Annotated in this window: 57 protein-coding genes and 1 tRNA gene (1 of these 58 running past the window's edge); 21 read left to right on the top strand and 37 right to left on the bottom strand. The window is 68.5% G+C overall.

Annotated features, from left to right (window positions below):
- Positions 1 to 873 precede the first annotated feature (873 nt).
- From ACZ63D_RS31075 to ACZ63D_RS31045, 7 genes are all read right to left on the bottom strand, one after another.
- Positions 874 to 1128 carry a glutaredoxin domain-containing protein gene (locus ACZ63D_RS31075; protein ID WP_465357919.1) on the bottom strand — a complete coding sequence of 85 codons (255 nt, stop codon included), beginning with the start codon at positions 1126 to 1128 and terminating at the stop codon, positions 874 to 876.
- The gene (locus tag ACZ63D_RS31070) at positions 1125 to 1901 is read right to left on the bottom strand and encodes an MBL fold metallo-hydrolase (RefSeq protein WP_465357918.1); all 777 of its coding nucleotides are present in this window, start codon (positions 1899 to 1901) and stop codon (positions 1125 to 1127) included. The genes ACZ63D_RS31075 and ACZ63D_RS31070 overlap by 4 nt, the downstream gene beginning before the upstream one ends.
- Positions 1902 to 2726: an NUDIX hydrolase gene (locus tag ACZ63D_RS31065; RefSeq protein ID WP_465357917.1), complete on the bottom strand. Its 825-nt coding sequence runs from the start codon at positions 2724 to 2726 to the stop codon at positions 1902 to 1904.
- 144 nt (positions 2727 to 2870) lie between these two features.
- Entirely contained in the window at positions 2871 to 4058 is a 1188-nt protein-coding gene (locus ACZ63D_RS31060; protein ID WP_465357916.1) for a hypothetical protein, read from the bottom strand.
- A gap of 38 nt (positions 4059 to 4096) precedes the next feature.
- Positions 4097 to 4726 (bottom strand): hypothetical protein, encoded by a 630-nt coding sequence (locus ACZ63D_RS31055; RefSeq protein ID WP_452081657.1) that lies wholly within the window; start codon positions 4724 to 4726, stop codon positions 4097 to 4099.
- Positions 4726 to 5181, bottom strand: coding sequence for a RidA family protein (locus tag ACZ63D_RS31050; RefSeq protein ID WP_465357915.1), 456 nt, complete (start codon positions 5179 to 5181; stop codon positions 4726 to 4728). Before ACZ63D_RS31050 ends, ACZ63D_RS31055 begins: the two co-directional genes overlap by 1 nt.
- 10 nt (positions 5182 to 5191) lie before the next feature.
- Positions 5192 to 5353, bottom strand: a complete 162-nt coding sequence (locus ACZ63D_RS31045; RefSeq protein WP_020664158.1) for a DUF4177 domain-containing protein — start codon at positions 5351 to 5353, stop codon at positions 5192 to 5194.
- Between the two features lie 140 nt (positions 5354 to 5493).
- Between ACZ63D_RS31045 and ACZ63D_RS31040 the strand changes: the two genes are divergently transcribed.
- The 3 genes from ACZ63D_RS31040 to bagB are packed head-to-tail and all read left to right on the top strand — an operon-like array spanning position 5494 to position 7887.
- Positions 5494 to 5742, top strand: coding sequence for a hypothetical protein (locus ACZ63D_RS31040; protein WP_465357914.1), 249 nt, complete (start codon positions 5494 to 5496; stop codon positions 5740 to 5742).
- A 22-nt stretch (positions 5743 to 5764) separates the two neighbouring features.
- A complete protein-coding gene (bagA, locus tag ACZ63D_RS31035; protein ID WP_465357913.1) occupies positions 5765 to 6769 on the top strand; it encodes an ATPase BagA in 1005 nt (334 codons plus the stop codon).
- Entirely contained in the window at positions 6769 to 7887 is a 1119-nt protein-coding gene (gene bagB, locus ACZ63D_RS31030) for an ATPase BagB (protein WP_465357912.1), read from the top strand. Before bagA ends, bagB begins: the two co-directional genes overlap by 1 nt.
- Positions 7888 to 7931: 44 nt before the next feature.
- Here bagB and ACZ63D_RS31025 read toward each other — a convergent pair whose 3' ends face one another.
- On the bottom strand, positions 7932 to 8225 hold the full coding sequence (locus tag ACZ63D_RS31025; RefSeq protein WP_020664154.1) for a WhiB family transcriptional regulator: 294 nt from the start codon (positions 8223 to 8225) through the stop codon (positions 7932 to 7934).
- Between the two features lie 337 nt (positions 8226 to 8562).
- On the opposite strand from ACZ63D_RS31025, the gene ACZ63D_RS31020 reads away from it, so the two are divergent.
- The 3 genes from ACZ63D_RS31020 (at position 8563) to ACZ63D_RS31010 (ending at position 11975) form a co-directional block, all read left to right on the top strand.
- Complete coding sequence (locus ACZ63D_RS31020) at positions 8563 to 10713, top strand: transglycosylase domain-containing protein (RefSeq protein WP_465357911.1); 2151 nt, start codon at positions 8563 to 8565, stop codon at positions 10711 to 10713.
- A 178-nt stretch (positions 10714 to 10891) separates the two neighbouring features.
- Positions 10892 to 11872, top strand: a complete 981-nt coding sequence (locus ACZ63D_RS31015) for a metallophosphoesterase (protein ID WP_465357910.1) — start codon at positions 10892 to 10894, stop codon at positions 11870 to 11872.
- A 29-nt stretch (positions 11873 to 11901) separates the two neighbouring features.
- Positions 11902 to 11975, top strand: a tRNA-Pro gene (locus ACZ63D_RS31010).
- A 212-nt stretch (positions 11976 to 12187) separates the two neighbouring features.
- Here the strand turns inward: ACZ63D_RS31010 and ACZ63D_RS31005 are convergent.
- Positions 12188 to 12931: a methyltransferase domain-containing protein gene (locus ACZ63D_RS31005; RefSeq protein ID WP_465357909.1), complete on the bottom strand. Its 744-nt coding sequence runs from the start codon at positions 12929 to 12931 to the stop codon at positions 12188 to 12190.
- A 39-nt stretch (positions 12932 to 12970) separates the two neighbouring features.
- Here ACZ63D_RS31005 and ACZ63D_RS31000 point away from each other — a divergent pair, with 39 nt between their 5' ends.
- Positions 12971 to 14818: a S9 family peptidase gene (locus tag ACZ63D_RS31000; RefSeq protein WP_465357908.1), complete on the top strand. Its 1848-nt coding sequence runs from the start codon at positions 12971 to 12973 to the stop codon at positions 14816 to 14818.
- A 38-nt stretch (positions 14819 to 14856) separates the two neighbouring features.
- On the opposite strand, the gene ACZ63D_RS30995 is transcribed toward ACZ63D_RS31000, so the two are convergent.
- The 5 genes from ACZ63D_RS30995 to ACZ63D_RS30975 all read right to left on the bottom strand — a co-directional run bounded on the left by ACZ63D_RS30995 (position 14857) and on the right by ACZ63D_RS30975 (position 18714).
- Positions 14857 to 15483, bottom strand: coding sequence for a TIGR03085 family metal-binding protein (locus tag ACZ63D_RS30995; RefSeq protein WP_465357907.1), 627 nt, complete (start codon positions 15481 to 15483; stop codon positions 14857 to 14859).
- A 77-nt stretch (positions 15484 to 15560) separates the two neighbouring features.
- On the bottom strand, positions 15561 to 16952 hold the full coding sequence (locus ACZ63D_RS30990; protein ID WP_465357906.1) for a glutamate decarboxylase: 1392 nt from the start codon (positions 16950 to 16952) through the stop codon (positions 15561 to 15563).
- A gap of 93 nt (positions 16953 to 17045) precedes the next feature.
- Entirely contained in the window at positions 17046 to 17522 is a 477-nt protein-coding gene (locus ACZ63D_RS30985; RefSeq protein WP_465357905.1) for a Dps family protein, read from the bottom strand.
- Positions 17523 to 17586: 64 nt separating this feature from the next.
- A complete protein-coding gene (locus ACZ63D_RS30980) occupies positions 17587 to 18009 on the bottom strand; it encodes an organic hydroperoxide resistance protein (RefSeq protein WP_465357904.1) in 423 nt (140 codons plus the stop codon).
- A 132-nt stretch (positions 18010 to 18141) separates the two neighbouring features.
- Positions 18142 to 18714 (bottom strand): NADPH-dependent FMN reductase, encoded by a 573-nt coding sequence (locus ACZ63D_RS30975; RefSeq protein ID WP_465357903.1) that lies wholly within the window; start codon positions 18712 to 18714, stop codon positions 18142 to 18144.
- Positions 18715 to 18843: 129 nt separating this feature from the next.
- Here ACZ63D_RS30975 and ACZ63D_RS30970 point away from each other — a divergent pair, with 129 nt between their 5' ends.
- Positions 18844 to 19896 carry an alpha/beta hydrolase gene (locus tag ACZ63D_RS30970; protein WP_465357902.1) on the top strand — a complete coding sequence of 351 codons (1053 nt, stop codon included), beginning with the start codon at positions 18844 to 18846 and terminating at the stop codon, positions 19894 to 19896.
- Positions 19897 to 20004: 108 nt separating this feature from the next.
- Here the strand turns inward: ACZ63D_RS30970 and ACZ63D_RS30965 are convergent, their stop codons facing one another.
- A complete protein-coding gene (locus ACZ63D_RS30965; RefSeq protein ID WP_465357901.1) occupies positions 20005 to 20532 on the bottom strand; it encodes a hypothetical protein in 528 nt (175 codons plus the stop codon).
- A 671-nt stretch (positions 20533 to 21203) separates the two neighbouring features.
- Between ACZ63D_RS30965 and ACZ63D_RS30960 the strand changes: the two genes are divergently transcribed.
- Positions 21204 to 22352 (top strand): MFS transporter, encoded by a 1149-nt coding sequence (locus ACZ63D_RS30960; RefSeq protein WP_465358175.1) that lies wholly within the window; start codon positions 21204 to 21206, stop codon positions 22350 to 22352.
- Between the two features lie 126 nt (positions 22353 to 22478).
- On the opposite strand, the gene ACZ63D_RS30955 is transcribed toward ACZ63D_RS30960, so the two are convergent.
- Both ACZ63D_RS30955 and ACZ63D_RS30950 read right to left on the bottom strand, forming a co-directional pair.
- Positions 22479 to 22856 (bottom strand): hypothetical protein, encoded by a 378-nt coding sequence (locus ACZ63D_RS30955; protein ID WP_465357900.1) that lies wholly within the window; start codon positions 22854 to 22856, stop codon positions 22479 to 22481.
- A gap of 58 nt (positions 22857 to 22914) precedes the next feature.
- The gene (locus ACZ63D_RS30950; protein ID WP_465357899.1) at positions 22915 to 24105 is read right to left on the bottom strand and encodes an RtcB family protein; all 1191 of its coding nucleotides are present in this window, start codon (positions 24103 to 24105) and stop codon (positions 22915 to 22917) included.
- 178 nt (positions 24106 to 24283) lie between these two features.
- Between ACZ63D_RS30950 and ACZ63D_RS30945 the strand changes: the two genes are divergently transcribed.
- Both ACZ63D_RS30945 and ACZ63D_RS30940 read left to right on the top strand, forming a co-directional pair.
- The gene (locus ACZ63D_RS30945; protein WP_465357898.1) at positions 24284 to 25735 is read left to right on the top strand and encodes a M48 family metallopeptidase; all 1452 of its coding nucleotides are present in this window, start codon (positions 24284 to 24286) and stop codon (positions 25733 to 25735) included.
- A 12-nt stretch (positions 25736 to 25747) separates the two neighbouring features.
- A complete protein-coding gene (locus ACZ63D_RS30940) occupies positions 25748 to 26848 on the top strand; it encodes a DUF4034 domain-containing protein (protein WP_465357897.1) in 1101 nt (366 codons plus the stop codon).
- 82 nt (positions 26849 to 26930) lie between these two features.
- Here the strand turns inward: ACZ63D_RS30940 and ACZ63D_RS30935 are convergent, their stop codons facing one another.
- A complete protein-coding gene (locus tag ACZ63D_RS30935) occupies positions 26931 to 27971 on the bottom strand; it encodes an aspartate-semialdehyde dehydrogenase (RefSeq protein ID WP_465357896.1) in 1041 nt (346 codons plus the stop codon).
- Positions 27971 to 29236 (bottom strand): aspartate kinase, encoded by a 1266-nt coding sequence (locus tag ACZ63D_RS30930; protein WP_009084527.1) that lies wholly within the window; start codon positions 29234 to 29236, stop codon positions 27971 to 27973. The genes ACZ63D_RS30935 and ACZ63D_RS30930 overlap by 1 nt, the downstream gene beginning before the upstream one ends.
- A gap of 236 nt (positions 29237 to 29472) precedes the next feature.
- Between ACZ63D_RS30930 and ACZ63D_RS30925 the strand changes: the two genes are divergently transcribed.
- The 3 genes from ACZ63D_RS30925 to ACZ63D_RS30915 all read left to right on the top strand — a co-directional run bounded on the left by ACZ63D_RS30925 (position 29473) and on the right by ACZ63D_RS30915 (position 31520).
- On the top strand, positions 29473 to 30063 hold the full coding sequence (locus ACZ63D_RS30925; RefSeq protein ID WP_465357895.1) for a nitroreductase family protein: 591 nt from the start codon (positions 29473 to 29475) through the stop codon (positions 30061 to 30063).
- 107 nt (positions 30064 to 30170) lie between these two features.
- Positions 30171 to 30824, top strand: a complete 654-nt coding sequence (locus ACZ63D_RS30920) for a hypothetical protein (RefSeq protein WP_465357894.1) — start codon at positions 30171 to 30173, stop codon at positions 30822 to 30824.
- A gap of 72 nt (positions 30825 to 30896) precedes the next feature.
- Entirely contained in the window at positions 30897 to 31520 is a 624-nt protein-coding gene (locus ACZ63D_RS30915; protein WP_465357893.1) for a hypothetical protein, read from the top strand.
- Positions 31521 to 31533: 13 nt separating this feature from the next.
- Here ACZ63D_RS30915 and ACZ63D_RS30910 read toward each other — a convergent pair whose 3' ends face one another.
- A complete protein-coding gene (locus tag ACZ63D_RS30910) occupies positions 31534 to 31905 on the bottom strand; it encodes a hypothetical protein (protein ID WP_465357892.1) in 372 nt (123 codons plus the stop codon).
- A gap of 244 nt (positions 31906 to 32149) precedes the next feature.
- Here ACZ63D_RS30910 and leuA point away from each other — a divergent pair, with 244 nt between their 5' ends.
- Both leuA and ACZ63D_RS30900 read left to right on the top strand, forming a co-directional pair.
- A complete protein-coding gene (gene leuA / locus ACZ63D_RS30905; RefSeq protein ID WP_465357891.1) occupies positions 32150 to 33934 on the top strand; it encodes a 2-isopropylmalate synthase in 1785 nt (594 codons plus the stop codon).
- Positions 33935 to 34025: 91 nt separating this feature from the next.
- On the top strand, positions 34026 to 34994 hold the full coding sequence (locus ACZ63D_RS30900; RefSeq protein WP_465357890.1) for a helix-turn-helix transcriptional regulator: 969 nt from the start codon (positions 34026 to 34028) through the stop codon (positions 34992 to 34994).
- A 49-nt stretch (positions 34995 to 35043) separates the two neighbouring features.
- On the opposite strand, the gene ACZ63D_RS30895 is transcribed toward ACZ63D_RS30900, so the two are convergent.
- The gene (locus tag ACZ63D_RS30895) at positions 35044 to 35961 is read right to left on the bottom strand and encodes an SDR family oxidoreductase (RefSeq protein ID WP_465357889.1); all 918 of its coding nucleotides are present in this window, start codon (positions 35959 to 35961) and stop codon (positions 35044 to 35046) included.
- 155 nt (positions 35962 to 36116) lie between these two features.
- On the opposite strand from ACZ63D_RS30895, the gene ACZ63D_RS30890 reads away from it, so the two are divergent.
- Positions 36117 to 36677: a DedA family protein gene (locus ACZ63D_RS30890; protein WP_465357888.1), complete on the top strand. Its 561-nt coding sequence runs from the start codon at positions 36117 to 36119 to the stop codon at positions 36675 to 36677.
- Here the strand turns inward: ACZ63D_RS30890 and ACZ63D_RS30885 are convergent.
- Positions 36631 to 37761, bottom strand: coding sequence for a serine hydrolase domain-containing protein (locus ACZ63D_RS30885; protein WP_465357887.1), 1131 nt, complete (start codon positions 37759 to 37761; stop codon positions 36631 to 36633). The two genes, ACZ63D_RS30890 and ACZ63D_RS30885, sit on opposite strands and share 47 nt — an antisense overlap.
- Positions 37762 to 37825: 64 nt before the next feature.
- Here ACZ63D_RS30885 and ACZ63D_RS30880 point away from each other — a divergent pair, with 64 nt between their 5' ends.
- The gene (locus ACZ63D_RS30880) at positions 37826 to 38380 is read left to right on the top strand and encodes a TetR/AcrR family transcriptional regulator (protein WP_465357886.1); all 555 of its coding nucleotides are present in this window, start codon (positions 37826 to 37828) and stop codon (positions 38378 to 38380) included.
- Here ACZ63D_RS30880 and ACZ63D_RS30875 read toward each other — a convergent pair.
- Positions 38377 to 39282, bottom strand: a complete 906-nt coding sequence (locus tag ACZ63D_RS30875; protein WP_465357885.1) for a LysR family transcriptional regulator — start codon at positions 39280 to 39282, stop codon at positions 38377 to 38379. The genes ACZ63D_RS30880 and ACZ63D_RS30875 overlap by 4 nt on opposite strands.
- An 86-nt stretch (positions 39283 to 39368) precedes the next feature.
- On the opposite strand from ACZ63D_RS30875, the gene ACZ63D_RS30870 reads away from it, so the two are divergent.
- The gene (locus ACZ63D_RS30870; protein WP_465357884.1) at positions 39369 to 40268 is read left to right on the top strand and encodes an EamA family transporter; all 900 of its coding nucleotides are present in this window, start codon (positions 39369 to 39371) and stop codon (positions 40266 to 40268) included.
- 3 nt (positions 40269 to 40271) lie between these two features.
- Here ACZ63D_RS30870 and ACZ63D_RS30865 read toward each other — a convergent pair whose 3' ends face one another.
- From ACZ63D_RS30865 to ACZ63D_RS30850, 4 genes are all read right to left on the bottom strand, one after another.
- Positions 40272 to 40961: a hypothetical protein gene (locus ACZ63D_RS30865; RefSeq protein ID WP_465357883.1), complete on the bottom strand. Its 690-nt coding sequence runs from the start codon at positions 40959 to 40961 to the stop codon at positions 40272 to 40274.
- A gap of 82 nt (positions 40962 to 41043) precedes the next feature.
- Positions 41044 to 41691: a DedA family protein gene (locus ACZ63D_RS30860; RefSeq protein ID WP_465357882.1), complete on the bottom strand. Its 648-nt coding sequence runs from the start codon at positions 41689 to 41691 to the stop codon at positions 41044 to 41046.
- 108 nt (positions 41692 to 41799) lie between these two features.
- Positions 41800 to 42993, bottom strand: coding sequence for an RNA polymerase sigma factor (locus ACZ63D_RS30855; RefSeq protein ID WP_465357881.1), 1194 nt, complete (start codon positions 42991 to 42993; stop codon positions 41800 to 41802).
- The gene (locus tag ACZ63D_RS30850) at positions 42990 to 43370 is read right to left on the bottom strand and encodes a YciI family protein (protein WP_465357880.1); all 381 of its coding nucleotides are present in this window, start codon (positions 43368 to 43370) and stop codon (positions 42990 to 42992) included. The genes ACZ63D_RS30855 and ACZ63D_RS30850 overlap by 4 nt, the downstream gene beginning before the upstream one ends.
- 106 nt (positions 43371 to 43476) lie before the next feature.
- Between ACZ63D_RS30850 and ACZ63D_RS30845 the strand changes: the two genes are divergently transcribed.
- On the top strand, positions 43477 to 43899 hold the full coding sequence (locus ACZ63D_RS30845; protein WP_465357879.1) for a YybH family protein: 423 nt from the start codon (positions 43477 to 43479) through the stop codon (positions 43897 to 43899).
- A gap of 378 nt (positions 43900 to 44277) precedes the next feature.
- Here ACZ63D_RS30845 and ACZ63D_RS30840 read toward each other — a convergent pair whose 3' ends face one another.
- Positions 44278 to 44565, bottom strand: a complete 288-nt coding sequence (locus ACZ63D_RS30840; RefSeq protein ID WP_465357878.1) for a hypothetical protein — start codon at positions 44563 to 44565, stop codon at positions 44278 to 44280.
- Between the two features lie 97 nt (positions 44566 to 44662).
- On the opposite strand from ACZ63D_RS30840, the gene ACZ63D_RS30835 reads away from it, so the two are divergent.
- Positions 44663 to 45424, top strand: coding sequence for a GntR family transcriptional regulator (locus tag ACZ63D_RS30835; protein ID WP_465357877.1), 762 nt, complete (start codon positions 44663 to 44665; stop codon positions 45422 to 45424).
- A 96-nt stretch (positions 45425 to 45520) separates the two neighbouring features.
- On the opposite strand, the gene ACZ63D_RS30830 is transcribed toward ACZ63D_RS30835, so the two are convergent.
- The 9 genes from ACZ63D_RS30830 to ACZ63D_RS30790 all read right to left on the bottom strand — a co-directional run.
- Entirely contained in the window at positions 45521 to 46633 is a 1113-nt protein-coding gene (locus tag ACZ63D_RS30830; RefSeq protein ID WP_465357876.1) for an ABC transporter ATP-binding protein, read from the bottom strand.
- Positions 46630 to 47625 carry an ABC transporter ATP-binding protein gene (locus ACZ63D_RS30825; protein WP_465357875.1) on the bottom strand — a complete coding sequence of 332 codons (996 nt, stop codon included), beginning with the start codon at positions 47623 to 47625 and terminating at the stop codon, positions 46630 to 46632. The genes ACZ63D_RS30830 and ACZ63D_RS30825 overlap by 4 nt, the downstream gene beginning before the upstream one ends.
- Positions 47626 to 47629: 4 nt before the next feature.
- Positions 47630 to 48565: an ABC transporter permease gene (locus tag ACZ63D_RS30820; protein ID WP_465357874.1), complete on the bottom strand. Its 936-nt coding sequence runs from the start codon at positions 48563 to 48565 to the stop codon at positions 47630 to 47632.
- Positions 48562 to 49563, bottom strand: coding sequence for an ABC transporter permease (locus tag ACZ63D_RS30815; protein WP_465357873.1), 1002 nt, complete (start codon positions 49561 to 49563; stop codon positions 48562 to 48564). The genes ACZ63D_RS30820 and ACZ63D_RS30815 overlap by 4 nt, the downstream gene beginning before the upstream one ends.
- Positions 49564 to 49650: 87 nt before the next feature.
- On the bottom strand, positions 49651 to 51327 hold the full coding sequence (locus ACZ63D_RS30810; protein WP_465357872.1) for an ABC transporter substrate-binding protein: 1677 nt from the start codon (positions 51325 to 51327) through the stop codon (positions 49651 to 49653).
- Positions 51328 to 51752: 425 nt separating this feature from the next.
- Complete coding sequence (locus ACZ63D_RS30805) at positions 51753 to 52229, bottom strand: uridine kinase family protein (RefSeq protein ID WP_465357871.1); 477 nt, start codon at positions 52227 to 52229, stop codon at positions 51753 to 51755.
- Between the two features lie 44 nt (positions 52230 to 52273).
- On the bottom strand, positions 52274 to 52711 hold the full coding sequence (locus tag ACZ63D_RS30800; protein WP_465357870.1) for a DUF2304 domain-containing protein: 438 nt from the start codon (positions 52709 to 52711) through the stop codon (positions 52274 to 52276).
- A gap of 8 nt (positions 52712 to 52719) precedes the next feature.
- The gene (locus tag ACZ63D_RS30795; RefSeq protein WP_465357869.1) at positions 52720 to 53478 is read right to left on the bottom strand and encodes a glycosyltransferase family 2 protein; all 759 of its coding nucleotides are present in this window, start codon (positions 53476 to 53478) and stop codon (positions 52720 to 52722) included.
- Positions 53479 to 53484: 6 nt separating this feature from the next.
- Positions 53485 to 54880, bottom strand: the 3' portion of a protein-coding gene (locus ACZ63D_RS30790) for a DUF6541 family protein (protein ID WP_465357868.1). It continues 551 nt past the right edge of the window; only the last 1396 of its 1947 coding nucleotides appear in the window; the start codon falls outside the window, past its right edge; its stop codon occupies positions 53485 to 53487.

The raw sequence follows: 54880 nt of genomic DNA, 5'->3' as shown, positions 1-54880 counted from the left end.
CCCCCGAGATTGGCGGGGGAGACGCCGCGCCGTCGAGTCCGGGTGAATCAGCAGCGGCATGGGTCCCAGCGCACAGGGTCGCGCCCGGTGTTGAGCCCACCCGGGATGGGTGGGTCGAGACGACGCACCGCCGAGCCGTGAGGAGCCAGCAGCAACGTAGATCCGCCGCACAGCACCGCGCCCGGAGCTGAGCCCGCTCAGGATGGTCGAGTGCGAGATCCGACTCGTGCTGACCGAAAGCACGGCGCTCGCCGTGCAGCGCCACGCCCGGAGCTGAGCCCACCCCGGATCGCCAGGCGCGAGAGCCGACTCGTGCCGAGCCGGAACCGCACGAAGTTCACCGTGCAGCGCCATGGCCGAAGCTGAGCCCACCCCGCATCGCCGGGTGCAAGATCCGACTCGCGCCGAGCCGAAAACGCACGGTGTCCGCCGTGCAGCGCCACGCCGGAAGCCGAGCCCACCCCGGATCGCCGGAGCGAGATGACGCATTGCCGAGCCGTGCCGGGCCGGAATCAGTCCCGGATTCACCGCACTCTGCCATGCCCGGAGCCGAGGCCGCTTGGAGTGGCCGAGCGAGGTGGCGCACCACCAAGCCGTGGGGAGCCAGCAACACGCATCCCGCCGCACAGCGCCGAGCGCGGAGTGGAGCCATGGCCAGGAGCGAGGCTGGGCCGGGGAGCCGCAATGCGGAACCGAGCGCAGCGGAACTGGGCCTGAGCCAACACGCCAGAGGTGCAGCCAGTTCGTGGCGGTTCTGGCCCCTGCTGCCGGGAAACCAGCACGAGTGTGCGCCGACCAGCCAACCCAATGCCCATCCACCAGCGGGCGCTGCCCAGTGCCGCCCACGGCCAAAGCCCGCGGAGGAAACCGTCCTCAGGCAGCCGTCTCCGCCGCTACCGCGGCCTTGACCTCGTCGAAGGTCGGGTTCACCAGCGCGGTCGAGCCGACGATCACCGTGGGCACCGTCTCGTTGCCGTTCGCTACCTCGCGCACTCGCTCGGCCGCGCCCGGCTCTTCCCAGATGTTGATTTCCCGGACCGGCAGGCCGCTTTCCATCAGCGGTCGGCGCAGCGCCGAGCAGAAGCCGCAGCCTGGGCGCCAGTAGAACTCGACCTCGACGTTGCTCATTGTCCGTCCTCCGAAGAAGCCCGTAGGTATTCCAGTTGTGCGCGCACGCTCGCCTCGGCCGGCGCCCACAGCGCACGGTCGACGTCGGCGTAGACGACCTCGACCACCTGCCGCGGCGTCGCGTTTTCGCCGAGCGTTCCCAAGGCGGAACGCACCTGATCCAGGCGCTGTTCCCGATGCGCCAGATACTCCCGTGCGGTCGCGGGCAGATCCGGCAGCTCCGGGCCGTGGCCGGGCAGGCCGGGAGTGCCAGCGGGCAGCGCGATCAGTTTGCGCAGCGAGCGCAGGTAGTCGCCCAGGTCGTGCAACACCGTCGTGCCTCGGCCGAGGATCGTGTCCCCGGTCAGGATCTGGCCCGCCACCAGCAACGACACCGAATCGTCGGTGTGGCCGGGGGTGTGCAGGACACGGAACTCCAGGCCGCCCGCGGTGAAGGCGTCGTCGTCGGCGAAGGGGGGCGCATCGATGCAGAGGGAAGCGTCGAAGGCTCGTACCGGGGCACCCGTTTTCGAGGCGAACCAGGGCGCGCCTTCGGCGTGGTCCGGATGGTGGTGCGTCAGCAGGATCAGCTCGACGGGACCGACCGCGGCGAGTTTTTCCAGGTGCTCCAGGTCGTGGTAGCCGGGGTCGACGACCACTGCGGCCGAGGCGTCGGGCGCGCGCAACACCCAGGTGTTGGTGCCCTCCAACGTCATTGTCGACGGATTGTTCTCCAGCAGCACCGACGCGGTCTCGGAAACACGGCGCAGCACGCCATAAGCGGGGGCGGTCACTCAGGACTCCGAAGTATCGAGGACAACGCGGATGTTCTCGCCGTCCCGGACCAGGGTCGGCACGGTCTTCACGATCTCGCGCGGCTGCCCGAGCACCGCGTCCGCGGTCGAGAACTCGGCGAGTTCGACGAGGGTCAGCCAGGTCGGCGGCATCAGGGTGCGACGGCCTTCGCGCGCGTCCGCGACCGCCTCGGCGGGCGGCTGCCAACCGGCGGCGGCCGCTTCGGAGGTAGCGCCGTCCGCGCGCTGGCCTTCGGGCAATTTCGCGACGAAGAAACGGGTGTCGTATCGACGCTTCTCCTGCGGCGGCGTGACCCAGTGCGCGTACGGGTGCAGCAGGTCCGCGCGCAACGTGAGCCCGGCGTCGGCGAGGAATCCGGCGAGCGAGATTTCCCGTGATTCCAAGGCTTTCCGCGCTTCGTGATATGGCGTGACGTCGGCGACCACCGCGTCCTCGGTCCCCGCCAGCAGCACGCCGGACTCCTCGAACGTCTCCCGCACGGCAGCACAGACGAGCGCGCGGGCGAGGCTTTCGTCGCAGGTGAACTGCTCGGCCCACCACGACGGCGGCGGCCCGGCCCAGGCCACGGAGGCGTCGGCGTCGCGCGGATCCACCCCGCCGCCAGGGAACACCGTCATCCCGCCGGCGAACGCCATGCCCATCACGCGATGCTGGAGGAAGACCTCCATGCCGTCCGAAGCGTCTCGCAGCAGGATCACCGTGGCGGCGTCCTTCGGGGTCGCCGGCGGGCCATCCGCGTTGTCCCGGATCGCGATGCCGGGACGGGCGGGGATGTCGAAAACGAATTCACGCGGCCGTTCCACCCGGGCAACATACCTCGCAATCCGTACGCGTCGCGGATTACTTGTGTCACCTCGCGGCAGGTCCATGAGGGGTCCCTCCCGGCCGGGACAGTGGAAGGCCCCTCGCAGGAATCGCGAGGGGCCTTCCACCGAAACCACAGGTGCTCAGGACCAGTGCTGGTCCCCGCCCGAACGGGACGCGCCGTTGAGCCGCAACCGGGCGGCCTCGGCACGCTCGCGCTCAGCCAGTTCCTCGTGCAGCTCGCGCAGCAGCGCACGGTCGCGTTCGGAAAGGCTCGGATCGTCCAGATCCAGCGCGGGCAGCTCGACCACCTCGTGCATGCTCGGCTTGCCCGCGGCGATCTCGCGACCCTTCTCCGGGTCCTCAGCCAGCGCCCGCCGCAGCTGCGCGACCTCGGACGGCGTCAGGTCCGACGTGCGCTCGGCACGCGTCTCCGACCCGGCTGTCCGCGGCCGGTCCGAAGACGACGCGGGTTCAGCCGGCTGCTCCGGCATCGCGACCGGTTGTGCGGGCACGGCCTGCACGATCGGCACAACGGGCGCGACCGGCACCACCGGCTCGGCGGCGGCGACCGGTTCCGGTTCGGGCTGGCGGTGACCGTGGCGGCTCGGCGCTTCCGAGACCGGTTCGGGCACCGGAGCCGAAGCGGGAGCCGGGGCACTGCGCTGCGGCGTCGCCTCCGGCCGGTAGTCCGGGGCCGAATGCGTGCTGCCGGTGACCCACACCGGGCTGGCGACGGCGCCCGCGGCCTGGTGGTAATCCGACTGCGGGATCCCCGGGCCGCTCACCTCGACGACCGAGCGGATGCCCGCCCGGCGCAGCGCGGTGTCGACGCGGAACGCGACCGCGGGCGGGTTGCCCTCGGGACCGAGTTCGACCAGCACGACCCGCTGCGGCAGCGCGCCCGGCACGCTGCCCGCCGGGGTGTTGCGCCACACCGCGTGCACCGAACGCACGTCGGGCAGCACCTGCAGGGTGCGGTCGAGCGCCTCGGCGAGACCGAACTCGGGCTGGTTGTCGCCGGTGAACCGGTGCGTGTGCATCGGCTCGTGGTCGGTGACCAGCAGGTCGTTCGCGAGCGTCGCGTCCGACCGGCTCATCTCGAGCACCAGCGCGAGCTCGCGCTGTTCGGCCTCGCTCACCGGGATCCGGCCCGCGATCAACGTGCCGGTGGTGAGTTCCACCGCCTCGTCGATGTGGGCCCGGGCGATCAGTTCCCGCGCTTCGGTGAGCGCGCTGTCGTCGATGCGGCCCGCCAGGGCCAGCAACAAGTTATGCAGGCGCAGGGGCACCGAGAACCCGTCCATCGGGCCGTCGTGAACCTCCACCATGGCTCTGCTCCTCCCAGCTCGCCTGGCGGCAACGAGCGTTAAGCGGCGACAAGTCGATGACCGGCGCCCGCGGCGCCTACGCAGACCAGCTCGGACTCGGCGAGCGCGGCCCGGTGGTACCCGGGAAGGTCGAAGCGCGGCGGGATGACCTCGACGCTGGGCTCCTCGTCCCCCATGACCCGCAGCACCCGCTGCAGTTCACCGGTGAGCCGGGGCTGCCCCGCGGTCGCCGTCACCAGCAGGACTCGCTTCGCCCCGCTCTCGCCGGCGGTGCCGAGGCGCCGCCAGCTCTGCCGTACTTCCCCCACATCCGCGCGTCCACGCAACGTCGCGTGGAGCAAGACGGACACAGAGTCGACGGAGTTCACCCATTCGGGCGCACTCTGCGTGAATGTGTACCGGGTCTCGGTGACGTCGTCTACCCCCAGCGTGGAACTGACCTGGTGCCAGTCTGCGCCGTGCGGGATCAGACCGGCCACGAGCAGGCGGTACTCCGCCTGGTCCAAATCGATCCTGTGCTTGAGCAAAGACCTCGGCAGGGTCCGCGCGAGCGTCCCCATCGCGCCTTCGCCGAGCCAATCGCGGAAACGCCACAGCAGCTGGTCGGGGGTGCGGCCGGCGAGCCGCAGCAGCAGTTCGTGCAGGGACTGTTCGATGTCGGGGTCCATCACTCCACCTCCACGATCAGTTCGACTTCCACCGGCGACGCGATCGGAAGCTCCGCGACGCCGACGGCCGACCGGGCGTGCACCCCGGCGTCGCCGAAGATCTCGCCGAGCAGCTCGGACGCCCCGTTCACGACCGCGGGCTGGCCGGTGAAGCCCTCCGCGGACGCGACGAACCCGACCACCTTGACAATCCGGACAACAGAGTCAATGCCGACGAGGGCGTGCACCGCGGCCAGCGCGTTGAGCGTCGCCGTGCGGGCGTAGCCCTTGGCTTCCTCCGGGCTGATCTCGCCGCCGACCTTGCCGGTCGCGGCGAGCTTGCCGTCGACGAACGGCAGCTGGCCGGAGGTGTAGACGTGCGAGCCGGTGCGCACGGCCGGCACGTACGCGGCCAGCGGTGCGGCGACTCCGGGCAGTTCGATGCCGAGCTCGGCGAGCCGGTCGCTCCAGGTCAACGCCGCCCCCTCAGCTCTTCGGCCGCTTCAGGTACGCGACGTGCTGTTCGCCGCTCGGGTTCGGCAGCACGGTCACCAGCTCCCAGCCGTCCTCGCCCCACTGGTCGAGAATCTGCTTCGTCGCGTGGATCAGCAGCGGGACGGTGGCGTACTCCCATTTGGTCGCACTCATGACTCGGGAGCGTAACCAAGCAGGCAAGACCCCTCCGGACCGCGGCTCCCGAAAGCTCGTCACCCGTCCAGGGGACAGCCTGGCTGAGCAGCCGAGTGTGGGTCACTTCACATCCGATTGTCGCTCGCTAGCGTGGGCACGTGGAGACCTGGCGGATCATCGCGACCGTGCTGCTCGCCGTGGCCGGGGTGCCGCTCGTGCTGGCCGTGATGGCCAAGACGCGGGACCGGGTGAACGATTCGGGCCAGGTGGCCATTTCCGGCGCGGTCACCCTCACCGGGCTGATCGTGGTGGCAGTGCTCACGCTGACCGTGCTGCCCGCCTTGGTGACCTGGATCGTCGTCGCGGTGGTCGCCGCTGCGGTCAGCGTCATGATGCTGGCCAGCTGAGCACCGGTTTAGTGTTGGGGACGTGACCACACCCTCCGCTGGCTGGACCGACGAGCTCGCCAGGGCCCGGCTGCATTTCGTCACCGGCAAGGGCGGAACCGGCAAGACCACGCTCGCCGCGGCGCTGGGTCTCGCGCTCGCCGCGGGCGGCCGCCGGGTCCTGCTGATCGAGGTCGAGGGCCGCCAGGGAATCGCGCAGCTCTTCGACACCGAACCGCTGCCGTACGCGGAACAGCGGATCGCGTCGGTGCCCGGCGGCGGCGAACTGCGCGCGCTGCACATCGACGTCGAAGCAGCGCTGCTCGAATACTTCGAAATGTTCTACAACCTCGGTTTCGCCGGGCGGACGCTGCGCCGGATGGGGGCGATCGAGTTCGCCACCACGCTCGCGCCGGGCCTTCGCGACGTGCTGCTCACCGGCAAGATCAAGGAATGCGTCGGGCGCACGGAATCCGACGGCCGTCACACCTACGACGCGGTCGTGGTCGACTCGCCGCCGACCGGGCGCGTGGTGAAGTTCCTCGACGTCACCAAGGCCCTCACCGATCTGGCCAAGACCGGCCCGATCCGCGGCCAGGCCGACGGCGTCGTCCGGCTGCTGCATTCCGGCGAGACCGCCGTGCACCTCACCACGCTGCTGGAGGAGATGCCGGTGCGCGAGACCGTCGAGGCGGTGGCCGAACTGGACGGAGCCGACCTGCGGCCGGGCGCGGTGCTGGTGAACCGGGTCCGCCCACCGCGGCTGCCCGCGCGCTCGGTGACCGCCGCCGCCGACGGCCGGGTGGACGCCGACCGGGTGCGCTCCGGGCTCGCCTCGGCCGGGCTGAACCTGCCGGAGGCGACGCTGGAGGCGCTCGTGGAGGAGACCGTGGAGCACGCCGTCCGCGTCGCCGCCGAACAGCGGGCCCGCGAACAGCTCGCCGAGGCCGATCTGCCGACGCTGGAGCTGCCGGACCTCACCGACGGCATCGACGTCGCCGCGCTCTACGAACTCGCCGAAACGCTGCAGGAACAGGGGGTGCGCTGATGCCCGCCGACACGGCGCTCGACGTCGACGCCCTCCTCGACGACCCGGCCAGCCGCGTGATCGTGTGCTGCGGTTCCGGCGGCGTCGGCAAGACCACCACCGCGGCGGCGCTCGCGCTGCGGGCCGCCGAACGCGGCAGGCAGACCGTGGTGCTCACGATCGACCCGGCACGCAGGCTGGCGCAGGCGCTCGGGCTGCGCGAACTGGGCAATCACCCGAAGCAGGTGCGGGTCGAGGGCTTCGAGCCCAAGGGCGAACTGTGGGCGATGATGCTCGACATGCGCCGCACGTTCGACGACATGGTGCGCGTGCACGCCGGTCCGGAGCGGGCCGAGCAGCTGCTGCAGAACCCCTTCTACCAGACCATTTCCACGTCGTTCTCCGGCACGCAGGAGTACATGGCGATGGAGAAGCTCGGCCAGCTCGCGGCGACCGACGAATGGGATCTGATCATCGTCGACACGCCGCCGAGCCGGTCCGCGCTCGACTTCCTGGACGCGCCGACCCGGCTGTCCACCGCGCTCGACGGCCGGATGATCCGGCTGCTCACCGGTCCGGCGAAGGCAGGCGGCTGGGGTCTGCGCAAGGTGGTCAGCGCCGGGTTCTCGATGTTCGCGAAGGCCGTGTCGACAATCATCGGCGGTCAGCTGCTCGCCGACGCGTCGGCGTTCATGCAGGCCTTCGACAGCATGTTCGGCGGATTCCGCGAACGCGCGCGCAAGACCGCCGAGCTGCTGCGGTCGTCGGGCACGTCGTTCCTGGTGGTGGCCGCGCCGGAGCCGGACGCGCTGCGCGAGGCGTCCTACTTCGTGGAGCGCCTGGCCGGCGAGTCAATGCCGCTGGCCGGCTTGGTCGCCAACCGCACGCACCCGGTGCTCGCGCCGCTGTCCGCGACCGAAGCGCTGACCGCCGCCGAGTCGGTGCAGAACGCGCCGCTCGCCGAGGCCGTGCTGCGGCTGCACGCCGACCGGGTCGCGCTGGCCGAACGGGAAAACCGCCTGCTCGCGCGCTTCACCCGCGCGCATCCGGAAGTACCGCTGACCCGGGTGCCCGCGCTCGCCGGTGACGTGCACGACCTGGAAGGCCTGCGCGACATCGGAGTGAAACTGGCGTCGTGAGCGGCAATCCCGGCGCTACCCGGGATTGCCGCTCACGAGAAGCCTCAGCCCGCCGCGGCGGCCAGCGCGTCCCGCTTGGCCGCTTCGAGCAGGTCAGTCCAGCTGGTCACGTCCGGACGACGGCGCAGCAGGGCGCGCCGCTCCCGTTCCGTCATCCCGCCCCAGACCCCGAAATTGATCCGGCCGTCGAGTGCCTCGGCGAGGCATTCGGTGCGGACCGGGCACCCCATGCACACGGCTTTCGCCCTGTTCTGTTCGGCGCCTCGCACGAACAACCCGTCGGGATCAGCGTCCCGGCACGAGGCGTCGACCCGCCAGCCAACCTGATTGGTTTGCATACCCCCAGCTCCCTCATCTGGTGTATGGCACCAGCGAAGGCGAAGCTCCCGCTCCCACCCCCGCGAGCGTTTCCCACTGCGCCGCACGTCGGTGACGGCACCTCCCCGGTGCCGCTGCCGCTTTCCGGACCAGCCAGGCTCCCACCCGGACTGCTCCGTCTGTCGGCATCTACGTGAGACGTTGACGGACTGTAGGGTCCCTCGGTTCCCTCCGTCGAGACCTAGCATGCATTCCGTTACCTGAGGTCACGTCACGGGGTCCCGTTAATGATCGCTTCCGGGGGCGCGCGGGCGTTAGGTCACGAAGGCGACACGGGCCTTCAGTACCCTGGCCTTCGTGCGCAAAACGGATGGTCTTTTCAAGCTCCTCGGCCTGTGCCTGCTGGCAGGGGTGCTGGTCGCGGGGATCCTGTTCCCGGTGGTGGGCGCCGCGGGTGTCGTGTCCAACCAGGCGAGCGAGACGGTCGACAAAACGTCTTCCGACCTCGCCGACATCCCGCCGCCGCTGGTGACGACTGTCACCGACTCCGGTGGCAAGCCGATCGCGACGCTGTACGACCAGTACCGCATCCCGGTCCGCCCGGACCAGATCAACCCGGCGCTCAAGTGGGCGCTGCTGTCCGCCGAGGACAAGGCGTTCTACGAGCACCACGGGGTGAACTGGGGCCGGACGCTGCGCGCCGCCGTCTCCAACACCGCGGGCGGGGACACGCAGGGCGCCTCGACGATCACGCAGCAGTACGTGAAGAACTATTTGATCAACGTCGTCTACCGGAACGACAAGAACGGGCAGGCCAAGGCGCAGGAACAGTCGCTCTCGCGCAAGCTCAAGGAAGCCCGGATCGCGATCAACCTCGAGACCAAGCTCTCGAAGGACCAGATCCTCGCCGGCTACCTCAACATCGTCGAGTTCTCCCGGAAGATCTATGGGGTCGGAGCGGCCGCGCACGCCTACTTCAACACCACGCCGGAGAACCTGACCGTGCCGCAGGCCGCGCTGCTCGCCGGCATCGTGAACAACCCGATCGTCCTCGACCCGTGGAACCACCCGGACAAGGCGACGAAGCGGCGCAACCTGGTGCTCGACCGCATGGTCAGCAACCAGAAACTGGCGAAGGCGGACGCGGACAAGTTCAAGGCGGAACCGCTCGGCGTAGTGCCGGACACCCCGCAGAAGCCCGCGTCGAACTGCACCGGCGCGGGACCGGAGAACGGCTTCTTCTGCCAGTACGTCGAGGATTACCTGATCAAGGCCGGAATGACGAAGGACCAGCTGTACACCGGCGGCTACACGATCAAGACGACGCTGGACGAGAAGGCCAACCACGAGGCGAAGGTCTCGGCCGAGACACAGGTGAACAAAACCCAGAAGAACGTCGCGAACACACTCTCGCTGATCCGGCCCGGCAAGGACCGGCATGAAGTGGTGGCACTGGCGGCGAACCGGGACTACGGCATCGACGCGGATCAAGGGCAGACGACGTACGCGCTCCCGTCCGGTGTGTTCAACACCGGCGGCGCGGGGTCGAGCTACAAGATCTTCACCACCGCGGCGGTGCTGAACCAGCACATCGCCGGGATCTACAGCAACATCCCGGTCGGCAACAGCTATGTCTCGCACGTGTTCACCGGCAGTCAGCCGCACTGCCCGGCGACCGGCGCACCGAACACTCACTGGTACTGCGTGGGCAACGCCAGCAACAGCTACCCCGATTCAGCGTCGTTGCAGATGGCGCTGGCGACCTCGCCGAACACCGCGTTCGTGGCGCTGGAAGACAAGCTCGGCAGCACCGGCCCCGCCATCGACATGGCGTCCAAGCTGGGCATGCGCGAGACGATGGCGAGCACCACCGGCGGCGGAAAGGTCGACCCGAAGTCGACCGACCCGAACAAGAACCAGAGCCAGGCCCAGGCCTACGGCCCCAAGGGCAGCTACCCGGGCACGGGTGCGTTCACGCTCGGTTTCAGCCCGACGAGCGGCCTGGAACTGGCGAACGTCGCCGCGACCATCCTGAGCGGCGGCAAATGGTGCCCGCCGACCCCGCTGGCGTCGGTGACCGACCGCGACGGCAAGCCGGTGCCGATCAAGGAAGCGGCGTGCGAGCAGGTCGTGCCGGAGGGCCTGGCGAACACCATGGCGGTCGGAATGAGCAAGGACGACCAGCCCGGCGGCACGTCCGCCAAGGCCGCCGAGGCCGTCGGCTGGAACCGTCCGCTCGTGGGCAAGACGGGTACGACCCAGAACAACGGCTCGGCGACCTTCGTGGCCGGAACCCCGCAGATGGCCGGTGCGGCGATGGTGTTCCGCCCGGAGGGCGGTAGCGGCGGTCTTTGCTACAACGGCGTCGGCGACGTGACGACGTGCGGCACGGGCAACATGTTCGGTGGCAAGACACCGGCGCAGACGTGGTTCGGTGCGATGGCGAACATCATGAAGGACCAACCGGTCGTTCCGCTGCCGCCGGAGGATCCGGCTTACACCAACTGAATCCGGTGAAACGGGGCGGGAGAAGCGATCTCCCGCCCCGTTTCGCATGTCCGGAGTGCGCGGCGAAAGGGGACGCCGCGGCATTTTTCCCGGAATCGCCGAGAAAATTCGGACGCCCGCACAATTAAACCGCACCGGCCACAGCGGACGACCTGATCGAACACGTATCCTCGAACATGTGAGCACGCTCGGTAACGCCAGTCCGCCCGGGGGCACCGCGAAGCGGTTTGCCGCAGGGACCATCGCCCTCGGGGCCGCCACCCTCGGTTACGCCGTCGGCATCGAACGACGCCGCTTCACGCTGCGGACCGCCGAACTGCCCGTACTCGCGCCCGGCACCCCGCCGTTCACCATCCTGCACGTCTCCGACCTGCATATGCTTCCCGGCCACCGCGCCAAACAACGCTGGGTCGCCGCGCTCGACGAGCTCGACCCCGACCTCGTCGTCAACACCGGCGACAACCTGTCCCACCGCACCGCGGTGCCCTCCGTGCTCCGCGCGCTCGGACCGCTGCTGGACCGGCCCGGGCTCTTCGTCTTCGGCAGCAACGACTACTACGCGCCCAAACCCAAAAACCCCGCGCGCTACCTCATGCCCCGCGGCAAAAAGAAGCGCATCCACGGCACCCAGCTGCCCTGGCGCGACCTCCGCGCCGCCTTCCTCGAGCACGGCTGGGTCGACCTGACCCACGTCCGCCGCACCATCGACGTCGGCGGCCGCGCCGTCTTCGCCGCCGGGGTCGACGACCCGCACCTCCACCGCGACCGCTACTCCGACATCGCCGGACCCGCCGACAGCACCGCGGCCGTCCGCCTCGGCGTCACCCACTCCCCCGAACCGCGCGTCCTCGACACCTTCGCCACCGACGGCTACGACCTCGTCCTCGCCGGCCACACCCACGGCGGACAGCTCCGCATCCCCGGCTACGGCGCCATCATCACCAACTGCGAACTCGACCGCAGCCGCGCCCGCGGCGCCTCCCGCTGGGGAGCCCGCATGTGGCTGCACGTCTCCGCCGGACTCGGCACCTCCCCCTACGCCCCCGCCCGCTTCGCCTGCCCACCGGAAGCGAGCCTATTGACGCTGGTCCCGCGCGGATCCGGCACCTCCGACCCCCGCAAACCAGCCCCGCGTAAAGCCGCGAAACCCGTCCGCTAGACTTACTCTCGACCCGCTAAGCAGTACCTCGGGGTGTGGCGCAGCTTGGTAGCGTGCCTCGTTCGGGTCGAGGAGGTCGTGGGTTCAAATCCCGCCACCCCGACTGGCGAGTGAGGGCCGCGTGTCTGCAGAAAGCGCAGACACGTGGCCCTCACTTCGTTGTGTCTTCTGGGGGTCGGACCCCCAGGCCCCCGCCAGGGGGCTCGCCCCCTGGACCCCCGAAGGTGAGTCGGTTGCGGATCGTGGGGCCCGCCAGAAAACGAGCCCGTTAGGCCCCTGAAGGTGGGGGGTTGCGGATTGTTTTCGTTTGCGGTGTTAGCGGGTGGCGGTTAGTTCTTGCCAGCATTGGCAGAAGTCGCCTATGGCGGGGGATTTTGTCCAGGACCAGGCGGAGCGGGCGGCTGAGGTTAGTTGGTCGTGGAACTTGGTGGGGGGTGCCGCCAGGGCGGCGGCTAGGCGGGCTTCTATGTAGGTGGCTAGGGCTCGGTAGGAGAGGTCTTCTCGGAAGCGCGAGCGTTCGGTGATGGTGGTGAAGCCTGCGGCGGCTAGTTTTGCGGCGATGGTGCGGCCGGAGAAGGGGTCGCCGCCGTGGTGGCGGCGTAGCAGGTAGTGGCCGCGCAGGGCGGCGTCTACGTTTGCGGTTCTGGGGCGGATTTTTGCGCGGCTCCAATCCGAGGTGGAGATTGCCAGGTGGCCGCCTGGGCGGAGGACTCGGCGGATTTCCGCTAGGGCCGCTAGGGGGTTTGCCAAGTGTTCGAAAAGGGCGTGGGAGAAGACCACGTCTATTGAGGCTGTTTTGAGGGGGAGGGCGTAGGCGGTGGCGGTTAGGTAGTCCACTGTGGACGTCGTGGGGAGTAGCGGGTGGTGGATGTCTACGCCGATGACGTGGCAGGCGGGGGCCAGGGTCGCGGTGATGGAGCCTTGGCCGCAGCCTAGGTCCAGGACGCGGGAGCCTGGGGTGAAGAGCGGTTGGGCGAAAGCGGCGCGGTCACTCGCTGTGCGCGTGTTCATCATCGACAGCGCGTCTTGGGCGTAGCCCGGCGCGTAACCCTCCAGCACCCCGCACAGAGTACGGGTGAGAGGTGGCAGGATCGAGGGGTGAGCACGCAGTCAGGCAACCAAAATCCGCCCGCGGTGGTCCCGGACCGCCTGTTCGACGACCCCGAAGCCGAAAAGCGCTGGCTGGCGCGGTTCCACGCGCCGCGCATCTCGGTGCCCGAATGGGCTCGCGACGCACCCGATGCCAACGTGTACGTCTCCAACGCCAGTGGCGTGTGGGAGGTCTACGCGTGGGACCGGGCCACCGACAGTCACCGGCGCGTCACCAACCGGCCCAACGGCACCATGCAGGCGACGCCCTCGCCCGACGGAACAGCCATCTGGTGGTTCGACGACACCGACGGCGACGAGTTCGGGTCCTGGCGCAGCCAGCCCTTCGACGGCGACAGCTCCGCGGCCGTCAAAGCACTGCCCGACATTCACGACGGATATCCGGCCGGACTTGAAATCGGCCACCGGGTCATCGCGGCCGGTGTTTCGACCGACGACGGCAGCGAACTGTTCGCGAAAATCGACGGCGTAACCGAGCGTTTTTACCAGCACGCCGACGACGCGGGAATCGCGTCGATGTCGCGCGACGAAAGCCTGCTCGCCATTTCCCATTCCGAACACGGAGATTCGCGGCACCCGGCGTTGCGAGTGCTGTCCACCGACGGATTCACCACCGTCGCGGAGAAGTGGGACGGCGAAGGAAAAGGCTTGCAGGCACTGGAGTTCTCGCCGTTGCCGGGCGACCAGCGCTTGCTGGTCCTGCACGAACGCCGCGGTCGCGAAGAACTGCTGGTGTGGGACGTGCAGGCGGACACCGAGACCGAACTCCTGATCGACCTGCCCGGCGAGGTCGCCGCGGACTGGTATCCGGACGCCCGCGCCCTGCTGGTGGTGCACTTCCACGAGGCACGCAGTTCGTTGTACCGCTACGACCTCGACACCGGTGAACTGTCCGCTGTGGACACTCCGGCCGGGCGGATCGGCGGCGCGGGCGTGCGACCGGACGGGACCATCGAGTACTCGTGGTCCAGCGCCGCGGAGCCCGCCGCGGTCCGTGCCCGTGCGGCTGACGGCACCGACTCGGTGCTGCTGACCCCGCCGGGCGAACGCGCACCGGGTTCGTCGCCGGTCACCGACGCGTTCGTCGAGGGGGTCGGCGGCCGGATCCACGCACTGGTTTCCCGGCCCGCGGACGCCCCCGAGGGCCCGTTGCCGACGGTGTTTTCGCTGCACGGCGGCCCGCACGCGGCCGACGAGGACCGGTTCTCCGCCTATCGTGCGACGTGGCTGGACGCCGGATTCGCCGTGGTCGAGGTGAACTACCGCGGCTCCACCGGTTACGGCTCGGCGTGGCGGGACGCCATCGAGGGCCGCCCGGGCCTGACCGAACTCGAAGACGTCGCCGCGGTCCACGACTGGGCTGTCGAAAGTGGACTGTCCGATAAGGACAAATGCGTGGTGAACGGCGCTTCATGGGGCGGGTACCTGACCCTGCTGGCCCTAGGCACCCAGCCGACGCGCTGGGCGGCCGGTGTCGCGGGCGTGCCGGTGGCCGACTATGTGGCCGCTTACGAGGACGAAATGGAGCAGCTGCGCTCGTTCGACCGCGCCCTGTTCGGCGGCTCCCCGGAGGACGTGCCCGCGGTGTACCGCGAGTGCTCGCCGCTGACGTACGTGGACGCCGTCGCCGCCCCGGTGCTGATCCTGGCGGGCGACAACGACCCGCGATGCCCGATCCGGCAGATCGAGAACTACCTGGACCGGCTCGCGAAGCGCAACGCGCCGCACGAGTTCTACCGGTACGACGCGGGGCATGGCTCGCTGGTGATCGCCGAGACGATCAAACAGACGTCCATTGAGGTGTACTTCGCCTTGCGGGCGCTAGGAATGCGCTGATGGGTTGGGGCCGTCCAGGTTCGCCTGGACGGCCCCGCTCACAGCCCGCGCTTAGCGCCCTTCAACCGCTCCACCGCTGCCTCGTCGCCTTCAAACGTCACCTGCACCGCGTCCCGCCCAAAGACGAACAGCAGCAGCTCCACCGGCTCGCCGACAACACTGACCACCGGCGCGCCCGACTTCACCGAAGCCGACTGCCCATCCGGAGTCCGTAACACCACTCCCACCGGCGATTTGCGCAGGTTCAGCTTCGCCATCCGCGTCGCCAGCTTCCAGGCCGCTCCGTCCCGCGACGGATCAGCCGGGCGCGGGGTCCAGCCCGGTTGGGCTCGGCGGACGTCCTCGTGGTGCACCAGGAACTCAGCGCTGTTCGCCGCCTCGTCCACCGGGCCGAGAGACGTCGGCCAGAAGCGGGACGGGCCGCGGCGCACTTGGGCGACCAGATCGTCCCACGGGCGTGCCGCGACCTTGTCCTGCACTTTCCGCGTATGCCCGGCGAGTGCGGGCACCACGATCCCGGGCATCGCGTCCGGCCGGTGTTCCCGCACGACCAGGTGCGCGGCCAGGTCCCGCGTCTGCCAGCCTTCGCACAGGGTCGGGGCGTCCGGGCCGAGTTGCTCGAAGAGGTCGCTCAGCGCTTGGCGTTCGTCTTTGGCGAGGCCCATGCACAGAGACAGTACTGCGTGGCGAAGCCGCTCCGTTGAGGGCGGCGGAGGGGAGGAAGGCGGAGAGTACTCGCCAGTCAGTGGTGGAAAGCGGTCGACGCGGCGGGATCATGCTGCGGAGACGGCTGGCGGTTCAGTTCCGGAAGTACCCGCTTGAGGTCGGCGAGCAGCAGGTCAGCGAGGTCGTGCGTGAAGCCGTTGCGGACGACGACGCGCAGCACGGCCAGGTCGGTGCGGTTGGCCGGGAACGTGTACGCGGGCACCAGCCAGCCGCGTTCGCGCAGGCGGCGGGAAACGTCGAAAACATTGAACGCGGTGACGTCCGAGCGGGTGGTGAAGGCGAACACCGGCAGCTGATCGCCTCGGGTGAGCAGTTCGAACGGCTCCAGCTGGGAGATCTGTTCGGCCAGGTACATCGCCACGTCGCGCGAAGCTTGTTGCACCGCACGGAAACCTTCGCGACCCAGCCGGACGAACGTGTAGTACTGCGCGGCGACTTCCGAGCCGGGGCGGGAGAAGTTGAGCGCGAAGGTCGGCATGTCGCCGCCGAGGTAATTGACGTTGAACACCAGTTCCTCGGGCAGCGCCGCCTTGTCGCGCCACACGACCCAGCCGACGCCGGGGTAGACGAGGCCGTATTTGTGCCCGGAAGTGTTGATCGAAGCGACGCGCGGCAGCCGGAAGTCCCATTCCAGGTCCTCGTCGAGGAACGGGGCGATCATCGCGCCGGACGCGCCGTCGACGTGCACGGGGATGTCCCAGCCGGTCCGCTCCTGCAGCGCGTCGAGCGCGGCCGCGACCTCCGCCACCGGCTCGTAGCTGCCGTCGAAGGTCGAGCCGAGGATCGCGACGACGCCGATGGTGTTCTCGTCGCAGAGCTTCACCGCTTCTTCCGCGGACAGGTGGTACCGGTCGCCCTCCATCGGCACGAACCGCGGCTCGACTTCCCAGTATTCGCAGAACTTTTCCCAGCACACCTGGACGTTGATGCCCATCACCAGGTTCGGCTTCCCGCTGCGGCCCAGCTTCGACCAGCGCCGCTTCAACGCCATTCCGGCGAGCATGCAGGCCTCGGACGACCCGGTCGTCGAGCAGCCCATGATGTCGGTCGGATCGGGAGCGTGCCACAGGTCGGCGAGGATGTTGACGCAGCGCCGCTCGAGTTCCGCGGTCTGCGGGTACTCGTCCTTGTCGATCATGTTCTTGTCGACGCATTCGGCCATCAGCTCGCGCGCCTGCGGCTCCATCCACGTCGTGACGAACGTGGCGAGGTTGAGTCGGGCGTTGCCGTCGAGCATCAGCTCGTCGCGTACCAGCTGCAGCGCCGTGTCCGGCGGCAGCGAATCGTCCCGCAGGCGGTCGCGCGGCATCGTGAAATCCGCGGCGAGCGCCGGATTGCTCCCGGCGTACAACGGATTCGTGCCGGTCTTCCGGTCTGCCCGATCTTGTTTCCCCTGATGCAGCACCATGGTTGCGAACCTACTGCCGCACACCCTCGACGACCAGCGGACGCGGAAGAGCCGTCCGCGGCAACGGCGGACGGCTCTTCCGGGGAGTGCGGGTCAGGCCTGCTGCGCCTGCCACATCCAGTGCGCCTCTTCCAGCGCGCGGGTGATCTCGATGAGCAGATCCTGCGTCACGAGGTCGCTCTTGTCGGTCTCGTCGATGCGCTTGCGGAGCCGTTCGATCAGCGCCGCCAGGGTGTCGACGATCGCGGCGATGGTCGAGTCGACGGACTGCCAGTTGTCCGGGTACTCGGGCGCACCGGAGGTCGCGACGACGGTTTTCGCCTTGCCGTTGGGCGAAACCCCGATCGCGGCGGCGCGCTCGGCCACCTCGTCGACGTACTGCCGCGCGGTCGACACCAGCTCGTCGAGCTGCAGGTGCGCGCTGCGGAAGTTCTGGCCCACTACGTTCCAGTGCGCCTGCTTCGCGGTCAGCGAGAGGTCGATCAGATCGGTCAGCGTCGCCTGCAGCGCGTTGCCGGTGATCTCCTTGTCCGCGTCGGAAAGCGGGCTCTTGATCGGAGAAGTGGTCATCTCGGGTGTCCCTCCTCGGTCTTGGTCAAACGGTGGTCAGACTGCGGTGGTCAGACTCCGGTGGTCAGACGCTGGTGGTCAGCTCCACCTCGATGTTGCCGCGGGTCGCGTTGGAGTACGGGCAGACCTGGTGCGCCTGCTCGACCAGCTGGTCGGCGTCGGCCTTCGCCAAACCGGGCAGCGACACGTCGAGCCGCACGCCGAGCTGGAACCCGGCGTCCTTCTTGAACACGCTGACCGCTCCGGTCACCGTCGCCGCCGGCAGCGCGATCTTCGCCTGCCGGGCCACGGCCTGCAGAGCGCTCAGGAAGCACGCGGAATATCCCGCGGCGAACAGCTGCTCCGGATTGGTTTTGTCGCCGCCGGGACCGCCCATCTCCTTGGGGATCGCCAGCGACTCGTCCAGCACGCCGTCCGAGGACGTGACGTCGCCGTTGCGGCCTTCTCCTCGCGCGGTCGCGACGGCGGTGTAGATCGGCTCGGCCATGCGTGTTACCTCCTCATCGGGACGCCTCCGGAGTCAGCGTCTCAGTGAGTTCAACGCTCCGCATCCGCGGAACCGTGCCCCGGCATGGCAGTCATCACCCCGGGAATAACCGGGGTGCGAGGAGGCGAAACCTCAGTGTGTGCGAAGCAACGCGTGCTCCGCGACCTGCTCTCCGATCAGCCGCAGCGTGCGGACGCTCTTTTCGTCGGACGCGCCGCCGCCCTCGTCGAATTTCGTCTCGGCGGAGTTGATCGAACCACCCAACGGGGTGGACCAGCCGCGCAACGCGTGCGTGATCGTGCGGAGTTGTTCGAGCGTGGTGACCGCGGCCTGCCAGCCGTAGGCGACGGCGGCGAGACCGACCGCTCGTCCGTCCAGGTAAGGCCGGGTGTCGTCGCGGAGGTCTTCGACGTAGTCCAGGGCGTTCTTGACCAGCCCGGACAGCCCGCCGTGATAGCCGGGCGAGACGACGATGAGCCCGTCCGCCTGGCGCACGCCCTCGATGAGCTTCCGCGCGCGTTCGTTCCGCTCCGGGGTGGCGGTGTCGTAGAACGGCAGGACCAGCTCGGGGCCCGGGATCAGCTCGGTCACGACGCCGCGTTCTTCGGCGGCGGCGAGCGCGATACGCAACGCTCGCTCGGATTGCGAGCCCTCGCGCAGCGAGCCGCCGATACCCAGCACCTTGACCTTTTTCGCCGAAGTCACAGGTCGAGGCTAACCCCTCTACCTAACTGGAGGACCAGGATCTGAGACGGAGGCTTGAGTCACACACCGACTGGACCAACGTACCTACTGGCAAGTAACCTCGGCGCATCCGGCGTTCGAGGAGGAACGATGGCCATTCCGCCGCAGATCCGCGCTCAGGCTGCCGCCGCGCAGTTGTTGTTCTGGCTGCCCAGGCCGGTGCGCAGACTGATCGCCGGGCCGCCGCTGCGCCTGGACGGCCAGGAGCTCGCCCTTGACGCCCAACTGCTGCTCCGGCTGCAGAAGCTCTCCGGCGCGGCGCTGGTCAACGGATCGGTCGAGCGGTCGCGCGCCCTGCTGGAAGCGAGCCAGCACCTGGTGAACGGCAAGCGGATCGAGCCCGTCGCGACCCGCGACGTCGCCATCCCTTCCGGCGAAGCGGCTCTCGACGCGACCCTGTACACCCCGGCCGGGCTGCCGGAACCGTCGCCGTTGCTGGTGTTCTTCCACGGCGGCGGATGGGTCATCGGAAGCCGGGCCACACACGACAACGCCGCCCGCTACCTCGCAAAACACGCCGGAGTGCGGGTGCTGTCGGTGGAGTACCGGCTCGCGCCGGAATGCCCGTTCCCCGGGCCGGTGGAGGATGCGCTGGCGGCGTTCGACTACGCGCACGCCAAGGCGGCCGACCTCGGCGCGGACCCCGACCGGATCGCGGTGGGCGGCGACAGTGCGGGCGGCAATCTGTCCGCCGTCGTCGCGCTGGAGGCGACCCGTCGCGGTGGCCCGGCCCCCGCGTTCCAGTTGTTGATCTACCCGGCGGTCGACTTCACCACCCGGCGCCGGTCTCGCGAGATCTTCGGCGAGGACCTTTTCCTCACCGACGAGGCGATGGTGTGGTTCGAGGGGCATTACGCACCCGAGGGCGTCGACAAGGCCGACCCGCGGATGTCGCCGCTGCTCGCGTCTGACCACAGTGGACTCCCGCCTGCCTACATCGTCACCGCGGGCTTCGATCCGCTGCGCGACGAAGGCGAGGCGTACGCGGAAAAACTGCGGGCGGCGGGTGTTCCGGTGGCGGTCAGCAGGCAGGCCGACCTGATCCACGGATTCCTCAACTTCGCCGGGGTCGGGACACGGTTCCGGGAGGCGATCGCCGAGATGGCCGGTGCGCTGCGGGTGGGACTCGCGAAGCACTCGTGAGCGGCCGCTGAGAACCGGCTCGCGCACTCACGAGCCTGGACATGGAACGGAGCCTGGCGCGGCGAATCGCACCAGGCTCCGGGCCTTTCCCCCTCTTGTTCAGGCCGTTCAGGTCCCCGGCACCGGAACGGGCACCGGAAGCGGCGGCACCGGAACTCCGCCGAGCAGGCCGCCCAGGATGCCGGTCACCGCGGCGAGCAAGGCCTTGACCAGGTCGCTCACGATCTTGAGCGGTCCGGGAAGGTCCGGCAGGTCCGGGATCGGCACCGGCAGCGGCGGCAGTTGCCTCGGCGTCGCCCTCGGGTCGCTGACCAGCCGGTTGGACTCGTCCGCGCGGAGCTTCGCCGCTGAGGAGAGCTGCTGGGTTTCGGATTGGACCTGGTAGCGCTTGCCCGCCGCGATGTCCGCGAGCACCGGGCTGAGCCGGGTGAGGTCCGCCCGCGTCTTCGCGACGTCGCCCGCGTACGCCACCTTGGTCAGATCGTCCCGCATCTGCAGGACCTGCGCGGCGACGGCTTGAGTGGCCGAGGACCCCTTGCCGCCCGCCGGGCTCGCGGCGGCCATCCCCGAAGTGCCGGCGGCCAGCAGACTGCCCGCGGCGACCACAGCGATGATCCGCCCGATCTTGCCTTTCATTCTTTACCTCCCTGGCCTTTGGGACCTGCCGGGTAAATCGATACCCGCCGTGTCGGACTAACACCAGCCGATCACCGGATAGGGAGTTTTTCTAACCCTTACGTGCCGAATCCAAGAACCGGGAACCAGCCCGCAATTGATTAACGTGGACGGCTTGCGCGTCCCCCGGCCATCACGGATAGCCGACTTGAATCTGACTGAGTGTAGCCGAATTGCCCGAATGGCTGTATCGCTCACTCACATAGGCGTAGTTCGTGATCGATTACCTTCATCACCCCGTCGGAACGCGCGATCTCGCTCGTCCGACCGTGGAGGGTCCCCCACGCACGCACCGCCGCCCGCATTCGGGTCGGCTCCCCTTTTGCCTGAGGCGGCCCCGCCACTTCGACCGGAAACTCCAAGGTCGGCGCGAAAAAGTGAAAAATTGTTCGCGAATGGGTGACGAGAATGTCTTTCCGTGTTGCCGACGAAGTTAGCACCCAGGTCGCGGTCGCATTTTCCGGGTCGCCGAAGTCCCGCGGATTGCCCGGCCGGGCGCGGGGTGCCGCTCAGCGGGTGTGACGAAAAGAAGTTGCACGCCCGTACCAGCTCTTGCTCTCATGGGGTACGTGCCGTTGCAGCCCTATCGCCGCGTCCTGAGCGTCCCCGGAATCCGCCCGTCGATGGCGCTGATGTTCTTCGCGCGCCTGCCCATGACGATGACCGGCGTGACGCTGACGCTGTACGTCGTCAGCGGGCTCGGCCGGGGCTATGGCGCGGCGGGCGTCGTCGGCGCGGCTGTCACGCTGGGGATGGCACTCGGCGCGCCGACGATCGGGCGCACCATTGACCGGTACGGCCTGCGCCCGGTGGTCGCGGTGTGCGGGCTGTCGTCCACCGCGTTCTGGTTCGCCGCACCCCATCTTTCTTACGCGGCGCTGGTGGTGTGCGCGCTTCCGGCCGGCGTGCTGTCGGTGCCCGCGGGCTCGCTGGCACGGCAGATCCTGGCCGCGCTCGTGCCCGCTGACCAGCGGCGCGCGGCGTATTCGCTGGACACGATCCTGGTCGAGGCGTCGTTCATGATCGGCCCGGCGGCCGGGATCGCGGCGATCTCGTCGCTGTCGGCGACGCTGACGCTGAGCGGCATCGGCACCATCTTCGGCCTCACCGCGCTGCTGATCTTCCTGCTCAACCCGCCGATCCGGAACGAGGACGAACTGGCCCCGGCAGGCACCGCGCGGCCGCCGCTGCGGTCGTGGCTGACCGGACGGCTGCTGGCGACCCTGCTGATCGCCGCCGGAACGCTGTTCTGCCTGGTCGGCACCGAGGTCGCGACGCTGGCAGCGCTGCGCTCGCACGGCGACGTCGGCTGGACCGGCCTGGTCATCGCGGTGATGTGCGCGGCGTCGATGATCGGCGGCATCGTGCACGGCGCGGTGCGGAAATCGCTGCCGCAAGGAGTGCTGATGCTCCTGCTGGCACTGCTGGTGATCCCGGTCGGGCTCGCGACGCAGCCGTGGTGGCTGCTGATGCTGCTGCTGATCCCGACGAACCTGCTGTGCGCCCCGACGCTCGCCGCCACCACGGAATCGGTCAGCGAACTCGCGCCGCCCGCCGTCCGCGGCGAGGCGATGGGCCTGCAGGACGCGTCGACCCGCCTCGGGTTGGCCGCGGGCAGCCCGGTGGTCGGGTTCGCGATCGACCATTCGAGCCCGGCCTGGGGTTTCGCGGCGGCCGGATTCGGCGGGCTGGCGCTGGCGGCGCTGGGACTGGTGTGGACGCTGCGCCGGAGCGCGGTGCGGACGCCTTCGCTGGCGGCCGCGGTGCGGGCTCGCCGCTGACCTGCGCCGAACGAGCCACATGGGGTTTGCCCGGCGCAGGCGCAGTGCCGACCGACCCGGACCGTCCGTGAGTGGGCCCCTGCGGGAATCAGATTCCGTCAGGGTTCCCACGCGGGCGGGCGAAGGTCAGGAGCAGGCTTTGCGCAGGCTGTCGAGCTTCTCCAGGTTGCGCTTGGTCCACCGGGCGATCACCCCGGCGTCCTCGAGGTGCTCCTTCTGCACCTGGACGTACGAGTCGGCCATGCCGAGCAGGGCCTTCTTGACGTCCTCCTCCTGGACGTCGGCGGCCAGCTCGCGCAGCCGCCGTTCCTTGTCCTGCGCGCGGGCCTTGAGCTTTTCGCCGTCCACCAACGGGTTCAGGTCGGCCAGTCCCAGCGCCTCGGCGCACGTGGAGACCTTGTCCACCGCCGAATTCGTCTGATTGACCGCCGAATCGACCTGGTCGCATCCGGCCAGCAGCGTTCCCGCCGCCACCAGCGCGACGGCCACCCCCCAGCTTTTCATGATTTCAGGGTAGCGGGTCCCGCGGGCGAACCAGCGCGATTCGCCCGCGGGAGACCCCTCATCCCTTCACGCACACGACCTGCTTGAGGTGGGCGACCACCTCGACCAGATCGGTCTGTGCCTGGATCACCGTCTCGATGTCCTTGTACGCGGCCGGGATCTCGTCGACGACCCCGGTGTCCTTCCGGCATTCCACGCCCGCGGTCTGCGCGGCGAGGTCGGCGGCGGTGAAGGTCTTGCGCGCCTTCGTCCGCGACATCCGCCGTCCGGCGCCGTGTGACGCGGATTCGAACGACGCGGTGTTGCCGAGCCCGCGCACGATGTACGACCCGGTTCCCATGCTGCCGGGGATGATCCCGAGATCGCCGGAGCCGGCCCGGATCGCGCCCTTGCGGGTGACGAGCAGGTCGACGCCGTCGTAGGTTTCCTCGGCGACATAGTTGTGATGGCACGAAATCGAGTCATCGAACGTCGTCCCCGGGATGACCTCGGCGACCGCGAGCTTCACCAGCGCCACCATCGTCGCCCGGTTCCGGGCCGCGTAGTCCTGTGCCCAGAACAAGTCGCGCCGGTAGGCCCGCATTTCCGGAGTGTTCGCCACGAACACCGAGAGGTCGGGGTCCGGCAGATCGCGGTTGTGCGGGAGCTTCCGCGCGATCGCCATGTGCCGCTCAGCGAGTTCCTTGCCGATGTTTCGCGAACCCGAGTGCAGCATCAGCCAGACCCGGCCTTCGTCGGCTCCGCCCTGTTCGAGGCAGACCTCGATGAAGTGGTTGCCGCCGCCGAGGCTGCCGATCTGCCGCGCCGCCCGGTCGTGGAGGTCCTGGACCCCTTCGTGCAGATCGCCGAACGATTTCCAGAACGTGTCCCAGCCACCGACACCGTGCACCTTCGCGGTGTTGACCGGCGTCTTGTGCAGCCCGAACCCGACCGGGACCGCCGCCTCGATCCGCTTGCGCAGCTTGCCGAGGTCGTCGGGCAGGTCGCTCGCGGTGAGCGAGGTCCGCACCGCACTCATCCCGCAGCCGATGTCGACGCCGACCGCGGCCGGGGAGACCGCGTCGCGCATCGCGATGACGCTGCCGACCGTGGCGCCCTTGCCGTAGTGGACGTCCGGCATCACCGCGACGCCATGCACCCAAGGCAGGTTGGCGACGTTGCGCAGCTGCCGCATCGCTTGGTCTTCGACCGACGCGGGATCTGCCCACATCCGGATCGGAACCCGCTCGCCGTCCACTGCCGTGTACATGACTTCCCTTTCCTGGAACGAAGTTTGCCCGCTCAGCATCCGGCACCGGCGGCGCTCTCCACAACGGGTTTTCCGGCACCGGGGCACGGATGAAACGAAATCGGCGCTTCGGTCGATATCGGGCACGAACGACCGGTTCGCCCAGGGTGCCGGTCTTGGGGAGGATTCCGTTTTTTCGATGAAGAACTCTTCGCGAGCGTTGCTCGCTGTCTTGCTGCTGGCCGGTTTCCCGGTGCTGGTGCTCGCCGTCGCCGCAGCGCTGGTCTGGCTTGAGATCGCCGTGTTCCAGCAGAATCCGTTCAACGCGGAACGGCTTGCCATCCTCGTCGGCCCGGTGCTGTTCGTGCTGATCACCACGCTGCTGACGTTCGAGCGGAGACGCTCCGGCGCCGTGCCCGGGGTGCCCGTCACGCCCGAGGAACAGCCTGGACTGTGGGCGGCCGTCCGCGAACTCTCCCAGGAAGTCGGCACCCGGCCGCCGGACGAGCTCTACCTGGTGCCGGAGGTCAACGCGGCGGTGCACGAGGAGACGCACTGGGCGGGGCTGCGGGTGCGCAGGCGGCGGATGTTCATCGGCGCGCAGCTTTTCGCCGGGCTGCGAACCGGTCAGCTCCGGGCCATTCTCGGGCACGAACTCGGCCACTACAGCAATCGCCACACCCGGTTCGCCGGCGCGACTTATCGCGGAAGGCAGACGATCGAGCGAGTCGTTGGCGGGCTTTACCGGTCGGGCTGGTCGGGCCAGCTGGTCCGGCCGATCTTCAGCGCGTACGCCAGCCTGTACTTCCAGGTTTCGGCGCGGGTGAGCCAGGTACAGGAACTCGCCGCCGACACCGCTTCCGCGCGCGTCGCCGGAACCGCGGCCGCGACCAGCGCGCTGCGTGAGGTCGAAGTGCTCCACCGGACCTGGGAGTTCTTCCTCGATCACTACGCGACGATCGCCTGGTCGGCCGGATATCTGCCGGAGCGGATGGCCGAGGGCTATCAGTCGCTGCTCGCCGACGAAAAACGCGTCGAGCAAATGGCTTCCCTGCGGGAGAATCCGCCCACGCAACCGTCCTCGAAGTACGACAGCCATCCGCCGACCACCGAACGGATCGCGCTGCTCGAAGCCGCGCCGGACATCCCCGTGCCGCCCGGCGGCGAACGGCCGGCGACGGAACTTCTCCGCAACGCAACAGAGCTGCTGGAAGCGGTCCTGGCGACTGGCTTCACGGAGGGAGCGGCTTCGAAGAAGAAGCTCGACTGGGAGAGTCTGATCGACGTCGGCATGCGCAACGAGAACCAGGTCGAAGCATTGCGGATCCGCCGCAGCCGCAGCCTCGACGAGCTGTTGGACCTGCTCGACGCCGGACGCCTCGAAGACATCGCCGATCCCACCGCGCCGCCGGAGGCCGGAGCCCGAGCGAAGCGCGAGCTCTACCGAACGCAGGTCCACAGTCGACTGTCCATTGTGATCAATGCACAGCTGGCCAAAGTGGACGCCGCGCATTGGGAGCTGTCCTGGTCTGGTCCAGCGAAGCTGGTACTGGCCGAACCGTATGCCACCGAACTTGAGCCGGCCGTCAAGGCGGCGATCGACGGGGACACCGCCGCGCTCCGCGCGTTGCTCGCCCCGGTTCATTCCTGAGGAGGAAACCCCTTGCTGGGATTCATCAAGCTCTACACCGTTCCGAGATACCGCCGGATGATGAAGGCGGTCGCGAAAGACGCGAAGCAGCGTGGAATGAGCACGTCCGACTTCATGGACACGCTCAGCCAGAAAGACATCGCGCGCTACCTCACGCCGTCGCTCAAGCAAACCGACGCGTCCCGCTTCGGCCTGCCCGCGGACGACGAGATCACCGACGACCAAGTGCTGCCTGAACTGGTGCGCGCCGCCCGGGACGCCTACCAAGCCGGAGCCTGGCAGCCGGGTGCCGACTTGCTGGCCGGAATCGGCACGGATTGGGACCGCCGCAGTATCGCGGTGGGCGTCCTCGCTGAGGCCGCGGCCGACGACGACACCGCGTTGAAAGCCTGGCGCGCCGCCCGTCCCGACGACGCGGACGCCGCCATCGTCCACGCGGATTCGCTCACCAAGGTGGCCTGGCAGATCCGGACCGCGCAGCGGGCGAGCCAGGTCAGCGCGGAGCAATTCGCCGGTTTCCAGCGCGTCCTCGAACAGGCCGACGAAGCCAACCAGATCGCCGCGAAACTCGCCCCGGAGGACCCGACGCCGTGGGAAAAGCGGTGTTCGATCGCGATGGGCCGCCAGTACTCGCCCGAGGATTTCCGGGAAGTATGGGACGGCGTGCTGGCGCGCGACCCGCTGCACGTCGGCGCGCACGCCCGGGCGCTGCAGTACTGGTGTGCGAAGTGGTTCGGCTCGCACGAGCTGATGTGGGAGTTCGCCGAGAAAGGCGCGGCGAAGCATCCCAAACTGGCCTGGCTGCCGCTGGCGGCGGCCTTTGAACTGTGGGCCGCGGACGTCAAGAATCCTTGGCAGGACAAGCGGGTCGAGAAAGCACTCGACACTCTGCTGCCCTGGCTCGACGGCGAGGGGAAGGACACCCCGGACGCGAGGGACAGCCGCGCCTTCGCCGCCCGCGCGCTGGTGGAACTGAACCGCGGCAAGGAAGCCGTCGAACAGTTCCAGCATCTCGGCGCGCACGCGGACGGCTTTGTGTGGTCCTACCACGCGTTCGGCTCCGTGCACGAGTTCCGGAAGATCCGGAGCCGGGCCTGCCGGTTGGCCAAATAGCGGCCAGGAACGATTCGGCGCTGCCGAAGCGAAAACTGCCCGGCCCCTGGACTTGGGGCCGGGCAGTTTCCGTGGGGCTTGCTCAGCGGTTTTGGGCCACCAGTTCGGCGATCTGCACCGTGTTCAGCGCCGCACCCTTGCGGAGGTTGTCGGCGGAAACGAACAGCGCCAGACCCCGGCCGTCCGGGACACCCGGGTCGGTGCGGATGCGCCCGACCAGGCTCGGGTCGATACCGGCGGCCTGCAGCGGCGTCGGCACGTCCGCCAGCTGCACGCCCGGCGCTTTCGACAGCAGTTCCGTCGCCCGCTCGACCGACAGCGGCCGTTCGAACTCGACGTTCACCGACAGCGAGTGCCCGGTGAACACCGGCACCCGCACGCACGTGCCAGACACCAGAAGATCCGGGATGCCCAGGATCTTCCGGCTTTCGTTGCGCAGCTTCTGTTCCTCGTCCGTCTCGAAGGTGCCGTCGTCCACAATGGACCCGGCCATCGGCAGGACGTTGAACGCGATCGGCGCGACATACTTGGCCGGGGCGGGGAATTCGACCGCCGAACCGTCGTGCGTGAGCGAGGCCGCGCGCGAGGCGACGGCGTTGACCTGGGCGGCGAGTTCGTCGACGCCGGCCAGCCCGCTGCCGGACACCGCCTGGTAGGTGCTCGCGATGATCCGCACCAGGCCGGCTTCGTCGTGCAGCGGCTTGAGGACTGGCATCGCGGCCATCGTGGTGCAGTTGGGGTTCGCGATGATCCCCTTGCGCACGTCCTTGATCGCCTCGGGGTTGACCTCGCTGACGATCAGCGGCACGTCCGGGTCGCGCCGGAACGCCGACGAGTTGTCCACCACGATCGCGCCCGCCTCGGCGAACCGCGGCGCCTGCTCGCGCGAAGTCGCGCCCCCGGCGGAGAACAGCGCGATGTCCAAACCGGACAGATCAGCGGTCGCGGTGTCCTCGACGGTGATTTCCTCGCCGCGCCACGGCAAGGTGCGTCCCGCCGAACGGGCCGAGGCGAAGTACCGGATCTGCTCGACCGGGAAGTCCCGCTCGTCGAGCAGCTTGCGCATCACGGCGCCGACCTGGCCGGTCGCCCCGACCACGCCGACGCGAAGACCCTGAGCCATCAGCGACCACTCCCCGCGTAGACGACGGCTTCCTCGTCGCCGCCGAGTTCGAACGCCTCGTGAATCGCGCGCACGGCCTCGTCCAGCTGCGCGTCGCGGATCAGCACCGAAATGCGGATCTCCGAGGTATTGATGATTTCGATGTTCACGCCCGCGTTGGCCAGCGCCTCGCAGAACGTCGCGGTGACGCCCGGGTGCGAGCGCATCCCGGCTCCGACGAGCGACACCTTGCCGACGTGGTCGTCGTACAGCACGGACTCGAAACCGATCTCCGCCTTGATCTTCTCGAGTTCCTTGACCGCCTTGGCCCCGTTGGCCTTCGACAGCGTGAAGGTGATGTCGGTGCGGCCCGAGGACGTGCTCGACACATTCTGCAGCACCATGTCGATGTCGATCTCGGCGTCGGCGACGACCCGGAAGATCCTGCCCGCCGCGCCGGCGTGGTCCGGCACGCCGGTCACGGTGATCTTCGCTTCCGAGCGGTCGTGTGCCACACCGGTGATCAGCGCTTGTTCCACGGGGATCTCCTCGATCGATCCGGCCACCGTGGTGCCCGGCTTGTCGCTGTAGGAAGAACGGACTCGGATCGGCACGCCGTAGCGGCGCGCGTACTCGACCGAACGCAGGTGCAGGATCTTCGATCCGCTCGCCGCGAGCTCCAGCATCTCCTCATACGGGATGGTGTCGAGCTTTTTGGCGTCCGGCACGATCCGCGGGTCGGCCGAATACACACCGTCCACATCGGAATAGATCTCGCAGACGTCCGCGTTCAGCGCGGCCGCGAGCGCCACCGCGGTGGTGTCGGAACCGCCGCGGCCGAGCGTCGTGATGTCCTTGGTGTCCTGTGCCACGCCTTGGAAACCGGCTACCAGCGCGACGTAACCCTGTTCGAGCGCCTCGGTGACGCGGCTCGGGGTGACGTCGATGATGCGTGCGTTGCCGTGCACCGACGTGGTGACCACGCCCGCTTGGGAACCGGTGAACGACCAGGCTTGCGCGCCTTGCGCGGAAATGGCCATCGCGACCAGCGAATTCGAGATGCGCTCACCGGCGGTGAGCAGCATGTCCATTTCCCGCTCCGGCGGCGCCGGGTTCACTTGCTGCGCCAGATCGAGCAGCTCATCAGTGGTGTCGCCCATCGCCGAGCACACGACGACCACGTCGTTGCCCGCCTTCTTGGTCGCGACGATCCGTTCTGCCACGCGCTTGATCCGGTCGGCACTTTCCAGCGACGATCCGCCGTACTTCTGGACCACGAGGGCCACGCCCGAACCTCCTTGACGGGCCGGGGCGTACTCCTGGGAGGGCACCGAGGAGCGCCCACGGCCCTTCATTTGGGGAAGAGCCTACCGGCGCGAACGGCGCTCGCCACCCCATCGAGTGGTCCGCCACCGCTGGTTCGGAGGGTTTGGAAGTAAATTTTCCTTAACGCCAGGGGAAAGCTCGAAGCCCTTCCTCCGGAGTGACGGAGAGCACTCCCCGACCGTACTACCTTCGGCGCATGCGCAAACCAGCCGAGACGAGCGTTCCCGTCGCGCCGGCCATCGCCGAGCGCTGGAGCCCGCGGGCCTACGACGAGACCGCCGAGATCACCGACGCCCAGCTGACCGCATTGCTCGAAGCCGCCAGGTGGGCACCGTCTTTTGGCAACACCCAGCCGGCGCGCTACCTCGTCGGCCGCCGGGGTGATCCGGTGTTCCCGTGCATCCTCGCGACGCTGAACTCGGGAAACCAGGCGTGGGCGTTCCGGGCGAGCGCACTGCTGATCGGCGTGATGGTCACCACGAACGAGAAGGGCGAGGTGCCCTACACCGACTACGGGCTCGGCTTGGCGACCGAGAACCTCGTCCTGCAGGCGGTCGAATTGGGTCTGATCGCACACCAGATGGCTGGCTTCTCCCCGGAGCAGGTACACGAGGAATTCGGCCTGCCCTCCGCCGCGGTCGCCCGGGTGGCGATCGCCGTCGGCTCCCCCGCCGATCCGTCCGTGCTCGACGATCCGCGCCGGATCGAACGGGAACTCGCCCCTCGGCAACGGCTGCCGCTCGCGGAGTTCGCCTTCGGCGACCGATGGGGTTCTCCGGCACTGTGACGGTTTCGTGAGCATTCGAGGGAACCGGCGCCCCGCTTCCGCGGTCAGAGAGGTACCAAACCGGTCAGACCACTGAATCGGTGGGAGATTCCTCAAGGAGTGACGAGATGCGTACTGGGGTGCCGGTTTTGCTGGCGATTTCCGCAACGGCGATGGCGTTCGCCCTGTCCGGGTGTTCCGGTTCTTCCGAGCCGCCCGCCCCGGCGATCGCGACACCGCCCGCTTCCTCGTCCGCGTCCTCCCCGTCCTCCTCCGCCGCCGCTGAGTCGTCCTCCTCGGCCGACTACACCAAGCAGGGCACCAAGCTGAAGATCGGCGAGAAGGCCGTAGTGCCGTTCAAATCGCAGAAGAACACCGGCGCGATCGGCGTGACGGTGACCGGCATCGACAAGGGTGCCGAGGCCGACCTGGCCCCGCTGAAGCTCGGTGACCGAGCGAAGGGCATGACGCCGTACTACATCCAGGTCAAGGTCACGAACGAGACCGGCTCGGACTTCGCGTACAGCTCGCTGGGCTTGATGAACGGCCTGCTCGCGGACGGCACCAGCGGCCCGCACGTGTCGGTGATCGGCAAGTTCGAGAAGTGCGACAGCGGCAACTCGGGCAAGGCGTTCACCACGAAGGGCGCTTCGTACACCAGCTGCGTACTGGCACTGGCTCCGGCAGGCGCGGAGGTCAAGGGAGCTAGTTACAGCGCGAGCACGTATCGGGATCTGGCTCCGAACACCGATTACGGCAAGGACGCGGTGACCTGGCAGTAAGCTGCGCGCGAGACCACCACGGGGGCGTCAGCCGAGGGCTGGCGCCCCCTTTCGTGTCCTGGGGAGAGATTGATGTCTGGCAGAAGACCGATCGTGTTGGTGGCGGTGTCGGCGTTCGCGCTGTCCGCGTGTTCAAGCCCGGCCGACGTGCCACCGCCGAGCACCGCTCCGAGCTCAGCGCCCGTCTCGACCAGCGCGCCCGCGCGGAAGAAGATCGCCTACACCAAGCCGGGCACGAAGCTCAAGATCGGCGAGAAGGCCGTAGTGCCGTTCACGACCGACGCCTCGCCCGTTGGCGCGGTCGGCATCACGGTGACCCGCATCGACCGGGGCACCGAGGCCCAACTGGCCCGGATGAACCTCGGCGACGATCTCACCGGATTGGTGCCGTTCTACGTCCAGGTGACCGTTTCGAACGAGACCGGCGATGACTTCTCCGCCGCCCACGTGATCGGCATAAGCGGCCTGCTCGAGGACGGCTCCGAAGGCAGGATGACGCTGCCCCCGGAGTCGCCAGAGTGCCCCAGCGACACGACCCTCGACTTCACGACCAAGGGAGCGACCTACCGCGCCTGCGAGATGGAACTGGTCGCCCCCGGTGCCACAGTGACCGGCGCGAAGTACCACAACGACACCTATGCCTGGCTGGCCAAGGGCACCGACTACCGGGCGAATCCGATCGTCTGGCAGCCCTGAACCCGGCTCAGGCTCAGGCTCCCCCGACGCGGCGGATGATCTTCGCTAGAATGCCCGACACAATCAGCCAGAACACCGCCGCGATGCCGTAGTTCACCAGCACTCGCAGCTTCGCGTCGCTCGGCGTGAACAGGTCCTTGAAGCCGAGCGACAGGCCGTCGGCCCAGCTGCGGACGAACGAGACGATGCCGTTGCCCTGGTTGGCCTCGCCGATGACGAAAATCACGTGCAGCACCAGTATCGCGGCGAAAAGCAGCCCCGCCCAGCGCACGAGCGACGCAAGGAAGGACACCGCGCGCTCACGAGTGCGCCGCCAGTCCACCGGGGTGCGCTGGGGTCGCGCCTTCGCCTCGGTTTCCTGCGCCTGTTCCGCGTGCTCGCCCATGCCGGGCAGTCTGGCACGTCGCCTCGCGGGCCGCTACCCGCTAGTAACAGGTATCAGCCACCCGACGTAACAGTTCGATCGCGACGGGCGGCTTCCCTTTCGGCGCGGCGGGTGGTTACAGTGACCCCGTGGCGCGTGAACTCCTGCTTCGCTGCCGCGACGGGGCCTGATCTGACCGGCTCCTCGTCGCGGGGCTTTGTGGTGCCGGTCGTCCGCACCGATCCCTTCAGGAGATTTTCCCGCGATGAGCACCGATCCCCGCACCACTAACTCCCGTCTGCGCACGCCCTCTCGTCCCGCGCCCGCCGGACAGCCCTCGTGGAACCCGCAGCGCGGCACGTCCATGCCGGTCCACCGGTACCGCCCCTGGTACGACGTCGTCGAGAACATCGACCTGCCGGACCGCACCTGGCCGGACAAGCGCATCGACCGCGCGCCGCTGTGGTGTGCGGTCGACCTGCGCGACGGCAACCAAGCGCTGATCGACCCGATGTCGCCCGCGCGCAAGCGGAAGTTCTTCGACCTGCTGGTCCGCATGGGCTACAAGGAGATCGAGGTCGGCTTCCCGGCCGCGTCGCAGACCGACTTCGACTTCGTGCGCGAGATCATCGACGAGGGCGCGATCCCCGACGACGTGCACATCCAGGTGCTGACCCAGTGCCGTCCCGAGCTGATCGAGCGCACCTTCCAGGCGCTCGAGGGCGCGCCGCGGGCGATCGTGCACATTTACAACTCGACGTCGATCCTGCAGCGCCGCGTGGTGTTCCGCGAGGAGCGCGAGGGCATCAAGAAGATCGCCACCTCGGCCGCGGAAATGGTCGTCGAGCTGGCGGCGAAGCGGCCGGACACCGACTTCCGCTTCCAGTACTCGCCCGAGTCCTACACCGGCACCGAGCTGTCCTACGCGCTCGAGGTATGCAACGCGGTCACCGAGATCTGGCAGCCGACGCCGGAGAAGCCGGTGATCCTGAACCTGCCGGCGACCGTCGAGATGGCGACGCCGAACGTCTACGCCGACTCGATCGAGTGGATGTCGCGCAACCTGGAGCGCCGCGATTCGGTGATCTTGTCGCTGCACCCGCACAACGACCGCGGCACCGGCATCGCCGCCGCCGAACTGGGCTACCAGGCCGGCGCGGACCGGATCGAGGGCTGCCTGTTCGGCAACGGCGAGCGCACCGGCAACGTCGACCTGGTCGCGCTGGGCATGAACCTCTACAGCCAGGGCATCGACCCGCAGATCGACTTCTCCGACATGGACGAGATCAAGCGGACCGTCGAGTACTGCAACCAGCTGCCGGTCCCGGAACGCTCGCCGTGGGGCGGTGACCTGGTGTTCACCGCCTTCTCCGGCAGCCACCAGGACGCGATCAACAAGGGCCTCGACGCCATGAAGGACGCCGCGGACAAGAAGGGCGTCCCGGTCGACGAGCACCCGTGGGAGGTCCCGTACCTGCCGATCGACCCGAAGGACGTCGGCCGCACCTACGAGGCCGTGATCCGGGTGAACTCGCAGTCCGGCAAGGGCGGCGTCGCCTACATCATGAAGGCCGAGCACCAGCTGGACCTGCCGCGCCGGCTGCAGATCGAGTTCTCGAAGGTCATCCAGGCCTACACCGACACCGAGGGCGGCGAGGTCGACCCGGCCACCATGTGGCGCGCGTTCTCGGCCGAGTACCTGGAGTCGAAGACCCCGCTGGAGCTGATCAAGCAGCGGGTCACCGACAACGGCGGCGGCGAGTACGACCTCGAGGCCACGGTGAAGGTCGAGGGCGACGAGCACGAGATCACCGGCCGCGGCAACGGGCCGATCGCCGCGTTCTTCGACGCACTGTCCACTGTGGGCTACGACCTGCGGCTCCTGGACTACAGCGAGCACACCCTGAGCCCTGGCGATGACTCGCGCGCCGCGTCCTACATCGAATGCGCGATCTCCGACCGCGTGTTCTGGGGCATCGGGGTCGACCCGTCGATCGTCACCGCTTCGCTGCGTGCCGTGGTGAGCGCGGTCAACCGGGCCAACCGCTGACTCGAGCCCGTCCGCGCCCCCATGCCACATTGGGTGCGTCTGACGCACCTGATGTGGCATCGGGGCGCTTCGGGTCGAGCGGGAGGTAGGCATGCGAGCCGAGCGTCTGGTCGCGCTGCTTTTCACGCTGCACCGCAAACGCGCGGGCACCGTCGGGGAGCTGGCGGAGGAACTGGGCGTGACCGAGCGGACGCTGCGGCGGGATCTCGCCGCGTTGCGCGAAGCCGGCGTGCCGCTTTGGAGCGAACCAGGGCGCCATGGCGGCATCCGGCTCGTCGACGGCTGGCGTTCGCGGCTCGACGGCCTCACCTCGCGGGAGGCCGTCGCGTTGCTGGCCCTCGACGTGCCGGACGCTTTGGCCGGGCTCGGTCTCGGCACCGCGGTGGCCGCCGCGCACGCGAAGGTGTCCGCGAGCATGCCGCCTCAGCTGCAGGAACAAGCCAGGACGGTCGCCGGGCGGTTTCATCTCGACGCCTCGGCCTGGTTCAGCTCGCCGGACGACACGGCCGCGTTGCCCGCGGTCGCGAAGGCGGTGTGGACCCAGCAGCGGCTCGACGTGCGCTACCGGCGGCGCGACAAGGTCACCCGGCGGACGCTCGATCCGCTGGGGCTCGTGTTGAAGGCCGGGGTTTGGTATCTGGTGGCGCGGGTGGAGGCCGACCTGCGGACGTACCGCGTCTCTCGGTTCGAAGCGGTCGCGGAAACGGGGGAAACCTTTGCGCGGCCGGAAGAATTCTCGCTCGCGGACTGGTGGCGCGCGTCGTCGGCGGAGTTCGAGAAGATGCCGCTGCCGTTGAAAGTGACGGCTCGGCTCGACCGTTCCGCGGCGGGTGCGTTGCGGCGCGTTTTCGGGCCGGAGCACGTGAACGAGGTGCTGGTGTCGCTCGGCCCGCAGGATGCCGACGGGTGGGCCGAGGCCGAGTTCGCTTTGGAAGGCAAGGAAGTCGCCGTCGGACAGCTGGTTTCCCTCGGCCCCGGCGTCGAGGTGCTCACCCCGCCGGAGATCCGCGCCGCGGTCGCGGAATTCGGTCAAGCGCTGGCTGAGCGCAACCGTCCGTGAGGGGAACCCTGAGGGAATCTGATTCCCTGAGGGTTCCCCTCACGAACCATCAGCGGTAACCGGTGGCGTCAGCGGGTTTTCCGGGTTCCTGGACCTCTTCGATGTACCGCCACGCGTCCGGACGGCTGCCGTCCACGTCGTCGATCTCGTAGACCTTCGCCAGCTGTCCGCTGGAAACGGTCTGCCCGGTCCAGCGGTGCCGGTCCGCGTCGGCGGCGAGTGCGACGACCGTGCGGCCGGAGAAGACCGGCGACTCCGAGATCACGAAATGCGGCTCGCGGACGGTCGCGTCCCGCCAGTTTTCTTCGGTGACCTCGAAAATGTCCAGCATCGCTTCCGAACGCAGCCACCCCGGAGTGAACGCGATCGCGGTGCACTTGTGCTTTTCCAGCTCGGCCGCCTCGCCGACGGCCAGGACGTTGATCGCCGCTTTGGCCAGGTAGTACGGCAGCGACGTGCCCTCGCGGTACTTCCGGTTGTACTCGGCGGTGCCGTCGGTCAACTCGATCACGAGCCCGCCCGGACGGCGGATCACCAGCGGAAACAGGTGGTGACTGGTGATCAGGTGGGCGTCGAGGGACAGCCGCATCATCCGCAGGCTGGCGTCCAGCGAGTGCTCCCAGACCGGTTTGCCCCACTCCAGGTAACGGTCGCCGCCCCAGATGCCGTCGACCAGGATGTCGAGCCCGCCGTGCTCGTCGTCGATCCGCTTGGCGAGCGCGGCGACCTCGTCGCTCACCAGATGATCGACCCGCAGCGCGGTTCCCTTGCCGCCCGCGGCTTCGATCCGCTCCAGAGTGTCCTCAATGGTCTCCGGACGGTCCACTTCGGACCGTCCGGCACGCGTCGTGCGACCGGTGACGTACACGTACGCCCCGGCCCGGCCCAGTTCGATCGCGATCGCCCGGCTCGCCCCGCGCGTGCCGCCCGCCACGAGCGCGACCTTCCCGGCCAGTTCCCCGCTCATTCGGCATGTCCTCTTTTCTCTCGGTGGACCACCAGCGTGCATCCGAACCCTGACATCCTCTGTCCGGGTTCGCAAAATCTATGTCCCGGCTGTGTCTTCCTGTGAAGAGCCGATGACGGGGACTCATTCGCGCCGGCGGAGCGGTTAATAGAGACATGGACACTACGACGGCGGGGCTGCTGGTGCTGTTCGTCGTCTCGCTGGTGCCGCTGTTGCCCACCGAGGTGACGCTGCTCGGCATGGGCGTGGCGGCCGCGCAGCACGGGACGTCGCTGGCCGCCGTGATCGCGACCGCCAGCCTCGGCTGCCTGCTGTCCGACCAGGCGTTGTACGCGCTCGGCCGGTTCGGCGGGGCTCGCGTGCTGGCCCGGCTGGGCAGGCGACGCAAGCTGGCCGCCGGGCTGAACTGGCTCGACGGACGTCTGCAGCGGCATCCGCGGCCGGTCCTGGTGGTCGCGCGATGGCTGCCTTCCGGCGGGACGGTCGGCGCGCTGCTGGCCGGCTCATTGCGGTGGCGGTTCGCCGAGTTTCTGACCGCGTCCGCGGTCGGCGTGCTGCTCTGGACGTCCTACGTCGCGCTCCTCGGTTACGCCGGCGGGCAGCTGGTTGCCGAACCAGGGTTGAGCCTCGCGTTGTCGCTGACCATCGCGGTGCTGCTGGGCTTGGCGATCACCGTCCGGATTCGACGGCACGCAGCGCCGAGTACAGCGCCTTGATCAGCGGTTCGTTCTCCGGAGCAGCCGCGGCCGGGAACGGAATGCGACGGCGGGTGTAGCCATAAGCGACGCCGTTGCGCGGGTCAGCGAACGCCTGCTGACCACCAGCACCGCTGTGCCCGAAGCTGCCTTGGCCCAGCTCCGGGTAGCGCTCGCCGGTGGCCTGGAAACCGACAGCGAACGCCTTCTGCTCGCGCAACACCACGTCGTGCCCGATGGACTGGATCTGCGCGAATTCAGCGGCGGTTTCCGGCTTCAACAGCGGCGGTTCGCCGGACAAGGGACTGATCGCCGCCGCGTACATCCGGGCCAGGCCGCGGGCGGATGCGACACCGCCGAACGAGGCCGGACCGAGCCGCCGGACTTCTGGGAGGTTCGGCAGTTCCCAGACTTCCGGACCGTCTGGATGGTGCCGGTTGAACGCGATGCCCGGCAGGCTGTTCGCGGCGGGCAGGAGAATCTGCCGTTCGGGGGTCTGCACCATCGGTTGCGTGCTGACGAATCGCGACTCCAGTTCGGTGGGCAGGCCGAGGTGAAAGTCCACTGTGTACGGATCGCGGACGCGCGCGGCGAAGTGTTCCTGGAGAGTGCGGCCGGTCGCGCGACGGACGACCTCGCCGCTGAGCGCGCCGGCTACCAGGGCGTGGTAACCGAACGCAGTGCCTGGCCGCCAGAACGGGCGTTGCCGGGCCAGTCGTTCGGCCACGACGCGCTCGTTCGCGAGTTCCGTGCGGGAGAAGCCTTCGTCGGAGCCGACCAGTCCGGCTCGGTGCGCGAGGACGTCTCGCAGGGTGACGTCTTGTTTGCCTTCGGCGGCGAACTCCGGCCAGTAGTGGCTCACTCGCTGGTCTAGGTCCAGTACGCCGTCCTGGACGAGCAGCGCGACTGTCAGGTACGCCGCTCCTTTTGAGGCGGAGTAGGCACCGATCAAGGAATCGCCGTCGATGTCATCACCGGTCCAGAGGTCGACTATTTGCTCGCCGTGGTGGTACGCCGTCAATTGGGCGGCCCCGTCGGTCACTGCCGCGAAGACGTCTCGCACCTGCTCGAATCCGGGCCGCACTGTTCCGTGGAGGTTGGTCATGCCACCACCGTACTCTTGTTTGTAACCATTGGTCACTAACTCTGTCTCGGTAGAGTCCGGGGCTATGACCCGACCGCGGCCCGGCCGCCCCGCACAGCTCGATCGCGAGCGGATCGTCGACGCGGCGTTGTCCGCCGGAAATCTCGACACGCTGACCATGCGCGAGCTGGCGACGCGACTCGGCGTGACGCACGGCGCGCTCTATCGCTGGGTCGCCAACAGGGACGCGTTGTTCGATCTGATCAGCGAAGTGGTGCTGGAGCGAGTCCTGCCGGAAGAGGGGCCACCGCGCCGGTCTTGGCGGCCCTGGCTCGCGAAGGTCGCGTGGGCGATGCACGACCAGTTCCTCGCGGTACCCGGTTACGCGACCCGATTGTCCCGGCCGCATCGGCATAACGCGGATTCGTTCGGCCGCCTGCGCTCTCAGGTGGTCGCCGCGTTCACCAACGCCGGGGTGCGGCCGGAGCTGGCCGAGCAAAGCTGGTACATCTTCATCACCTGCACGGTGAGCTGGCTCGCGGTGCGGGAAAACCCGCTCGACCTCGGGCCGGACGCGCCGCGGTTCGAGCTTTTCCTCGACACGCTGCTGCGCGGCCTGCCCGCCCGGGAGCCCGGCTAGGTCGTGAGAGCGGCCACCTCGGCGCGCATTTCCTCAATCACGGTCGCGACGGCGGGCCGGTTCGCGGCACCGGTGCGGCACACCACCTCCACCAGCCGCGCCGCACGGATTCCGGCCAGCGGGCGGCCGACCAGCCCGCTGCCGCGCCGGGTGTCCATTGTGTACCGAGGCATCAGTGCGATCCCGTGCCCGGCCGCGACGAGCCGTTCGGTGATGCGGAAATCGTTGATGCGCTGGACGATCTGCGGCCGCACGCCGGTGCGCACGGTCAGCGAGCGCAGGACGTCGTCCACCGGGAAGCCGTGGTCCACCGAGATCCAGCGTTCGTCGGCGAGATCGGCGAGGCCGACGCGGCGGTTGCGGGCGAGCCGGTGCCCGACCGGGAGGGCGACGTCCAGCGGTTCGCGCAGCAGCGGGACGACGTCGAGGCGTTCGGTGTCGAATTCGGGCGCGTGCTCGTCGCGGTGGGCGACGACTACGTCGTAGTCGGCGACCAGGCCGGGCACCTGCGGCGGGACCATGTCCACGTCGCGGACGTCGACCTCGAGGTTTTCGTGCTGTTCGACGCGGCGCAGCAGGCCGGGCAGGAGCATCAGGCCGGCGGACTGGAAGATCGCGATCCGCACGCGCCCGCGCGGGGCGCTGCGATAGGTGTCCAGCTCCGCTTCGGCCCGGTCCAGCGCGGCCAGCACGTCGTCGGCACGGGCGACCAGCGCGCGGCCGGCGTCGGTGAGCCGCAGGCCACGACCAGCCGGTTCGGTGAGCGCGATACCGACCTCCGCCTGCAACGCGCGCAACTGCTGCGAGATCGCCGACGGCGTGCAGTGCAACGCCCGCGCCGCGGCGGTGACGCTGCCCCGATCGGCGAATTCACGCAGCGTCCGAAGCCTGCCCAAGTCCATTCGGGGAGTGTATGTGAAGCAGTGCTACACAGTCAGTGCAGTTATTCTCGCTGGTGCTTCACGGTCCGGCTAGGCAGAGTTGGGGCATGGCCATCCGAGACCGTTTGCTCGCTGTGTTCGTCGCCGTCTTGTGGGGCCTCAATTTCATCGCGATCCACGCCACCCTCGGCCAGTTCCCGCCGATGTTCGCCGGGGCACTGCGGTTCCTGCTGATCGCGATCCCGACGGTCTTCCTCGTGCCGTGGCCGCGGGTGAAACTGCGGTACCTGCTGGGTTACGGGCTCGGATTCGGCACCGGGCAGTTCGCGTTCCTGTTCGTCGCGATGCACCTGGGCATGCCGACCGGGCTCGCGTCGCTGGTGCTGCAGGCGTCCGCGCCGTTCACCGTGCTGCTGGGTGCGGTACTGCTGCGGGAACGCGTCTCCGGACGGCAGCTGGCGGGGATCCTGCTCGCCGTGGCGGGCATGAGCGCGATCGCCTGGCAGCAGTCCGCGCACGCCGCGCTGGTACCGGTGCTGCTGACCTTGCTGGCCGCGCTGAGCTGGGCGATCGGCAACCTGAGCATGCGCCGCGCGGAGCCAGACAACCCGCTGCACCTGACGCTGTGGATGTCGGTCGTGCCGCCGCTGCCGATGCTGGCGCTGTCGAGCGTCTTCGAGGGGCCTGGAGCGGCCTGGCATTCGCTGGCGACGCTCGGCACGAAGACCGGGCTGATCGGCCTCGCGGGGCTGGCGTATGTGGTCATCTTCGGCACCGTCGTGGGTTCCGGTATCTGGACCACGCTGATGCGCCGCAATCCGGCGGGGGTGGTCGCGCCGTTCTCGCTGCTGGTGCCGGTGGTCGGGCTGACGGCGTCGTTCTTCATCCTCGGGGAGGTGCCGACGGTCCTCACGCTGGTGGCTGCGGCGGTGGTGATCGGCGGGGTCTTGCTGGGGTCGTTGCGGCGGAAGCCGGTGGTTGCTCCGGAGGAATTGCTGCCGGTGTGAGGGCTACCGGCTGGGATCTCCGGCGTCAGCCGCGAGTCGCTCCCGACGGGCTGCGCCTTTGGGCGTGAAGGTGAACCTGTCGATGAACCTCGCCTCGCCATAGCGAGTCGCTAACAGCACGGACTCCGGCTCGGCCGACGGCCAGGTGACCGTTGCTCCTGGCTCGGTTCCGCTCCCGAGATGCAAAAAGACAAGTGGGTCGTCGAGGTGCGCGGTGCCGTAAGCGAGTGTCTTCGGGAAAACCGGGTTGGATCCGCCGATGAGTACCGACGGTGGCCCGACCTCGGCGAGGACCTCGCTGTGGCTCCGGTCGTGGGCACACCACGACCGCGCCCCGTTTCGGAGGTTGTCGTAGTCCGCTCGGGACAGCGGGTTGTCTAGGGTGAGCCAGCCGCGGCGGTGCGCGATCTCGGCGTAAACCGACGCCATGATGTCCGAGTCCCGCTCGCCCATGACGAGTTCGACCGCGCCGCTCACCCCGGTGGAGACGAACGCTTCCCGTGCTCGGAGTTCAGTCAGGTCGTCGGCCAAGAGCTGCTCGACTCCGTCAGCAAACGCGATGGCATCGAGAAACAGCCGGAGTGCGCTCTCCCCGCCGTACATGCCCGGCCTGCGAAGGGCGGAGTTCAGCTGGTGCAGCAGATAGCCGCGGACATCGTCGATCGTTCGGCTCGCGCCGTTGTCACTGGTCATCGTTCGCTCCCCGTTCGGTTGACCGGGAACAGAAAACCCCCGGCGAGTCCGAAGACCCGCCGGGGGAATCCCGCAGTCAACCTCAGGCCACCGCGTCGTTCTTCTCATCCGACGAGGACGACGCCGCGGCGTTGCGGGACATGCGCTTTTTCAGCACCAGCGTCACCACCACGCCGATCACCAGCGCCGCGCCAAGGCCCGCCCACTGGAAGCCCTTCAACCACTTGTCGGCGACCACGCCCAGGTAGTAGATGAGCGCCGTCGTTCCGCCCGCCCACACGATGCCGCCCAGTGCGTTCGCGAGCAGGAAGCGCGGGTAGTGCATGTTCAGCGACCCGGCGAGCGGGCCGGCCAGGATGCGCAGCACCGCGACGAAGCGGCCGAAGAACACCGCCCACATGCCGCGTTTGTGGAACATTCTTTCGGCGCTCGCGATGTGGTCGGGGCCGAAATGTTTGGGGAACTTCCGGCCCGCCCAGGCGAACAGCCGTTTGCCGCCCTTTTTGCCGATCAGGTATCCGATGCTGTCGCCGATGATCGCGCCCGCCGAGGCCAGCACGCCGATCCACAGCGGGTTCAGCCCGCTGTGCGACGACGCCAGCAGCGCCGCGCTCACCAGCACGATTTCCCCCGGCAGCGGGATGCCCAGGCTTTCGACCATCACCACCAAGCCCACCAGCAGGTAGACCGCCAGCGGAGGGATCGCCTCCAGCACGTGGTCGATGTTCACTGCCAACCCCCTTGTGATGTGTGCCTGGTCCCCGCAGGGTACCCAGCTCACGGCGATCCTCGCGTCCGACTGGAGTCGGGGGTGGGGTCCTCCTTCAGTCAGGGGTATTCAGGGTTTTTCCGACATAACACGCAAAGCGCGCGTTTCGAAATACGCTCGCTCCGGAAGGCTCAGGGTGCGCTGGGCGGCGCGGACGTAGCAGTCGCGGGCGCCTTGCCGGTCGCCGGACAGTTCCAGGAGATGGGCGCGGACCACGTCGGCCCGGTAGTGGTCCAAGCCGGTCGCCTCCAGTTCGGCCAGCGCGGGAGCCGGGCCTTCGACCCGGGCGAGCGCGACCAAGCGGTTGAGGGTGACCATCGGGCCGGGGGCGATCTGCCGCATGAGGTCATACAGCAGCAAGATCTGCGGCCAATCGGTCGCGTCGGCGGTCGGGGCCTCGTCGTGCACGGCGGCGATGGCGGCCTGTAGCTGGTACGGGCCGACCTGGGTGGTGGCCAGCGCGCGTTCGATCAATGCGCTGCCTTCGGCGATCGCGGACGCGTCCCAGAGCGAGCGGTCTTGTTCGGCCAGCGGCACGGGGGTGCCGTCCTGGCCGGTGCGAGCGGGGCGGCGGGCGTCGGTGAGCAGCATGAGGGCAAGGAGTCCGGCGACCTCGCCGTCGTCGGGCAACAGGGCGTGCAGCTGGCGGGCGAGCCGGATGGCCTCGGCGGTCAGTTCGACGCGGTTCACCGCCCCGCCGGAGCTGGCGGTATGTCCTTCGGTGAACACCAGATACAGCACCTGCAACACCGCGGCGACGCGTTCTGGCAGCTCGTCCCGCGGTGGCAAGGCGAAATCCGCACCGCGCAGTTTCTGTTTCGCGCGGCTGATCCGCTGGCCGATCGTCGGCTCCGGAACCAAGTACGCCCGCGCGATCTCGGCAGTGGTCAGACCGCCGACGGCACGCAGGGTCAGAGCTACCTGGGACGGCCTGGTCAGCGCGGGATGGCAGCAGAGCAGCAGCAGGGTGAGGGTGTCGTCCCGCTGCGGCACGAGTTCGAAGGACGGCGGTTCCAGCGCGGCCACCGTCTCCTCCCGGCGGATACGAGCGGCTTCGCTGCGCCACATCTCGATCCTCCGGCGCGAAGCCGTCGTGATCAGCCAGGCCTTCGGATTGTCCGGTACACCGTCCTTCGGCCACTGCACCGCGGCGGCGAGCAGGGCCTCCTGCACGGCGTCCTCGCATTTGCCGAAGTCGCCGTAGCGGCGCACGAGCGCGGTCACCACCTGGGGGATGAGATCGCGCAGGAGGCCGTCGATCACAGCTCGAAGTCCACGTCGCCGGTCAGCCCCATCACCGGCCGCACCTCGATCGTAGCGAACGGGGCCTCCGGAATGCGCGCGGCGATCTCCAGCGCACGGGCCTCCGAATCGCATTCCAGCAGGTAGAAGCCAGCGAGCTGCTCCTTGATCTCGGCGAACGGGCCGTCGGTGGTGCTCACGCCGTCAGTCCGCACGTGGACCTGCTTCGTCAGCTCCGGCGCGGCCAGCCGTTCGGACACGATCCGCTCGCCGGTGCCCTCCAGTTCCTCGTGGAACCGCTGGTAGGCACGCAGGCCCTCAGCCTTCTGCTCGTCGCTCATCCCAGCCCAAGCTGCGCGCGACGCCGGGTTGCCGTAGATCAGGACCAGATACTTCATCGACAAGCCTCCTCGAAAAAGTTTTCTCCCCCTGATGTCGAAGCCGCGCGGACGGCTTCGACGTCCCGGACGAACACCGCGACACTTGGGAAAAGGAGACCACAGAATGTCCGAGAACGAGATCCGCGACCTGCTGGCCGAGCGCACCGCCGCGATGCACGCGAAGGACCCCCAGCGGGTCGTCGCGGCCTACACCGAGAAGGCGGTCAAATTCGACCTCGCCCCGCCACTGCGCACGACCGGCGCTTCCGCGGAGTACATCGCGCAGTGGTTCAGCACCTTCGACGGGCCGCTTTCCTACACCTACCACGACGAGGAAATCACCGTATCCGGTGATTTGGCGGTGGTGACGGCCTTGGCGAAGCTGACCGCGACGCCGGGAGGCGAGAGCGAATCGTTCACCCTCTGGTTCCGCACCACGTTTGCCTTGCAGCGCACCGAAAACGGCTGGCGGATCGCGCACGAGCACAACTCGACACCGTTCCACATGGACGGTTCGTTCCGCGCTGCTGTCGATCTCCAGCCCTGAAAAGCCGTGAGGGGAACCCTGGTGCCGAAGAAGACACCGGGGTCCTTCCCTCCGCCCGGAGGCGGCTTGGAACGCGGCCGCCGCGCAACGTCGGGGAGATACGCGGCGGCCGGGAGTTTCAGGGGGGCGGGGTCACTACGGTGCCCGCAGGTGCAGATCGGGCAAGCGGACACGATTTTGTAGAGCGAGTGGAGGAGTGCGAGGTTCAAAATCCGTTCCTGCTCGTCGCCGACAATGCCGAGCCAGCCGAGGATGCGCGACGATCGGCGGACTAGGCGTGCGCCGCCCTGCTCCCCCTCAGGGATAGCTCCTGGAGGGACGCCGATCCACCGGGCAAGCTCGCGGAGCGCGCTGCCCGCTGGATCCAATGGCCCACGCTCACCACGTCCGTTCCGGACTGCGCGGGTCGGCGCAGAAGCACGTCCGGCAGTCGTAGCGGCGGTCGCGGTCCGACCCCAGTTCCTCGGACAGTTCATCGACGAAGGCCATCCGTTGCGGCAACTGCAAGCCGGACGTGCACTTCGGCCAGAACACTTCCGTTCCGGGGGTGAACAGTTTCCGTTCGAACCGATGGTTCCAGCCGTCGCACGTCCACTTGTGTACCGAATAGATCACCGTGGCCACCTCGCCGGAGGGCAGCTCGCCCGCGATCCGTATCGCTTCCACACCCCACCTCGCCAACTGGTATTGACGTCTTATCCACTCATTGTTCCACGCCGCCTGCAACTGGTCAAGACGAGTGGACCAGTGGCAGAATGGGTGCATGGTTGATCGCACGAGCGGAGTTCCCGCGTTTCGGCAAGTGGCGGCCGACCTTCGGGAAAAGATCGCGACCGGTCTGTACGCGCCGGGCGATCAGCTGCCGAGCGAACGCGAATTGGTGGACGTTTACAGCGTGTCCCGTCCAACGGTGCGCGACGCGGTGGACGTGTTGCGGCGCGAAGGTCTCGTGATCGCCGAACATGGGCGCGGCGTCTTCGTGCGACCACCCGCCAGCATCCAGCGCATCGCCCGTTCTCGTCTGTCGAAAGAGGCGCGGGCGAAGAACCGCGGCGCGTTTCTCGCTGACGCCGCAGCACGCGGCTTCGCACCATCGTCGTCAGTCACGGTTCGGTTCGAACGGGCCGACGCACGTGCGGCCAAGCATCTCGCGATCGATGAAGGCGCTGAAGTAACCGTACGAGACCGGGTGATGCGCGCTGACGGGCTCGTGGTCCAGCTCGCTGTGTCTCGCCTTCCACGCGAACTGACGCGCGACACGGCGATCGAACAGGTGGACACGGGCAGCGGTGGTACGTACGCCCGGCTAGAGGAAGCGGGGCACGAACTCGGGTCGTTCGTGGAACATGTTGGGGCTCGGATGCCCAACCCCGTCGAGGCGTCGCAGCTTCAACTCGCCGACGGCGTCCCGGTTGTGACCGTCACGCGCGTGGCCTACGGCACGGACGGGAGGCCGCTGGAAATGAACGACATGGTCCTTGCCGCAGACCACTATGAGCTGTCGTACGAGTGGCCCGCGGATTGACTGTCCACATAGAACCGACCGCGTCGATACGACCCCGATAAGCCCGGGACGCACGAAGGCCCCCACCTGTAAAAGGCGGGGGCCTTCACGGACGCCTCAGAGGATCTCGGCGGCCGAACCGACATCCGGCGGGCCGAGGTCCGGGTTCAGCGCCGCGGCGTCGACCAGTTCCACTTCGACCTTATGCGGCTGGATGCGCCCGTCGCGGATGTCCTCCGCGTAGTGGCACGCCACCCGGTGCCCGGCGCCGATCTCGCGCAGCTGCGGGCGATCGGTGTTGCACAGGCTTTCCTGCTTCCACGGGCAGCGCGTGTGGAAGCGGCAGCCCGACGGCGGATTGGCCGGCGACGGAAGGTCTCCGGCGAGCAGGATCTGCTCCCGGCTGTCCTCCACCACCGGGTCCGGCACCGGGATCGCCGACAGCAGCGCCTTCGTGTACGGGTGCAGCGGGTTCTGGTACAGCTCCTCTGACGTCGTCTCCTCGACCAGCGCGCCGAGGTACATCACGCCGATCCGGTCGGAGATGTGCCGGACCACCGCGAGGTCGTGCGCGATCACCACGTAGGTGAGACCGAGCTCTTCCTGCAGATCCTCCAGCAGGTTCACCACCTGCGCCTGCACCGAAACGTCCAGCGCGGACACCGGTTCGTCGGCGACGATCAGGTCCGGTTCCACCGACAGCGCCCGCGCGATGCCGATGCGCTGGCGCTGGCCGCCGGAGAACTCGTGCGGGTACTTCCGCAGCGCGGTCTCCGGCAGGCCGACCGCGCTCAGCAGCTCGCGCAGCCGTTTCGCGGTGGACTCCTTGTCCTTGTCGAGCCCGTGCGCGCGCATGCCCTCGACGAGAATCGACTCGACCGACTGGCGCGGGTCCAGGCTCGACATCGGGTCCTGGAACACCATCTGCATCCGCCGCCGCGCCTTGCGCAGCTGCTCGCCCTTGAGCTGGGCGACGTCGGTGCCGTCGAACACGACCTTGCCGCCGGTCGGCTCGTTGAGCCGCAGGATCGCGCGGCCGAGCGTCGACTTGCCGCAGCCGGATTCGCCGACCAGGCCGTAGGTTTCGCCGCGGCGGATGGACAGGTCGACCCCGTCCACCGCGAACACGTGGCCCACCGTGCGGTCCACGACGATGCCGCGCTTGATCGGGAAGTGCACCTTGAGGTCGGTGACCTCGAGCAGCACCTCGTCGGCGTTCGCCGCCGTCATCGGGTTCCTCCTCCTGCCGCCACGGCGGGTTGCACCGGGTTGTGGCAGCGCAGCAAGCCGTTCCGGTCTTCGACCAGTTCCGGCGTGTTCTCCAGGCAGGCCGCGATCGCGTTCGGGCAGCGCGGCGCGAACGCGCACCCGCCGTCCCATGGGATGTTGTCGGCCACCGAACCGCGGATCGGGATCAGCTTCTCGCCGCGTCCCTCGTCGAGCCGCGGGATCGAGGCCAGCAGGCCGTGCGTGTAGGGATGCCGCGGCTGGGCGAACAGCGAATGCCGCTCCTGGCGTTCCACGATCCGGCCGCCGTACAGCACGTTGACCTCGTCGCAGAGCCCGGCGACGACGCCGAGGTCGTGCGTGATCATCACCAGCGCGGTTCCGGTGTCCTGCACCAATTCCCGCAGCAGGGCGAGGATCTGCGCCTGGATCGTCACGTCGAGCGCGGTGGTCGGCTCGTCCGCGATGAGCAGCCGGGGACGGCACGCCAGCGCGATCGCGATCAGCGCGCGCTGGCGCATCCCGCCGGAAAGCTGGTGCGGGTACTCGGAAAGCCGCCGCGTCGGGTCGGGAATGCCGACCTTGTCGAGCAGTTCCGCCGCTTCGATCCGCGCCTTCTTGCGCGGCATGTCGCGGTGGCGCTCCAGCACCTCGGTGATCTGCAGCCCGATCGGGATGACCGGGTTCAGCGAGGACAGCGGGTCCTGGAACACCATGCCGAGATCGCGGCCGCGCCGGTCGCGCATTTCGCGGTCGGACAGGGTCAGCAGATCGGTGCCCTCGAAGCGCACCGAACCGCTGACGGTGTTGCCGCGCTTGGCGAGCAGCCGCATGATCGCGAGCGAGGTCACCGACTTGCCGCAGCCGGACTCGCCGACCAGCCCGACCGTCTGGCCGGGTTCGACGTCGAAACTCACGCCGTCGACCGCGGTGAACGGGCGTTCCCCGCGGCGCTGGAACACGACCTTCAGGTCGCGGACTTCGAGAAGTGCCACGGGGTCACCGCCGGTTCTTCGGGTCGAGGGCTTCGCGGAGAGACTCGCCGAGCAGGGTGAACCCGAGCGCCACGATGATGATCGCGATCGCCGGGTAATACGCCAGCTCCGGCCGGATGTCGAGGTAGTGCTGGGACGCGCTGCCCAGCATCAAACCCCACTCCGCGCGGGTCGGGTCCGGGTCGCCGAGACCGAGGAACGACAGCGCCGCGGCCTCCAGGATCGCGGTCGCCAGAGTCAGCGTCGCCTGCACGATCACCGGGCCGAGCGAGTTCGGCAGCATGTGCCGGAACACGATCGTCGTGCGCTTCACGCCGAGCGACGTCGCCGCCAGCACGTGGTCCGCCTCGCGCTGGGCGAGCATCGAACCGCGCAGCAGCCGGGCGAAAATCGGCACGCCGATGATCGACACCGCGATGATCACCGTCCACTGGCTCGGCTTCGCGAACAGCGCCGCGATCGAAATCGCCAGCAGCAGCGAGGGAAACGCCAGCAGCACGTCGACCACTCGCATGAGCACGGTGTCGACCCAGCCGCCGAACGCGCCCGCGAGCCCGCCGATGAGCGCGCCGATCAGCACGCCGATCACCGTGGCGAGCACGCCGACCAGCAGCGTCTGCTGTGCGCCGATGAGCAGCCGGGACAGGAAGTCGCGGCCGAAGTCGTCGACGCCGAGCGGGAAACCGGGCTGCGCGCCCGGAATGATGCCGCGGCCGAGGATGACCTTGTCCTGCAGATACCGGACCTGCGGGTCCTTCGGCGCGAGCAGCGGCGCGAAAATCGCCAGCAGCAGGAACAGCAGGGTGATCACGCCGCCGACGATCGCCACCGGGCTGCGCAGCATCCGGCGCAGCGCCTCGGCGCCGAGGCTGTGCCCACTCGCCGACGCGGACGCGAGCTTGTCGATCGGCTCTTTCTTCTTGTTCAGCAGAGTGTTCACCGCACACGCACCCTCGGGTCGATGAGCCCGTAGGAAATATCCACGAGCATGTTCACGAGCACGTAGACCAGTGCCCCGAGGAGCAGCAGTGCCTGCAGCCGCGGGTAGTCCCGCTTGTCGATGCCTTCGGCGAGAAGGAATCCGAGGCCGCGGAAGTTGAACACTCGCTCGGTCAGCACGGCGCCGCCGAGCAGCGCGCCGGTCTGCAGGCCGATCGTGGTGATCACCGGCAGCAGCGCGTTGCGCAGGACGTGCCGCTGGCGAACCACGGGCTGGGTGAGGCCCTTCGAGTTCGCGGTGCGGATGAAGTCCTCGTTGAACACGTCGAGCACCGACGCGCGGGTGATCCGGGTGATCACCGCGAGCGGAATGGTGGCGAGCGCGAGCGCGGGAAGAATGAGGTGCTTGATCGCGTCCCAGACCGCGTCCCATTCGCCGGTCATCATTCCGTCGAGAATGGCGAAATGCGTGACGACGGTGGCGTCGATGCCGGGGGCCTGCCTGCCCTGCGACGGCAAGCCGAGCGGGGTGGAAAGCAGGTCCTGCATCATGTAGCCGAGGAAGAAGATCGGCACCGCGACGCCGACCAGGGTCAGCACGATGATGACGTTGTCGACGATCTGGCCGCGGAACCGGGCGGCGAGATAGCCGAACGAAATCCCGAACAGCACGGCGATGATCATCGCCGAGATGCCCAGTTCAATGGTGGCCGGAAGGAACGTGCCGATCTCCGACATCACCGGGCGCGACGACACGAGCGAATTGCCGAAATCGCCGGTGATCGCGCGGCCGAGGAATTTGAAGTACTGCACGAAAATCGGCTGGTCGAGGCCGAGCACGTGGTTCAGGTTCGCCAGTTTTTCCGGGGTCGCCTTGTCCCCGAGCAGCGCGGACGCGGGCCCGCCGGGGAGTGAGCGCAACCAGGCGAACACCAGGATGGACAGGATGAGCAGCGTCGGAATCGCTTGTAGCAGCCGACGCACGAGGAAACGGAGCACGAGTAGTCCTTTGTGTACAGCCCGGGAACGAGGCCAAGGGCAGGCGCGGTAGCACCTGCCCTTGGCCTGGCTGCTCAGTGGAGCACGTCAGCCGATCGTGACGTTGTAGAAGCGTTCGTCGGTAAGCGGGCTGGCCACCACGCCCTTGATCTTCGGGCCGACCACGATCGCCGGCGTCGGGTAAGCGATCGGGACGGCGGGCAGGTAGTCCATGATCTTCTTATTGGCTTCCTGGTACGCCTTGGTGTGCGCCTCGCCCGCCGGAGCGGCGTCCGCGGCGGCGAGCGCCTGGAACAGGGACTGCTCCTCCAAGCCGAATTCCGGCTTCGGGCGGCCGAAGAAGGTGCCGACGAAGTTGCCCGCGTCGTTGTAGTCACCGGTCCAGCCGAGCAGGTGGATGTCCTGCTTGCCGTTCTGCTGCACGTCGTCCTTGTACCCGCCGTTCCACGACTCGGCGACCGGCTGCACGGTGATGCCGATGGCCTTCAGGTCCTCGGAGATCGCGGTGTAGGTGTCGGCCGGGTTCGGCATGTAGGGCCGGGTGACCTCGGTCGGGTAGTAGAACTTCAGCGTCATGCCCTCGGCGCCGGCGTCCTTGAGCAGCTGCTTGGCCTTGGCCGGGTCGTACGGGTACTTGGCGACGTCGTCGGTGTAGCCGTCGATCGCCTTCGGCACGAACTCGGTCGCGACCTCGGAACCCTCGGCCAGCTTGGAGCGCACGAACTGCTCGCGGTTGATGCCGTAGGCCAGCGCCTTGCGGACCTCGGGCTTCTTGAGCAGCGGGTTGCCCTTCTGGTTGATGCCCAGGTAGAGCACGTTGAACGACGGGCGGATCAGCACCTGCTCGCCGTCGTTGCGCAGCAGCCCGTAGTCCGCGGGGGCCGGGAAGTCGTACCCGTTGATGTCGCCGGCCTTGAGCGCCTGCTTGCGGGCGTTCTCGTCCGGGATCACCTTGAACACGAGCTTGTCCAGCTTCGCCGGCTGCGGCATCGTGCTGGTGTCGTTGCGCACCAAGGTGATCTGGCCGTTGCCCTGGTCCCAGCCGTCGAACTTGAACGGGCCGGTGCCGGTCGGGTGCTTGTAGCCGTACTCCGGATACGTGATCGACGTGCCGGAGCCGGTGACCTTGTCCGAGTTGTACTTCTGCAGCGCGGTGGGGCTCTGCATCGCGAACGACGGCAGCGTGAACGCGGCCGGGAAGGCGCCCTTCGCGCGGTTCAGGTGCAGAACCGCGGTGTGGTCGTCCTTCGCCTCGCAGCTCTTGTAGACCGGATCGCCCTTGGTGGTGCCCTCGTTGTGCGCGAAGCCCTCGAAGACGTCGCCGTAGTAGATCATCTGGCTCTGGGCGGTAGCGCCCTTCATGTTGTACCAGCGATCGAAGTTGAAGCAGACCGCCTTGGCGTCGAACGCGGTGCCGTCGCTGAACTTCACGCCCTGCTTGAGGTCGAAGGTCCAGGTCTTGCCGCCGTCGCTCGGCGTCCACTTCGTGGCGAGCGAGGGCTCCAGCTCGGCCGAACCCTGCTTGTTCTGGATCAGGGTGTCGAACATCTGCCGGGTGATCCGGAACGTCTCGCCCTCGTCGTTGAAGATCGGGTCGAACATCTTCGGGTTGCCGGTGTTGCCGAAGACCATGGTGCCTCCGGACCCTCCGCCTCCGGCCTCGTCGCGCTTCGATTCCGCGCACGCGGACAGCGAGACCGCGAGCGCGCCCGCCAGCCCGATCAGAGCTGCCCGGCGTGTTCGGGTCAGCCGCAATTGCTGCATCTGGCACCCCTTGGGAATGTTCGGTGTATCGAAATGCACCGTCGGCGGTCAGTTCGGGAAGACCAGAGCGATCGGTGTGTTCGGTGACACTAGCGGCAACTGGGCCGCCGCTTAAGCACGTGAGGTTACGATCGCGCTACGTAAACCCCAAATAGACCGCAACACGTCAGCAAATGTGTGCGCTGCGTAGCGAAATTCGCCGGTTTGGTACGTTGAGTGGCGGTTTGCTCACCCGGATGGCCTAACCGGCGAGGTTGTCCGTTCCGGGCGCCGTGGATGTTCCGGAACCTCTCCGGAGTCGAGCCCGAGTTGCCCGGGAAGGGCAGCGAAACAGGCCGAATGTACTCGGAGTTTCCCCCGCTCGCGCATTCCGCAATAGCCGCTTTCGCCGCCGCCGAACCGATGTGAGCCGGGCTTCCGGTTGTTCAGACCAGCTGGTCCGCGGCCTCGCGGGTGCCGTCGACCGCGAACCAGCCGCGTTCGAACAACTGCCAGCGCCGCAGTTCGTCCCGCGCCGCCTCGCCGTCCCGGGCGACCGCCCTGGACAACCGTTCCGCCTCGGTGCCGCCCTCGATCCAGCACAGCCACGACAGCCGGGACCGCACCGCCTGGCGTCCGCTCGACACGCCTTCCAGCACCAGCACCTCGGGAACCTCCACGCGCACCAGCTCTCCGGGCCGCGGCGAGCCGGAGGTCCAGTCCATCCGGCGATACTCGCCTGCCCGGCCCCGCGCCAGCGGCCGCAGCACGCCGTCCTCCAGCCGCGGCCACCACGCGACGGGATCGTCCCAGGTGGCGAAGGCGTCCGTGCTGACCAGCGCGGCACGACAACCGAGAGCTTCGACCGTCTCGGCGGCGAGCGTGGACTTCCCGGCCCCGGACGGACCGTCGATGGCGAGCATCCGGACGCCGCCGAGCCGGGGCGGAGCGGCGAGGAGCGCGGAGATCAGCGAACGCGTGCCGGGCTCGCTTCGGGCAGGCCGTCCACGCTGTCGGGCGCGGACGTGCGCTTCTCCAGTTCAGCGATGCGTGCTTCGAGTTCGCGCTGGGTGTCTTCCAGTTCGCAGCGCAGCAACGCGGTCTCCTCGACCGCGGTCCGCACCTCTTCCTCCAAGTGCCCGACCTCGGTCGAAAGCTGCAGCGCCACCAGCGCGAGAACGACTCCGGCCAGGAAGAAGACGAAGTTCGACGGGGTCGCGACCCCGGTGAGATGCGCCAGGAACTCCGCGACCGGCGGGACCACCGCGAGCACCACGACGCCGAGGGCCACCACGAGCCAAATGCCAGCGTACTTCTCGCGCAGCTTGCGCCGCCGCATCATCTCGATGACAACGAGCAGCACCAGAGCCGCGATGACGATGCTCAGTACCTGCCAGCCAGCCATGGAGCCTCCTACGCCGCGTCGGACGAGTCAACGGACGGACGACGGCGAACCAGCGCGAGCAGCAAAGCGAGCCCCGCGCGGCCCAGGTACACCGCGGACTTCACCGGCGAATGGCTCGGCTTGCCGCCCGCGCGTTCGCGCATGACCACCGGGGTCTCCCGGATGGACAGGTTCGCCCGGATCGCCATCACCAGTGCCTCGACCGTGTCGCCGAGGTACTCGGCCGGGTAGTAGCCGGCGAACAGGCGGATCGCGCGCGGTCCCATCGCCTTGAACCCGGAGGTGACGTCGGTGAGCTTGCTGCCGGACAGCCGGCTGAACACCAGCGACAGCACCACCATCGCGTACTTGCGCGGCCCGACCGCGCGGTAGTCGCCCTTGCCGGCGAACCGGGAGCCGATCGCGATGTCGGCACCCTCGTCGAGCAGTTTCAGCAGGGCGCCGACCTCGTCCGGATCGTGCTGGCCGTCGGCGTCGACCTGGACGACGGCGTCGTAACCGCGCGCGGCGGCGTAGCGGAAACCGGTGCGCATCGCGCCGCCCACGCCGAGGTTCACCGACAGCCGGGCCACCCGGACGCCGCAGCCGCGGGCGAGTTCGGCGGTGCGGTCGGTCGAACCGTCGTCGACCACCAGGACGTCCGCCTCCGGCAGCGACCGCTTGACCTGGTCGAGCACCGGGGAAATGCTGTCTTGCTCATTGAGCGCGGGCATCACGATGAGCACGCGTCGAGTGCTCACGGATGTGCTGGACACGGCAGCCACCATAACCGCTCACTGACCGTTCGCTGTGGTAGGGCCGGTCACGCCGGACTGTCCCGCGATCGCGTAGATCGTCGCGCCCTCGTTGCGGAACACCACGCGGAACTTCGGCCCGGGCCGGACTCGCTCCACGCCGATGGACTCGACCGCGTTGTCCGCGGCCTTGCCCTTGCCCTGGATGAGATAGCGCACCCGAAGGTCGGTGAGGTCCGCGCGGACCTGCGGGTACTTGTCGACGTCGTTGACCCACGCGCTCAGGTAGGCGGCCTTGGTGTTCGCCTCGGCGCCGTAGAAAGTCCACTCGATCGGCTGAACCCCGGCCAGCGCGTACATCCACGCCGAACCGTCCGCCCTGTTGTTCATCACCCGCTCGCCCGGCACGGTGTGCTGGCCGAGCCAGGCGAAAGCGGCTTCCTCCGCCTTGGACACGGTGGGCCCGTCCTGGTAGGTGACGGCCAGCCGGCTCGCGTTGCGGCCGCTGTAACCGCCCTTGCTCAGACCGCCGCACACCACCACGAGCAGGACGACCGCGACCAACCCGAGCGTGGCCGGGGCGAGCTTGACCCGCGGCTGCGCCTTGCGCGCGAACCAGGCGGCTCCGGTGTGCGCGAACTCTCCGAACGCGACCGCGCCCGCCAACGGAACCAGCGCGGCGATCCGCCAGTGGTCGTTGTAGAAGAGGCTGGTCGCCGTCTGCATGATCGGCGAGTTGATGGACACCGTCAGCATGAAGAGGCCGCCGAACACGACATACGCGCCGACCAGCCACAGCATCCGCCGGTGCCGCACCAGCAAGACGATCCCGATGAACGCGGGCACGCCGATCCACCACTGCGGGAAGTCCGACATCGGCGAGAACGTGATCGTCTGGCCGAGGCCGCCGGCGAGCGTGGTCTCCGGCGCCCAGTACGCGCTCGTCACCCCGCCGGCGTTGTACAGCGAGGGCAGCACGAGCGGCACGCCGAGCGCGATCGCCAGTACGCCGGTCGCGATCAGCGAGGGCAGGCTGCGCCGCCATTCGATCTTCTCGAAACGGCAGAGAACGGCGAGCAGAATAAGCAGGAAATAAACAACGACCACGAACACGACACTGGTGTGCAGACCGCACAATCCAGCCACGCCAACACCGATCGCGACCGGGCCGGCGATGCCGTTCGGTTTCAGCAAATAACGGCCGAGCGCCAGCATCGCCGGAACCAATGCGACACCGGCGACGTAGGGCCACAATGGGCCGCGCCACAACGAGTCGTACGGGAAGGCGCTGAACCACGTGCTGACCGCGGCCGCCGCGGCGGCGCCGAGCGCGGGCATGCCCCAGACCCGGCACAGCGCGGCGATGCCGAACGGCACGGTGAAAATCACCGCCAGCGCGGCCAGGTTCAGCGTGGGCATCATGGTCAGCCCGCCC

This window comes from Amycolatopsis sp. NPDC104775 (genome assembly GCF_055583325.1).
Note: the sequence above shows the minus strand (reverse complement) of the source record. Positions and strands in the feature narration are given on the sequence as shown.

What these genes read in the sequence shown, in the direction of transcription:
- ACZ63D_RS31075 (WP_465357919.1), bottom strand. Translation starts at nt 1,128, where the DNA reads ATGAGCAACGTCGAGGTCGAGTTCTACTGGCGCCCAGGCTGCGGCTTC.
- ACZ63D_RS31060 (WP_465357916.1), bottom strand. Translation starts at nt 4,058, where the DNA reads ATGGTGGAGGTTCACGACGGCCCGATGGACGGGTTCTCGGTGCCCCTG.
- ACZ63D_RS31055 (WP_452081657.1), bottom strand. Translation starts at nt 4,726, where the DNA reads ATGGACCCCGACATCGAACAGTCCCTGCACGAACTGCTGCTGCGGCTC.
- ACZ63D_RS31045 (WP_020664158.1), bottom strand. Translation starts at nt 5,353, where the DNA reads ATGAGTGCGACCAAATGGGAGTACGCCACCGTCCCGCTGCTGATCCAC.
- bagB (WP_465357912.1), top strand. Translation starts at nt 6,769, where the DNA reads ATGCCCGCCGACACGGCGCTCGACGTCGACGCCCTCCTCGACGACCCG.
- ACZ63D_RS31025 (WP_020664154.1), bottom strand. Translation starts at nt 8,225, where the DNA reads ATGCAAACCAATCAGGTTGGCTGGCGGGTCGACGCCTCGTGCCGGGAC.
- ACZ63D_RS30995 (WP_465357907.1), bottom strand. Translation starts at nt 15,483, where the DNA reads ATGGGCCTCGCCAAAGACGAACGCCAAGCGCTGAGCGACCTCTTCGAG.
- ACZ63D_RS30990 (WP_465357906.1), bottom strand. Translation starts at nt 16,952, where the DNA reads ATGGTGCTGCATCAGGGGAAACAAGATCGGGCAGACCGGAAGACCGGC.
- ACZ63D_RS30985 (WP_465357905.1), bottom strand. Translation starts at nt 17,522, where the DNA reads ATGACCACTTCTCCGATCAAGAGCCCGCTTTCCGACGCGGACAAGGAG.
- ACZ63D_RS30980 (WP_465357904.1), bottom strand. Translation starts at nt 18,009, where the DNA reads ATGGCCGAGCCGATCTACACCGCCGTCGCGACCGCGCGAGGAGAAGGC.
- ACZ63D_RS30970 (WP_465357902.1), top strand. Translation starts at nt 18,844, where the DNA reads ATGGCCATTCCGCCGCAGATCCGCGCTCAGGCTGCCGCCGCGCAGTTG.
- ACZ63D_RS30965 (WP_465357901.1), bottom strand. Translation starts at nt 20,532, where the DNA reads ATGAAAGGCAAGATCGGGCGGATCATCGCTGTGGTCGCCGCGGGCAGT.
- ACZ63D_RS30960 (WP_465358175.1), top strand. Translation starts at nt 21,204, where the DNA reads ATGTTCTTCGCGCGCCTGCCCATGACGATGACCGGCGTGACGCTGACG.
- ACZ63D_RS30955 (WP_465357900.1), bottom strand. Translation starts at nt 22,856, where the DNA reads ATGAAAAGCTGGGGGGTGGCCGTCGCGCTGGTGGCGGCGGGAACGCTG.
- ACZ63D_RS30950 (WP_465357899.1), bottom strand. Translation starts at nt 24,105, where the DNA reads ATGTACACGGCAGTGGACGGCGAGCGGGTTCCGATCCGGATGTGGGCA.
- ACZ63D_RS30945 (WP_465357898.1), top strand. Translation starts at nt 24,284, where the DNA reads ATGAAGAACTCTTCGCGAGCGTTGCTCGCTGTCTTGCTGCTGGCCGGT.
- ACZ63D_RS30935 (WP_465357896.1), bottom strand. Translation starts at nt 27,971, where the DNA reads ATGGCTCAGGGTCTTCGCGTCGGCGTGGTCGGGGCGACCGGCCAGGTC.
- ACZ63D_RS30925 (WP_465357895.1), top strand. Translation starts at nt 29,473, where the DNA reads ATGCGCAAACCAGCCGAGACGAGCGTTCCCGTCGCGCCGGCCATCGCC.
- ACZ63D_RS30920 (WP_465357894.1), top strand. Translation starts at nt 30,171, where the DNA reads ATGCGTACTGGGGTGCCGGTTTTGCTGGCGATTTCCGCAACGGCGATG.
- ACZ63D_RS30915 (WP_465357893.1), top strand. Translation starts at nt 30,897, where the DNA reads ATGTCTGGCAGAAGACCGATCGTGTTGGTGGCGGTGTCGGCGTTCGCG.
- ACZ63D_RS30910 (WP_465357892.1), bottom strand. Translation starts at nt 31,905, where the DNA reads ATGGGCGAGCACGCGGAACAGGCGCAGGAAACCGAGGCGAAGGCGCGA.
- leuA (WP_465357891.1), top strand. Translation starts at nt 32,150, where the DNA reads ATGAGCACCGATCCCCGCACCACTAACTCCCGTCTGCGCACGCCCTCT.
- ACZ63D_RS30900 (WP_465357890.1), top strand. Translation starts at nt 34,026, where the DNA reads ATGCGAGCCGAGCGTCTGGTCGCGCTGCTTTTCACGCTGCACCGCAAA.
- ACZ63D_RS30895 (WP_465357889.1), bottom strand. Translation starts at nt 35,961, where the DNA reads ATGAGCGGGGAACTGGCCGGGAAGGTCGCGCTCGTGGCGGGCGGCACG.
- ACZ63D_RS30890 (WP_465357888.1), top strand. Translation starts at nt 36,117, where the DNA reads ATGGACACTACGACGGCGGGGCTGCTGGTGCTGTTCGTCGTCTCGCTG.
- ACZ63D_RS30885 (WP_465357887.1), bottom strand. Translation starts at nt 37,761, where the DNA reads ATGACCAACCTCCACGGAACAGTGCGGCCCGGATTCGAGCAGGTGCGA.
- ACZ63D_RS30880 (WP_465357886.1), top strand. Translation starts at nt 37,826, where the DNA reads ATGACCCGACCGCGGCCCGGCCGCCCCGCACAGCTCGATCGCGAGCGG.
- ACZ63D_RS30875 (WP_465357885.1), bottom strand. Translation starts at nt 39,282, where the DNA reads ATGGACTTGGGCAGGCTTCGGACGCTGCGTGAATTCGCCGATCGGGGC.
- ACZ63D_RS30870 (WP_465357884.1), top strand. Translation starts at nt 39,369, where the DNA reads ATGGCCATCCGAGACCGTTTGCTCGCTGTGTTCGTCGCCGTCTTGTGG.
- ACZ63D_RS30865 (WP_465357883.1), bottom strand. Translation starts at nt 40,961, where the DNA reads ATGACCAGTGACAACGGCGCGAGCCGAACGATCGACGATGTCCGCGGC.
- ACZ63D_RS30850 (WP_465357880.1), bottom strand. Translation starts at nt 43,370, where the DNA reads ATGAAGTATCTGGTCCTGATCTACGGCAACCCGGCGTCGCGCGCAGCT.
- ACZ63D_RS30845 (WP_465357879.1), top strand. Translation starts at nt 43,477, where the DNA reads ATGTCCGAGAACGAGATCCGCGACCTGCTGGCCGAGCGCACCGCCGCG.
- ACZ63D_RS30835 (WP_465357877.1), top strand. Translation starts at nt 44,663, where the DNA reads ATGGTTGATCGCACGAGCGGAGTTCCCGCGTTTCGGCAAGTGGCGGCC.
- ACZ63D_RS30830 (WP_465357876.1), bottom strand. Translation starts at nt 46,633, where the DNA reads ATGACGGCGGCGAACGCCGACGAGGTGCTGCTCGAGGTCACCGACCTC.
- ACZ63D_RS30810 (WP_465357872.1), bottom strand. Translation starts at nt 51,327, where the DNA reads ATGCAGCAATTGCGGCTGACCCGAACACGCCGGGCAGCTCTGATCGGG.
- ACZ63D_RS30805 (WP_465357871.1), bottom strand. Translation starts at nt 52,229, where the DNA reads ATGCTCGCCATCGACGGTCCGTCCGGGGCCGGGAAGTCCACGCTCGCC.
- ACZ63D_RS30800 (WP_465357870.1), bottom strand. Translation starts at nt 52,711, where the DNA reads ATGGCTGGCTGGCAGGTACTGAGCATCGTCATCGCGGCTCTGGTGCTG.
- ACZ63D_RS30795 (WP_465357869.1), bottom strand. Translation starts at nt 53,478, where the DNA reads ATGGTGGCTGCCGTGTCCAGCACATCCGTGAGCACTCGACGCGTGCTC.